50 protein-coding genes (2 of these 50 cut by a window edge) are annotated in these 57,671 nt (G+C 56.6%); 26 read left to right on the forward strand and 24 right to left on the reverse strand.

Going from position 1 to position 57,671, the window contains the following annotated elements:
- Together degP and dgt are read right to left on the reverse strand one after the other, a co-directional pair.
- On the reverse strand, window positions 1-1,289 hold the 5' portion of the coding sequence (gene degP / locus EGO56_RS15485; RefSeq protein ID WP_135910025.1) for a serine endoprotease DegP. It extends 157 nt beyond the left edge of the window; only the first 1,289 of its 1,446 coding nucleotides appear in the window; its start codon is at window positions 1,287-1,289; the stop codon falls past the left edge of the window.
- A gap of 134 nt (window positions 1,290-1,423) precedes the next feature.
- Complete coding sequence (gene dgt, locus EGO56_RS15490; RefSeq protein ID WP_013356831.1) at window positions 1,424-2,914, reverse strand: dGTPase; 1,491 nt, start codon at window positions 2,912-2,914, stop codon at window positions 1,424-1,426.
- Between the two features lie 92 nt (window positions 2,915-3,006).
- Here dgt and mtnN point away from each other — a divergent pair, with 92 nt between their 5' ends.
- From mtnN to EGO56_RS15505, 3 genes are all read left to right on the forward strand, one after another.
- Window positions 3,007-3,705, forward strand: coding sequence for a 5'-methylthioadenosine/S-adenosylhomocysteine nucleosidase (gene mtnN, locus EGO56_RS15495; protein WP_013356830.1), 699 nt, complete (start codon window positions 3,007-3,009; stop codon window positions 3,703-3,705).
- A complete protein-coding gene (btuF, locus tag EGO56_RS15500) occupies window positions 3,698-4,492 on the forward strand; it encodes a vitamin B12 ABC transporter substrate-binding protein BtuF (protein ID WP_135910027.1) in 795 nt (264 codons plus the stop codon). The genes mtnN and btuF overlap by 8 nt, the downstream gene beginning before the upstream one ends.
- A 123-nt stretch (window positions 4,493-4,615) precedes the next feature.
- Entirely contained in the window at window positions 4,616-4,867 is a 252-nt protein-coding gene (locus tag EGO56_RS15505) for a hypothetical protein (RefSeq protein ID WP_033781925.1), read from the forward strand.
- Window positions 4,868-4,897: 30 nt separating this feature from the next.
- On the opposite strand, the gene erpA is transcribed toward EGO56_RS15505, so the two are convergent.
- The gene (erpA, locus tag EGO56_RS15510; protein WP_008925625.1) at window positions 4,898-5,245 is read right to left on the reverse strand and encodes an iron-sulfur cluster insertion protein ErpA; all 348 of its coding nucleotides are present in this window, start codon (window positions 5,243-5,245) and stop codon (window positions 4,898-4,900) included.
- A gap of 204 nt (window positions 5,246-5,449) precedes the next feature.
- On the opposite strand from erpA, the gene hemL reads away from it, so the two are divergent.
- Window positions 5,450-6,730 (forward strand): glutamate-1-semialdehyde 2,1-aminomutase, encoded by a 1,281-nt coding sequence (gene hemL, locus EGO56_RS15515; RefSeq protein ID WP_135910029.1) that lies wholly within the window; start codon window positions 5,450-5,452, stop codon window positions 6,728-6,730.
- Window positions 6,731-7,007: 277 nt separating this feature from the next.
- Here the strand turns inward: hemL and fhuB are convergent, their stop codons facing one another.
- The 6 genes from fhuB to hrpB form a co-directional block, all read right to left on the reverse strand.
- Entirely contained in the window at window positions 7,008-8,987 is a 1,980-nt protein-coding gene (gene fhuB / locus EGO56_RS15520) for a Fe(3+)-hydroxamate ABC transporter permease FhuB (RefSeq protein WP_135910030.1), read from the reverse strand.
- Window positions 8,987-9,865 carry a Fe(3+)-hydroxamate ABC transporter substrate-binding protein FhuD gene (gene fhuD / locus EGO56_RS15525; protein WP_135910591.1) on the reverse strand — a complete coding sequence of 293 codons (879 nt, stop codon included), beginning with the start codon at window positions 9,863-9,865 and terminating at the stop codon, window positions 8,987-8,989. Before fhuD ends, fhuB begins: the two co-directional genes overlap by 1 nt.
- Window positions 9,866-9,875: 10 nt before the next feature.
- A complete protein-coding gene (gene fhuC, locus EGO56_RS15530) occupies window positions 9,876-10,670 on the reverse strand; it encodes a Fe3+-hydroxamate ABC transporter ATP-binding protein FhuC (protein WP_135910032.1) in 795 nt (264 codons plus the stop codon).
- Window positions 10,671-10,709: 39 nt separating this feature from the next.
- Window positions 10,710-12,929: a ferrichrome porin FhuA gene (gene fhuA, locus EGO56_RS15535; protein WP_135910034.1), complete on the reverse strand. Its 2,220-nt coding sequence runs from the start codon at window positions 12,927-12,929 to the stop codon at window positions 10,710-10,712.
- 201 nt (window positions 12,930-13,130) lie between these two features.
- Window positions 13,131-15,662 (reverse strand): bifunctional glycosyl transferase/transpeptidase, encoded by a 2,532-nt coding sequence (mrcB, locus tag EGO56_RS15540; RefSeq protein WP_135910036.1) that lies wholly within the window; start codon window positions 15,660-15,662, stop codon window positions 13,131-13,133.
- Window positions 15,663-15,760: 98 nt separating this feature from the next.
- Window positions 15,761-18,244 carry an ATP-dependent helicase HrpB gene (hrpB, locus tag EGO56_RS15545; protein ID WP_135910038.1) on the reverse strand — a complete coding sequence of 828 codons (2,484 nt, stop codon included), beginning with the start codon at window positions 18,242-18,244 and terminating at the stop codon, window positions 15,761-15,763.
- Window positions 18,245-18,274: 30 nt separating this feature from the next.
- Between hrpB and thpR the strand changes: the two genes are divergently transcribed.
- The 9 genes from thpR to panD all read left to right on the forward strand — a co-directional run bounded on the left by thpR (window position 18,275) and on the right by panD (window position 25,332).
- On the forward strand, window positions 18,275-18,832 hold the full coding sequence (thpR, locus tag EGO56_RS15550) for an RNA 2',3'-cyclic phosphodiesterase (protein WP_135910040.1): 558 nt from the start codon (window positions 18,275-18,277) through the stop codon (window positions 18,830-18,832).
- Window positions 18,810-19,514, forward strand: a complete 705-nt coding sequence (gene sfsA / locus EGO56_RS15555; protein ID WP_135910042.1) for a DNA/RNA nuclease SfsA — start codon at window positions 18,810-18,812, stop codon at window positions 19,512-19,514. The genes thpR and sfsA overlap by 23 nt, the downstream gene beginning before the upstream one ends.
- 247 nt (window positions 19,515-19,761) lie before the next feature.
- On the forward strand, window positions 19,762-20,217 hold the full coding sequence (dksA, locus tag EGO56_RS15565; RefSeq protein ID WP_008925615.1) for an RNA polymerase-binding protein DksA: 456 nt from the start codon (window positions 19,762-19,764) through the stop codon (window positions 20,215-20,217).
- Window positions 20,218-20,290: 73 nt separating this feature from the next.
- A complete protein-coding gene (gene gluQRS / locus EGO56_RS15570; RefSeq protein ID WP_135910044.1) occupies window positions 20,291-21,169 on the forward strand; it encodes a tRNA glutamyl-Q(34) synthetase GluQRS in 879 nt (292 codons plus the stop codon).
- Window positions 21,170-21,255: 86 nt separating this feature from the next.
- Entirely contained in the window at window positions 21,256-22,674 is a 1,419-nt protein-coding gene (pcnB, locus tag EGO56_RS15575; RefSeq protein WP_218832235.1) for a polynucleotide adenylyltransferase PcnB, read from the forward strand.
- Window positions 22,671-23,156 (forward strand): 2-amino-4-hydroxy-6-hydroxymethyldihydropteridine diphosphokinase, encoded by a 486-nt coding sequence (gene folK / locus EGO56_RS15580; RefSeq protein ID WP_135910046.1) that lies wholly within the window; start codon window positions 22,671-22,673, stop codon window positions 23,154-23,156. The genes pcnB and folK overlap by 4 nt, the downstream gene beginning before the upstream one ends.
- Before the next feature lie 83 nt (window positions 23,157-23,239).
- Window positions 23,240-24,034, forward strand: a complete 795-nt coding sequence (gene panB / locus EGO56_RS15585) for a 3-methyl-2-oxobutanoate hydroxymethyltransferase (RefSeq protein WP_135910048.1) — start codon at window positions 23,240-23,242, stop codon at window positions 24,032-24,034.
- Between the two features lie 15 nt (window positions 24,035-24,049).
- A complete protein-coding gene (gene panC / locus EGO56_RS15590) occupies window positions 24,050-24,904 on the forward strand; it encodes a pantoate--beta-alanine ligase (RefSeq protein WP_013356816.1) in 855 nt (284 codons plus the stop codon).
- Window positions 24,905-24,951: 47 nt separating this feature from the next.
- Entirely contained in the window at window positions 24,952-25,332 is a 381-nt protein-coding gene (gene panD, locus EGO56_RS15595; protein WP_033731602.1) for an aspartate 1-decarboxylase, read from the forward strand.
- Window positions 25,333-25,401: 69 nt separating this feature from the next.
- Here panD and EGO56_RS15600 read toward each other — a convergent pair whose 3' ends face one another.
- The 3 genes from EGO56_RS15600 to EGO56_RS15610 form a co-directional block, all read right to left on the reverse strand.
- Window positions 25,402-26,415 carry an acyltransferase family protein gene (locus EGO56_RS15600; protein ID WP_013356814.1) on the reverse strand — a complete coding sequence of 338 codons (1,014 nt, stop codon included), beginning with the start codon at window positions 26,413-26,415 and terminating at the stop codon, window positions 25,402-25,404.
- 424 nt (window positions 26,416-26,839) lie between these two features.
- Complete coding sequence (locus EGO56_RS15605; protein ID WP_013356813.1) at window positions 26,840-27,610, reverse strand: ABC transporter permease; 771 nt, start codon at window positions 27,608-27,610, stop codon at window positions 26,840-26,842.
- Window positions 27,607-28,536, reverse strand: a complete 930-nt coding sequence (locus EGO56_RS15610) for an ABC transporter ATP-binding protein (protein WP_033731601.1) — start codon at window positions 28,534-28,536, stop codon at window positions 27,607-27,609. The genes EGO56_RS15605 and EGO56_RS15610 overlap by 4 nt, the downstream gene beginning before the upstream one ends.
- A 108-nt stretch (window positions 28,537-28,644) precedes the next feature.
- Between EGO56_RS15610 and can the strand changes: the two genes are divergently transcribed.
- Window positions 28,645-29,301, forward strand: a complete 657-nt coding sequence (gene can, locus EGO56_RS15615; protein WP_033784496.1) for a carbonate dehydratase — start codon at window positions 28,645-28,647, stop codon at window positions 29,299-29,301.
- Window positions 29,302-29,382: 81 nt separating this feature from the next.
- Here can and hpt read toward each other — a convergent pair whose 3' ends face one another.
- On the reverse strand, window positions 29,383-29,919 hold the full coding sequence (gene hpt, locus EGO56_RS15620; RefSeq protein ID WP_013356810.1) for a hypoxanthine phosphoribosyltransferase: 537 nt from the start codon (window positions 29,917-29,919) through the stop codon (window positions 29,383-29,385).
- A 235-nt stretch (window positions 29,920-30,154) separates the two neighbouring features.
- Here hpt and EGO56_RS15625 point away from each other — a divergent pair, with 235 nt between their 5' ends.
- A complete protein-coding gene (locus EGO56_RS15625; protein WP_135910049.1) occupies window positions 30,155-31,438 on the forward strand; it encodes a cystathionine gamma-synthase family protein in 1,284 nt (427 codons plus the stop codon).
- Here the strand turns inward: EGO56_RS15625 and cueO are convergent, their stop codons facing one another.
- Window positions 31,439-33,034, reverse strand: coding sequence for a multicopper oxidase CueO (gene cueO, locus EGO56_RS15630; RefSeq protein WP_135910052.1), 1,596 nt, complete (start codon window positions 33,032-33,034; stop codon window positions 31,439-31,441).
- A 181-nt stretch (window positions 33,035-33,215) separates the two neighbouring features.
- On the opposite strand from cueO, the gene EGO56_RS15635 reads away from it, so the two are divergent.
- The 4 genes from EGO56_RS15635 to EGO56_RS15650 all read left to right on the forward strand — a co-directional run bounded on the left by EGO56_RS15635 (window position 33,216) and on the right by EGO56_RS15650 (window position 36,834).
- Window positions 33,216-33,563, forward strand: coding sequence for a YacC family pilotin-like protein (locus EGO56_RS15635; protein ID WP_003854673.1), 348 nt, complete (start codon window positions 33,216-33,218; stop codon window positions 33,561-33,563).
- 102 nt (window positions 33,564-33,665) lie between these two features.
- A complete protein-coding gene (gene speE, locus EGO56_RS15640) occupies window positions 33,666-34,529 on the forward strand; it encodes a polyamine aminopropyltransferase (protein WP_135910053.1) in 864 nt (287 codons plus the stop codon).
- 28 nt (window positions 34,530-34,557) lie between these two features.
- Window positions 34,558-35,367 (forward strand): adenosylmethionine decarboxylase, encoded by an 810-nt coding sequence (speD, locus tag EGO56_RS15645; protein WP_003854677.1) that lies wholly within the window; start codon window positions 34,558-34,560, stop codon window positions 35,365-35,367.
- Between the two features lie 174 nt (window positions 35,368-35,541).
- Window positions 35,542-36,834: a glycoside hydrolase family 28 protein gene (locus EGO56_RS15650; protein WP_135910055.1), complete on the forward strand. Its 1,293-nt coding sequence runs from the start codon at window positions 35,542-35,544 to the stop codon at window positions 36,832-36,834.
- Between the two features lie 80 nt (window positions 36,835-36,914).
- Here the strand turns inward: EGO56_RS15650 and EGO56_RS15655 are convergent, their stop codons facing one another.
- Genes EGO56_RS15655 through dtnK form a run of 3 tightly spaced genes read right to left on the reverse strand, consistent with a single transcriptional unit; the run spans window position 36,915 to window position 39,918 of the window.
- On the reverse strand, window positions 36,915-37,679 hold the full coding sequence (locus EGO56_RS15655) for a DeoR/GlpR family DNA-binding transcription regulator (RefSeq protein WP_013356803.1): 765 nt from the start codon (window positions 37,677-37,679) through the stop codon (window positions 36,915-36,917).
- 6 nt (window positions 37,680-37,685) lie between these two features.
- On the reverse strand, window positions 37,686-38,666 hold the full coding sequence (locus EGO56_RS15660) for a D-threonate 4-phosphate dehydrogenase (protein ID WP_003854687.1): 981 nt from the start codon (window positions 38,664-38,666) through the stop codon (window positions 37,686-37,688).
- The gene (gene dtnK, locus EGO56_RS15665; protein ID WP_135910057.1) at window positions 38,659-39,918 is read right to left on the reverse strand and encodes a D-threonate kinase; all 1,260 of its coding nucleotides are present in this window, start codon (window positions 39,916-39,918) and stop codon (window positions 38,659-38,661) included. The genes EGO56_RS15660 and dtnK overlap by 8 nt, the downstream gene beginning before the upstream one ends.
- A gap of 187 nt (window positions 39,919-40,105) precedes the next feature.
- Here dtnK and EGO56_RS15670 point away from each other — a divergent pair, with 187 nt between their 5' ends.
- The 5 genes from EGO56_RS15670 to EGO56_RS15690 all read left to right on the forward strand — a co-directional run bounded on the left by EGO56_RS15670 (window position 40,106) and on the right by EGO56_RS15690 (window position 45,523).
- A complete protein-coding gene (locus EGO56_RS15670; RefSeq protein ID WP_135910059.1) occupies window positions 40,106-41,254 on the forward strand; it encodes an iron-containing alcohol dehydrogenase in 1,149 nt (382 codons plus the stop codon).
- 11 nt (window positions 41,255-41,265) lie between these two features.
- Window positions 41,266-42,150, forward strand: coding sequence for a dihydrodipicolinate synthase family protein (locus tag EGO56_RS15675; protein ID WP_135910061.1), 885 nt, complete (start codon window positions 41,266-41,268; stop codon window positions 42,148-42,150).
- A 79-nt stretch (window positions 42,151-42,229) separates the two neighbouring features.
- Entirely contained in the window at window positions 42,230-43,645 is a 1,416-nt protein-coding gene (locus tag EGO56_RS15680; protein ID WP_013356800.1) for a sodium:solute symporter family protein, read from the forward strand.
- A gap of 1 nt (window position 43,646) precedes the next feature.
- Window positions 43,647-44,843, forward strand: a complete 1,197-nt coding sequence (locus EGO56_RS15685) for a sialidase family protein (RefSeq protein WP_135910062.1) — start codon at window positions 43,647-43,649, stop codon at window positions 44,841-44,843.
- A gap of 8 nt (window positions 44,844-44,851) precedes the next feature.
- Window positions 44,852-45,523, forward strand: coding sequence for an SDR family NAD(P)-dependent oxidoreductase (locus EGO56_RS15690; protein WP_185948887.1), 672 nt, complete (start codon window positions 44,852-44,854; stop codon window positions 45,521-45,523).
- 48 nt (window positions 45,524-45,571) lie between these two features.
- Here the strand turns inward: EGO56_RS15690 and yacL are convergent, their stop codons facing one another.
- The 4 genes from yacL to EGO56_RS15710 all read right to left on the reverse strand — a co-directional run bounded on the left by yacL (window position 45,572) and on the right by EGO56_RS15710 (window position 50,614).
- Window positions 45,572-45,949 carry a protein YacL gene (gene yacL / locus EGO56_RS15695; protein ID WP_013356797.1) on the reverse strand — a complete coding sequence of 126 codons (378 nt, stop codon included), beginning with the start codon at window positions 45,947-45,949 and terminating at the stop codon, window positions 45,572-45,574.
- Window positions 45,950-46,138: 189 nt separating this feature from the next.
- A complete protein-coding gene (gene acnB / locus EGO56_RS15700; protein ID WP_135910066.1) occupies window positions 46,139-48,736 on the reverse strand; it encodes a bifunctional aconitate hydratase 2/2-methylisocitrate dehydratase in 2,598 nt (865 codons plus the stop codon).
- A gap of 425 nt (window positions 48,737-49,161) precedes the next feature.
- A complete protein-coding gene (locus EGO56_RS15705) occupies window positions 49,162-50,019 on the reverse strand; it encodes an MBL fold metallo-hydrolase (RefSeq protein ID WP_135910068.1) in 858 nt (285 codons plus the stop codon).
- An 85-nt stretch (window positions 50,020-50,104) separates the two neighbouring features.
- Window positions 50,105-50,614 (reverse strand): phenolic acid decarboxylase, encoded by a 510-nt coding sequence (locus EGO56_RS15710; RefSeq protein ID WP_135910070.1) that lies wholly within the window; start codon window positions 50,612-50,614, stop codon window positions 50,105-50,107.
- 105 nt (window positions 50,615-50,719) lie between these two features.
- On the opposite strand from EGO56_RS15710, the gene EGO56_RS15715 reads away from it, so the two are divergent.
- Together EGO56_RS15715 and EGO56_RS15720 are read left to right on the forward strand one after the other, a co-directional pair.
- Window positions 50,720-51,619, forward strand: coding sequence for a LysR family transcriptional regulator (locus EGO56_RS15715; RefSeq protein ID WP_135910072.1), 900 nt, complete (start codon window positions 50,720-50,722; stop codon window positions 51,617-51,619).
- Between the two features lie 142 nt (window positions 51,620-51,761).
- Complete coding sequence (locus EGO56_RS15720; protein ID WP_135910073.1) at window positions 51,762-52,397, forward strand: hypothetical protein; 636 nt, start codon at window positions 51,762-51,764, stop codon at window positions 52,395-52,397.
- A gap of 265 nt (window positions 52,398-52,662) precedes the next feature.
- On the opposite strand, the gene lpdA is transcribed toward EGO56_RS15720, so the two are convergent.
- From lpdA to aceE, 3 genes are all read right to left on the reverse strand, one after another.
- Entirely contained in the window at window positions 52,663-54,087 is a 1,425-nt protein-coding gene (lpdA, locus tag EGO56_RS15725) for a dihydrolipoyl dehydrogenase (RefSeq protein WP_010253950.1), read from the reverse strand.
- A 160-nt stretch (window positions 54,088-54,247) separates the two neighbouring features.
- Entirely contained in the window at window positions 54,248-56,146 is a 1,899-nt protein-coding gene (gene aceF / locus EGO56_RS15730) for a pyruvate dehydrogenase complex dihydrolipoyllysine-residue acetyltransferase (protein ID WP_135910075.1), read from the reverse strand.
- A gap of 14 nt (window positions 56,147-56,160) precedes the next feature.
- Window positions 56,161-57,671 carry the 3' portion of a pyruvate dehydrogenase (acetyl-transferring), homodimeric type gene (gene aceE / locus EGO56_RS15735; RefSeq protein ID WP_135910077.1) on the reverse strand. The gene runs 1,156 nt beyond the window's last position, so the window shows 1,511 of its 2,667 coding nt (coding positions 1,157-2,667); its start codon lies beyond the right edge, outside the window; its stop codon occupies window positions 56,161-56,163.

A 57,671-nucleotide genomic window follows, 5' to 3' on the forward strand; every position in this document is an offset into this window, starting at 1 on the left:
GCTGCGGCACTGCCCGCTTTCACATTATCAACGCGAACGCCTTTATCGCCGGTTTCAACATTGCTAAGGTCAGCGCCTTCAATGCCGTTGTAGATGGTAGCGGACTGCACTTTCGCCTGGCTGCTCTGCTGCAACTGAACAGAAACATCGACCGGTTTGCCGTCACGCAGCAGGCCCAGTTTCAGGGTGGTGCCAACTGGCAGTGAACCTACTTCTGCACGCAGTGAAGCAAAGCTGCTCAGCGGTTTGCCGTTCATGGAGACAATCACGTCACCCGCTTTGATGCCCGCTTTTGCGGCAGCAGAGTCTGGCAGTACCTGGCTGACAAAGGCACCACGCTGTGCGTCGACTTTCATCGCTTTTGCCAGTTCGGAGTTCAGTTCCGTGCCCTGCACGCCCAGCTCGCCGCGTTTAACCTGTCCAAACTCAACCATCTGCGCCGTCAGGTTTTTCACCATGTTGCTCGGAATAGCAAAGCCGATACCGATATTGCCGCCATCCGGCGCCAGAATAGCGGTGTTAATCCCAATCAGTTCACCGTTGAGGTTAACCAGCGCACCACCAGAGTTGCCCCGGTTAATCGCCGCATCCGTCTGGATAAAGTTTTCGTAATTTTCGACATTCAGGCCGCTGCGTCCCAGTGCCGAGACGATACCGGAGGTTACGGTTTCACCCAGTCCATACGGGTTACCGATTGCCACGGTGTAATCACCGACGCGCAGATTATCAGAGTCAGCGATTTTCACGGCGGTCAGATTTTTAGCTTCCTTCAACTGAATCAGTGCAATGTCAGAGCTGGGATCTTTACCGATGACTTTTGCGTCATAGCGACGACCGTCGCTGAGCTGCACCTGAATTTTGGTGGCATTATTCACCACGTGGTTGTTGGTCACCACGTAGCCTTTTTCGGCGTTGATAATCACGCCCGATCCCAGTGCACGGAATTTTTCCTGCTGAGTATCAGGGGCGGGTGCGCCACCGTTACCACCTTCACCGCCACCGTTCTGGCACATGGGTGAACCCTGGAACGGGGAACCGTCCTGACAGAATGGCGAATTGTCGCCAAAGAATTGCTGAAACTGCTGCGGCATGCGTGGGGTTTTTACTGTGGTGGTGCCCTCAACGCTGATACTGACCACAGACGGCATCACCTTCTCCAGCATCGGAGCCAGGCTTGGCAGTTGCTGGCTTTCGGAAGAGGCCGTTTGCGCAGCAGAAACAGTAACAGGGGCGAGCGCCATGCTCAGGCTCAACGCCAGCGCACTTAACACTAAAGTCTTTTTTTTCATTTTTCGTTTCTCAATAAGATTACTGTTCAGACCATTGCTGTGGTCGAAAGGTGAGATAAATGTTTTAGCGCGAAGTTCCTTTAAAAGTTTAAGCCAAAGGTAAAAATTTATTCGCGCTCTTTACAATCGGCGGCTTATTCGACTGCCATCAGCCGCCGGTACTCATCCCAGGCATAGAGATCGGTCATGCCGCTAATATAATCCTGAATAAGCCGGAAGCGATAATAACGTTCCCACAACAACCGCTGATATTTATGCTCCACAACCAGATTACGCATCTTGTGCAAATAGGCTTTGCGGTGTTTCCCGGAGAGCTTATGAAAAAGCCGCGTTTCAATCGGGTGCTGGCGTAAAAAATCCTCATTCATCAGCGTAGTAAAGGCTTCATAATTAAGGCGCATCAGCGGCTGATAGATCTCCAGCAGCCCTTTAATCACGCGGTAACCCTGCAGCTCCAGCTGTTCAACTTCGGAGTGATTAAACACCTGCTGGCGCGCAACGGTCTTAAAGAGTTGCAGTAAACGGCCCTCTTCACCCTCATCTTCCAGCAGCGCATGGTTAAAACTTCCCTCGAATATTGCAGGAAGATTATCAACAAAACGTTTCACCGCGTAACTGACCAGTACGCTCTGAACATTTACGCGTAATGACATAAAAAATTGATCGCTGCGGCTGCGGCGTTTTTTACTACAGGCTTCACGCCAGGCTTCGCCAATAGTCCGGCTAAAGGCGTCATTATTTTTCACCGGCCCCCAGGCTTTATTGAGAAATTCAAACAAACTCTCAACATTAAAGATATCTTTTTCTACAGCGTCGTCCAAATCGGCAATACAATAGGAGATATCATCCGCCGCTTCCATTATATAGGTGAGCGGAAAGCGGTGGTGTTCTTCCATATTGGTGGCAGCACGCAGGTCGGCAATATAATCCTGCTCGGAGAGATAAAAACCGGGTTTCTTCATTAACACGCTAAATTCGGCGGGCTTTTCACCCTGCCACCAGGCAGGAGCAGTATATTTGAGGATACAGGCGACCTGAGAGTAGCTGAGATTGAGCTGCAGCAGGGTGTGCACCATACGGATAGCCTGCGCGTTGCCCTCAAAATGGCAGAGATCCTGGCGTATCATGGCATTCAGCTCATCAAAGGCTTTACGCTGCGCATCCCCTTCAACGCCTGCCACCAGCGGATCGACCAGTTCGGCAGCCAGGTTCTCTTCAAACCAGTCGTTAATGGCTGCCTCACCAAAATGACCAAATGGCGGATTACCCACGTCATGCAGCAGACACGCCATTTCGATCAGGCTTTCAAATGCGCCTTCAAGCTCATCCAGACCATACTGCGCCAGCCCGCCCTGCATCTTCAGGGTTTGCAGGATCTCTTTGGTGATGTAGCGTCCGGTCTGCTGCACCTCCAGCGAGTGCGTCAGTCGGGAACGGACGGCGGCATTGCGCTCCAGCGGAAAAACCTGTGTTTTCTGCTGCAGTCGCCGGATGGCAGCGGAGTTGATAATCCGTCCACGGTCGCTCTCAAAATGGCGGGTAATGTAATATTCGCCTTCCGGATCTTTTCGACTGGTATAAGGGCGCGAGAAGCTGATCTTCTTCCTGAAATTGATCGCCGACATGAATTACCCCTGACTTTTTCGTGAATTAATCCCCTGGATGCCATGGTAGACTATGCCCTAAATTTTGATTCTTTACATTAGCGGAACTCACTATGAAAGCAGGCATTATTGGCGCGATGGAGCAGGAAGTCACACTGCTGCGCGACAAAATTGAAAACCGTCAAACGCTGTCGCTGGCGGGTTGTGAAATCTATACCGGCACCCTGCAGGGCGTTGAGGTGGCACTGCTGAAATCGGGCATTGGTAAAACCTCTGCGGCGCTGGGCACCACGCTGCTGCTGCAACTCTGCAAACCCGATGTGGTGATCAACACCGGTTCGGCGGGCGGTTTAGCGCCGTCGCTCAGCGTCGGCGATATCGTGGTATCAGACGAAGTGCGTTATCACGATGCTGATGTCACCGCTTTTGGTTATGAGCCGGGTCAGATGGCGGGTTGTCCGGCCGCATTTGTGGCAGACAGCAAGCTTATCGCAGCGGCAGAAGCCTGCATTAAGCAGCTGGATCTGAATGCCGTACGCGGTCTGGTGGTAAGCGGCGATGCCTTTATCAATGGTGCCGAACCGCTGGCGCGCATTCGCAACCTGTTCCCGCAGGCGATTGCCGTTGAGATGGAAGCGACTGCCATCGGTCACGTCTGTCATCAGTTCCAGGTACCGTTTGTGGTGGTCCGTGCGATTTCCGATGTGGCCGATAAGGAATCTCACCTCAGCTTTGATGAGTTCTTAAGCGTAGCGGCGAAGCAATCTTCGCTGTTGGTGGAGAACCTGCTGGCGCATCTGGCGCGTGGCTAAAACGCTGCTTTTCTGCTGGCTGCTGCTGTTAAGCGGCAGCCTGCTTGCCTCCCCGCCCCGAGTTATCACCCTCGCTCCCCACCTTACCGAACTCGCCTTTGCTGCCGGGATTACGCCGATTGCGGTCAGTGCATGGTCTGACTATCCGCCGCAGGCAAAACAGATTGAGCAGGTTGCCAACTGGCAGGGCATCAAAGCCGAACGCATTCTGCAGCTCAAACCAGACCTGGTCTTAGCCTGGCGCGGCGGTAATCCGCAGCGGCAGATCGATCAGTTGCAGCAGCTCGGCGTACCGGTTAAATGGATTGATCCGCAGACCCTGGATGAGATGTTCACGGCGTTGGCCGATCTGGGCCGCTGGAGTCCCAGCCCGGAGCAGGCTAGCAGAGCAGCCCAGGCGTTACGGCAGCAGGAAGCCGCACTGCGTCAGCACTATACTCACCTGACTGCGGTTCCGCTTTTTTTGCAGTTTGGACAGCAGCCGCTCTTTACCGCCGCCAGAGCCACGCTGCAGAATGAGATTATTACCTTATGTGGTGGCAGGAATATTTTTGCCGACAGTCGCGTTAGCTGGCCACAGGTCAGCCGCGAGCAGGTACTGATGCGCCATCCTCAGGCCGTAGTGACAGCGGGCAGTGCACAGCAGGCGGAGAACATCCGTGCCTTCTGGCGGCCACAGCTCACTGTGCCGGTGATTGCCATCAACGAGGACTGGCTGAGCCGGCCAGGCCCACGACTGCTGCTGGCGGCGCAGCAACTCTGTGAGGCCCTGCATCCCGCTGAATAAATCGGCGAAATGATTAAAGTTGCTGCACTTTTTACCGTTAATCAATACCAGAGACGAGCCGGCCACGTATGCTTGCCGTCCTTTTAGCGCCACGGCGCTTTTTTAAAACACCAGGAACCATCTATGACCAGAGCACTGCTGCTGGCCATAGGGCTATCGCTCGCCGGATCTGCCTTTGCGGGATCGATTAATGGCTCTATAGGCGCCAGGCTTGTCATCTATTCACGCTGTGAAATCAACACGGCTAACGGTCAGCCCGCGCCGCAGGTGAACTGCGGCAGACAGGCAAGCGCGCAGCCACGCGTAACCCATAGTCAGATTCAGTCGCAGGGAAGTGTGAAACAGAGTAACCGGCTGGTCACAATAGAGTGGTAAACGAGGCCGTCGCGATGACGGCCTTCGTCATCAGATACTGAAGGAAGAGCCACAGCCACAGGTGGTTTTGGCATTCGGATTGGTCACGATAAAGCGCGAGCCTTCCAGACCTTCGGTGTAATCCACCGAACCGCCCACCAGATATTGCAGGCTCATCGGGTCAACCACCAGCGAGACGCCCTGCTTTTCGATCGTCATGTCGCCATCATTCAGCTGATCATCAAAGGTGAAGCCGTACTGGAAACCACTGCAACCGCCACCGGTGATATAGACGCGAAGTTTCAGCGCCGGGTTCTCTTCGTCGGCAATCAGGTTCTTCACCTTGGTGGCTGCGGCGTCGGTAAACTGCAACGGCAGTGCTACTACTTCATCACTCATGTTTTACTCCGGTAAACGCCCAGGTCAGAAAACGACCTTAATTACGCTATTATCAGCCAGCACCTCAGCGCAATCAAGCTCTGCCCTTCGCACTCTGTGCCGCTTTCACCTCCGTTAAGGGCGCGGCGGGTGAATCCGCCTTTCGTCTGCTGCCCCTCTTCCGTAGAATGGTGCAATATTTTTTATGAACCGCTGGAGCCGAAAATGAGTAAGTCCGAACAACTGTTTGCCGAGGCACAACGCCTGATCCCGGGCGGGGTAAACTCGCCAGTACGCGCATTTACCGGTGTGGGCGGCGTTCCGCTGTTTATTGAACATGCTGATGGCGCGTATCTCTATGACGCCGATGGCAAAGCCTATATCGACTATGTCGGCTCATGGGGCCCGATGGTGCTGGGTCATAACAATGCGGCGATCCGCAATGCCGTGATCGAAGCGGCCCAGCGCGGCCTGAGCTTTGGCGCACCGACCGAAATGGAAGTGACCATGGCGCAGCTGGTGTGTGAGCTGGTGCCTTCCATGGAGATGGTGCGTATGGTCAACTCCGGCACCGAAGCGACCATGAGCGCGATTCGTCTGGCGCGTGGCTTTACCGGCCGCGATAAAATTATCAAGTTTGAAGGCTGCTATCACGGTCACGCCGATCACCTGCTGGTGAAAGCCGGTTCCGGTGCCCTGACGCTGGGTCAGCCAAACTCACCGGGCGTACCGGCTGATTTCGCTAAACACACCCTGACCTGCACCTTTAACGATCTCGACTCAGTGCGCAGCGCCTTCGAGCAATATCCTGATGCCATCGCGGCCATCATCGTCGAGCCGGTTGCTGGCAACATGAACTGCATTCCGCCGCAGCCGGAATTCCTGCCAGGCCTGCGCGCGCTCTGTGATGAGTTCGGCGCACTGCTGATTATTGATGAAGTGATGACCGGTTTCCGCGTGGCGCTGGGCGGCGCGCAGGCTCACTACAATGTGCGTCCTGACCTGACCTGTCTCGGAAAGATTATCGGTGGCGGGATGCCGGTTGGCGCATTCGGTGGACGTCGCGACGTGATGGCCGCGCTGGCCCCGACCGGCCCGGTCTATCAGGCGGGGACGCTCTCCGGTAACCCGATCGCAATGGCCGCCGGTTTTGCCTGCCTGACGCAGATCGCGCAGCCTGGTACGCACGAAAAGCTGAATGCCCTGACCTGCCAGCTGGCTGAGGGTCTGCGCGAGGCAGCACAACAGCAAAATATCCCGCTGGTGATCAACCATGTTGGCGGGATGTTCGGCCTGTTCTTCACCGAGGCTGACAGCGTGACCTGTTATGCCGATGTGACCCGCTGCGATGTAGAGCGCTTTAAAACTTTCTTCCATCTGATGCTGGAGGAAGGCGTTTACTTTGCGCCATCAGCTTATGAAGCGGGCTTTATGTCGCTGGCGCACAGCGAAGAGGATATTCAGCGCACGGTTGACGCTGCGCGTCGTTGTTTCGCAAAGCTGTAATTTCGGCAGCGTTAAAGACAAAGACCGGCAGCAGCCGGTCTTTTGTTATTAATGAGGTTTGCCCCGCTCTGTTGTGGGAGGGTGCATGCACAGGAAACAGGGTCAGATCGGAAAGGCGCGAAAGCCGTCATCCATGACTCGCTCGGCCCGCGCCGTCCATGGCGCGGGACGCTTTCCTCCTCTGCCCCAATTCCCTGCGCATTGAGCTTATTCGTAGTTGTCAGATTCACCCTACTTTGGATCTGGCCGCGGTCTGAAACCAGCCTGCTTTTTCCTCTTAACCTGAACGCCGTAGCAACCAGATAAAGTAAGGCGCACCTAAAAATGTCGCCATCAGTCCGGCAGGGATTTGATCCGGAAACGCCAGCATCCGCCCGCACCAGTCAGCCAGCATCATCAATCCGCCCCCCAGCAATCCCGACAGCACCAGCTGCGGCAAAGCCCGCCGGAATCCCAGCATGCGCGCCATATGCGGTGCCATCAATCCGACAAAACTCAGCGGACCGATAGTCAGCGTCGCGCTGGCGGTCAGTGCTGCCGCCAGCAGCAGCAGACTCAGCCGTGCAGGCGTCAATGCCATACCCGCCGAGCGCGCGGTCGCACTTCCCAGCGGCAGCAGCGTCAGCCAGCGACTGGCCAGCGGGGCCAGCGAGACCAGCACCAGCGCACAAATTGCGCTCTGAACTGCCTGACTGCCGCTGATGTTATAGGTTGAGCCGGAGATCCAGCTCAGCAGCCCGCCCATACGCGGATCGCCGCTGGCCAGCAGCAGCATCAGCAGGGTGACAAAGGCGCTGTTAAGCGCCATACCCGCCAGCAGCATCCGCTCCGGCGAGAAGCCGCCACGGCTGGCTACCGCCATAATCACCAGCAGCGTCAGCGCGGCACCCACCGCACCGGCGGGCAGCAGCCAGGCCATCGCATCGCCCGGTACAAAGAACATCATGACCACTACGCCGCAGGCGGCCCCGGAACTGATGCCCAGTACTTCCGGGCTGGCCATGGGATTGCCGGTCAGCCGCTGAATCAGACTCCCCGCCACCCCCAGCATCAGACCGGTTACCAGCGCCGCCAGCACGCGCGGCGCGCGCCACGGCAGCAGTGATTGCAGCATCTCGCCTGCGGACCAGATCCAGCCCTGCGCATCACGTCCAAACGCCAGACCACCCCACGCTAACAGGGCCAGAACAGCGAGACCGATCAGCGCCCAGCGCAGCAGGTTCTGTCGCTCGGCGGGCACATGGTCACCCTGATTCAGCGCGGGCGGCACTGAACCGGTGCGCAGCCGCGGCAGCAGCCACAGCAGAATCGGTACGCCAAGCAGGGCCGTGGCCGTGCCGGTCGGGATATCGCGCCAGTGCGTGCTGAGCCATAATACGCAGCTGTCTGCCAGCCACAGCAGCAGCGCGCCAGTCAGCGGTGCCAGCAGCATCCGGGTGAGGAGCCGTCGTCCACCCAGCAGCTTCGCCAGCAGCGGTGCAAACAGCCCGATAAAGCCGATGATACCGGCGACATTGACCAGCTGTGCGCTGAGCAGAATCGCCAGTCCAAGGCCGCCAATCCGCGCCACAGAGAGCGCCAGACCCAGGTTTTTAGCGACACCATCATCCAGCCCCATCAGCGTCAGCGGACGCAGCAGCGCCAGTGCCAGCACAAACGCCAGCAGCAGGCGCGGCCAGAGCTGCTGCACGTTTTCCCAGCTCATCTGATTCAGCGCGCCGGTGCTCCACAGAAACATGTTCTGCAGCTGATCGTGATTGAAGATAGCGAAGATTTGATTCACCGCGCCGCTGTACAGGCTCAGTACCAGCCCGGCCAGAATCAGCGTCACTGGCGACAGACGTTTGCCCCAGGCCACACCAAACACCAGCGCGCCTACCAGCAGCGCACCGCTAAGCGCAGCAAACTGCTGTGTCAGCGCCCCGCCCGGCAGATGCCACAGCGTCGCGACGGTAATGCCCAGCTGCGCGCCGGAAGAGACGCCCAGGGTGGTCGGCTCCGCCAGCGGGTTGCGCAAGATCTGCTGAAACAGCAGACCGGCAAGACCCAGCCCGGCACCCACCAGCAGCGCCAGCGCCGTACGTGGCAGCAGGCTGTAGTGAAACACCATCTGCGGCAGGCTATCGATTGTCGGTGACCAGAGTGCCTGCCACCATTCAGCCTGTGGCAGCGCGTGATGCAGATTAACCAGCGTCAGGCTGAGTGAAAGCAGAAACAGCAGGCTGAGAAGGCCTGCGGGAAACAGAGCATGGCGCATCAGTGCGTCTCCAGCGCGCGTTCCAGCACGCGAACAAAGTGCAGCGCCGAGAGCGTTGCACCGTAATACCAGACCGCCGGGACGCGCTGAAAGCGTCCGGTGCGGACAAACGGCATGGCCTGCCACAACGGACTGCGCATCAGCTGCTGCATCTCCACGTCGTTGTCGTGATCGAAACAGATGACATCCACCTCTCCGGCCTGTGCCAGCTGTTCGATGCCGATCACTGCGCTGCCCCAGAAATTGGTTTCGCCCTGCCAGCCATTTTTCAGGCCCAGCAGAGTCATCACTTCCAGGAACAGGCTATTTTTACCGAAGGTAATGGCGTGACGACTGTCGAGCAGCGACATCAGCAGAAGCGTGCGTCCGGCATAGGGTGCCAGCCGCTCACGCGCCGCCGCCAGCTGATCATCGACCTCACGCAGATGCTGCTCCGCCCGCTCGCTTAATCCCAGGCGCGCCGCCAGCTGACGCAGTGATGCCCGCGCGGCGGTGAAGGGTTTTCCGTCGCCGCTGTGAAGGTCGAAGCCCATGATGGGTGCGATGCGCGTCAGTTTCTCTTTGGGCGGGCCATAGCCATTGGAGCAGAGGATCAGCGACGGCTGCATTTGCGCCATCAGCTCAAGATTGGGTTCGGTGCGCAGACCGACGTCGATCACGTCTGCAGGCAGCTTCGGCTCCCCTACCCAGATGTTGTAGTTGTGCAGATCGGCCACGCCCCAGGGCGTAACGCCCAGCGCGATCAGCAGTTCGGTGGGTAACCACTCCAGTGCAATAATCCGACCCGGATTCGGCGTGGCAGCACGCAGAGGAAGCGCACAAAACAGCGGCGAGGCCGCCAGTGCCAGCAACAGTCGGCGGCGATCAAGATCGGGCATCATCCTTTCCTTAACAGACAAAACTAACCGGCGCGCCGCCCTGCGGGTGCGGTAAAATGCCCATCGGAATGCCATAAATTGCACCCAGTACCTCAGGCTGCATAATCGCCTCCGCGTCACCTTCGGCAATCATTGCGCCCTGACGCAGCGCCACCAGATGATCGCAGTAGCGTGCCGCCATATTGATATCGTGCAGCACCGCAATGACGGTCAGGCCGCGCTGCTGGCTCAGATCTTTGATCAGCGCCAGCACCTCAACCTGATGGGCAATATCCAGCGCCGACGTCGGTTCATCCAGCAGCAGACAGCGGCTGTTCTGCGCCACCATCATCGCCAGCCAGGCGCGCTGACGTTCACCGCCTGACAGACTGTCCACCAGCCGGCCGGCAAAGGGCTTAAGCCCGACCTGCGTAATGGCATCCTCTACCCTGTCGCGATCCTCCTGACCAAAGCGCCCCAGCGCCCCATGCCAGGGATAGCGGCCAATCGCCACCAGCTCACGCACCGTCATCCCTTCGGCTGCCGGTAACTGCTGCGGCAGATAGGCCACCTCGCGGGCAAAGGCTTTACTGTTCCAGCGCCCGACCGGCTGCTGATTCAGCAAAACCTCTCCGCTGCTGGCCGCATGATGACGGCCCAGCATTTTCAGCAGCGTCGATTTGCCCGAACCGTTGTGACCAATCAGCGCGGTCATTTTACCCGGTGGAAAAGTCAGCGACAGGGGCTGGAGGAGAGTGCGGCCGGGCACCTCGAAACTGGCATTCTCCAGTTTGAAGGTAGCCTCTTCTGCGTGCGGATGCGGCATGATTATCCCTGTGAACGGGCGCCGGAGCGCCCGGTTAAATCAGAATCTGAAGGTCGCGGTGCCGACAATCTGGCGTTCCGCACCCCAGTAGCAGGCGTATTCACGATAGCAACTGGCGACATACTCGCGGTTGAACAGATTGTTAACGTTGACGCCCACTGTCGAGCCAGGCAGGCCGAAGCGACCCAGATCATACTTCAGCGCCGCATCCACCGTGGTGTAACCGGCTACCTTAAAGTTCTGGTTCGAGAGTCCAGCAGCGCTATTATCTGTGGTATTAGCATAAAGCCCCTGACTTTCACCCACGTAACGAACCCCAGCGCCGATCGTCACCCCTGACAAAGCAGTTTCGTGGAAGGTGTAGTCGCTCCAGAGTGAAGCCATATGCTTCGGCACCTGCACCGGCGTTTTGCCTTTCAGCTGAGTGTCTTCAGTATATTCCGCATCGGTGTAGGTGTAGGAGGCCGTCAGATTGACGTTAGCGTTCAGCGCCGCTTTGGCTTCCAGCTCGACGCCGCGTGACCGGATTTCACCGCTCTGCACGCTAAAAAGAGCTCTGTCTGGATCGGGATTGGCAGTCAGGTTTTTGGTTTTTGTCAGCTGATAAAGCGCTGCGGTAAGCACCACCGGACGATCTTTCGGTACATACTTCACGCCCGCTTCATACTGCTTAGCGCGTGACGGATCAAATGCCTGCCCCTCATAGGTTGAACCCGCATTAGGAATAAAGGCTTCGCTGTAGCTGAAATAAGGCGCGATGCCGTTATCAAACACATAGTTCAGACCACCACGCCAGGTAAAGGCCTGATCGTTCTGGCGATCAACACTGTCTGCCACCCGATCGTAAACGGAGTTCATGGCGTAGTCGTAGCGGCCACCCAGCGTCAGCACCCAGCGGTTCCATTCCATCTGATCCTGCGCATAGAGGCCGGTCTGACGCTGCTTGTTGAGATGCTGATAAGGGCCATATGGCGTCACGCTATCATCGCCATATTGCGGGTTAACCGCATTCAGGCTGGAGGCCGAGCCAAACTGTGCGTCGATATCATTACGCGTACGCTGAAAGTCCACGCCTAACAGCAGCGTATGATCGACCTGGCCGGTGGCAAACTTCGCCTGTGCCTGAGTATCCACGGCAAACTGGTTCAGCGTCTCGCTGGAGACCGCTGAACCACGGGTAATCTCCTGAGTTGCTGTATTGAAACCATTGCCATAGATACTGCGGTAATCGGTGCGCAGGTCGGCGTAACGCAGATTCTGACGCAGCGTCCAGGTGTCGTTGAGGCTGTGCTCGGCGTTATAGCCCACCATTTTGGTGGTGCGCGAAATCTTATTGCTCTGCTCGCCTTCGTCGAAGTCGGTCGGCAGTTTGTACTGGCTGCCATCGGCACGGGTGATCGGCACCACGGTGCCCTGACGCGGCAGCCAGCCGTAATAGCCGGTTTCTGGCTCGTTCTGGAAATAGGTCAGCAGATCAATGCGGGTGCGATCGTCGGGACGCCAGCTGAATGACGGGGCAATGGTGTAGCGCTTCTCTTTGTTCATCGACTGCTGCGCATCCTGACTGCGCGCCTGACCGGTCAGGCGATAGCTGTAGACGCCGTTATCATCCAGCGCACCGCCAAAGTCAAAGCCGGTCGAGAAGAGATTGTCATTGCCCATCTGGAACTGCACTTCGCGCAGGGTTTCCTGGGTGGGACGCTTGCTCACCAGTGAGACAACACCGCCCGGATTGCTTTTACCATAGAGTACGGACACCGGACCGCGAAGCAGTTCAGCGCGCTCCAGGAAGTAGGGATCGATGGCAAACTCAGAGTAGTTATCTCCCTGCAGTTTCAGGCCATCCAGATACTGGTTGGTATTGGTTTCGCTGAAGCCGCGAATCGAAAGCGCATCAATCACATCTGAGCTGCCACGGTTACCGGTCAGCACGCCAGGCGTATAGTTAAATGCCCCTTTCACGCTGGTCACGTTGCGCATTTCCATCTCTTCGCGGGTAACCACGGAGACAGACTGCGGGTTTTTTTCAATCGGGGTATCGGTTTTGGTGCCGGTGGCGCTGTGTTTTGCTGCCACCGTCGGTGCCGGCCCCCATGCGCTTTCCGCCTCGACGCCGCTGCCGCCATCCGCCGAGACCACCATGGTCTCTGGCTGCGCGGCGTAAAGCGAGGAGCTCAGGCTCAGTGAGATCATGACGCCCAGAAGCGGCCGGGAAAATGTTTTTTTGGTGTTGTCTGCAAAAGTCGTTCGCGCATTCATAAAAAGGTGTCTCTTAAAATAGGCTCAGGCGAGCGAATCGAAACGATAATGATTATTATAACGGATTAGATAATATGCGAACTGCCGCAGACACTGCAAGCAGAAATCCCAGTAGTGACGCCGTTTGCAGGGCCATTTACCCGTATTGATCACAAACAAAAAAAGGGCGCCGAAGCGCCCTTTTTAACCTGTCTGACTGATTTATTTGCCAAACATGTCTTTTATCCACCCTGCTACGCCGTCACTGTCTTTCTGCTCCTGCGGTTGCTGGGCTGGTTGCTGTTGCGGCTGTTGCTGCTGTTGCTGGTCAAACAACTGTTGCTGCTGCTGGACCTGCTGCTGCTGTTGCTGACACAGTGCATTCGGATCCAGCGCCCACACCGGCAGAGAACGCCAGGTGCTGCTGCCCGTGCCACAGACAAAGTTACCGGCCGAATCGACATTCATCATCGACACATCTTCCGGCGGCGTCAGCTGCAACGGCATCGGTGCCTGATTGTCGAGATAGCGACGATAGAGCTGCATCGCACCGCTGGCACCATAGAGTTTGGTCGGCTGGTTGTTATCACGGCCCACCCAGGTGATCGCCACTTCTTTACCATCAATACCGGCAAACCAGCTGTCGATCAGATCGTTAGTGGTACCGGTTTTCCCGGCCAGATGGGCATTCGGGAAACGCGCGCCCAGCGCACGGGCGGTACCGTGGTCAGCGACCTGCTGCATGGTATAGAGCGTCAGATAAGCCGCCTGCGCCGGTTCCACACGCTGCGCCTGCGGATAGCTCTGATAGAGCACGCTGCCATCTTCTGCAATCACTGAACGCACCGCAGACAGTGACGCGCGGTTACCGCCGCTGGCGATCGACTGGAACGCCTGCGCCACTTCAACCGGCGTCAGGTTCAGGGCGCCCAGCAGCATCGCCGGCACCGGATGCAGCTGCTCTTTCGGCACACCCAGCTTGTTCCAGGTATCGACTACCGCATCCAGCCCCAGCGTCATACCGAGGTTAACTGTCGGCACGTTCATGGAGTTGGTCAGCGCATCCACCAGCATCACTTTGCCGCTGAAACGACGATCGTCGTTCATCGGTTTCCAGATGGTGCCATTTGGCTGCTTCAGCGCAATCGGCTCATCGGCGATCCAGCTGTTCAGGCGGTAGCTTTTTGGCTGGCTCAGCGCGGTGAGGTAGGTCGCCGGTTTTGCCAGTGAACCGATAGAGCGACGCGCCTGCAGCGCACGGTTGTAACCGGCGTACTGCGGATCGGCCCCGCCGACCATGGCACGGACTTCGCCACTAAAGCGGTCAACCACCACCATCGCGGTTTCCAGATCCTTCAGGCCACGCTGTTTTTTCAGCGTCGGAATGCCATCAACCACCGCTTTTTCAGCTGCATCCTGCGACACCGGGTCCAGCGTGGTGAAGATTTTCACGCCGGAGAGATCTTTAATCTTGTCGCCCAGTTTCGCCTGAAGCTCGTTACGCACCATCTGCATAAAGGCAGGCTGCGGCGTGATCACACCGCCTTTTGGCTGCACGCCCAGCGGACGGGCAGACAGCATGTCATACAGCTCCTGGTCGATCACTTTCTGCTGCTGCAACAGGCGCAGCACCAGGTTGCGGCGTTCCAGCGCCAGTTTCGGGTTGCGCCACGGGTTATAGAGCGACGCCCCTTTCACCATGCCAACCAGCATCGCCTGCTGATCCAGACTCAGTTCATCTACCGGACGGCCAAAGTAGTAGAGGCTCGCTAGCGGGAAACCGCGGATCTGATCGCTGCCCGCCTGACCGAGATAGACCTCGTTCAGGTAGAGCTCCAGGATGCGATCTTTGCTGTAGCGCGCATCCATGATCACCGCCATATAGGCTTCACGCGCTTTACGCCACAGCGAACGCTCATTGGTCAGGAACAGGTTCTTCACCAGCTGCTGCGTCAGCGTACTGCCGCCCTGCACCGCTTTTCCGGCCGTGATGTTCGCCAGGAAGGCGCGACCAATGGAGTACGGGCTGATGCCGTCATGCTCATAGAAATGGCGATCTTCAGTGGCGATCAGCGTATCGACCAGCAGATCCGGGAAACCGGTGCGCGGCACGAAGAGTCGCTGTTCACCATTCGGCGACTGCAGCATGGTGATCAGGCGCGGATCGAGGCGGAAAAAGCCAAAATCACGGCCGGTTTCGAGGTTTTTAATCTCGCTCAGCTCATCTTTCGTGAAGCTCATACGCGCGTGGATCTGCCCCTCTTTACTGTCGGGGAAATCAAACGGGCGACGCAGCAGATCAATGGTGTTGCCCTTCACCGAAAACTCGCCGGGGCGGGTGATACGGGAGACTTCGCGATACTGAGTCCCTTCCAGCAGCGCCACCATTTCACTTTTGTTGTAGGCCATGCCCGGTTCCAGGCTGACCATGCGGCCATAGACGGTGGCGGGCAGTTGCCACACCTTACCGTCAATACGACTGCGAATTTCCGAGTCGAGGTAGATGCCCCACGCGGCCATAACCACCACAAACACCAGGAACAGTTTTATTATCCATCCCAGCCAACGGCGTTTGCCGCGCGGCGGTTTTCCACCTTTACCTTTACGTGGCACCGGCGCTTCCTCCTCGTCATCATTAAAATCGTCCTGATCGATATCCTGTTCGATATCCCTGCGTCGTCCCCGGCCCGCACTGCTGCGCGGCGGCAACGGTTTACCTTTGCGCCCTATTGGTTCGCGATCGTTCCCAGACATTACTTTTCTTCTCCAGGCAGTGCTTACGGCAGCGCCGCTACTCTAACTGCTTTCTCGCGTGCCGCATGGCAGAACCCTCTGAATTCGATCCAGCGGACTCAACCCTGCGGGGACATTTTTTTGGTTCGCCTTGTTGGCAAAGCGGTGGCCGGATCCTCTGGCCAGAGATGTTTCGGATAGCGTCCCTTCATCTCTTTCCTGACCTCCGGCCAGGCGCCGCGCCAGAACGCTGCCAGATCGCGGGTGATCTGCAACGGACGCTGGGCGGGCGATAGCAGCTCCAGCACCAGCGGGATACGTCCTTCCGCCACGGTGGGATTCTGCGCTTCGCCAAACATCTCCTGAATCCTGACCGCCAGCGCGGGCGGCTTATCCGCATCGTAGCGAATCGGCAGCCGGCTTCCGGTCGGCACAGTGTAATGAGTTGGCAGCACACTATCCAGCCGCTGACGTTGTGACCATGTGAGTAAATGTAAGAGCGCCGTGGTCAGGTTGACCGCCTGCAGGCTGCGCAGATCGCGTACCGCTGACATCTGCGGCAACAGCCACTCTGACAGGCTCGCAAGCAACGTCTGATCGTCCATAGCGGGCCAGCTCTCTTCCGGCAGCCACTGCGCCGCACACTGGATACGCAGGCGCAACTGTTCGGCATCCGGCGTCCAGCCCAATACCGACAGACCTTTTTCGGCGATCCAGCGCAGTATGGCGGCGTGCAGCACGTCCGGCTCCGGGCGCGCCATCGGCTGGGTGCGGAGTATCAACGCGCCAATCTGCTCACGTCTGAACGCACGCAGCGTGCCCTTCTCTTCGTCCCATTCCACTTCAGTCTGGCGCTCAATCAGTGCGGGCTGCTGCTGGCACAGCGTGTCAATGTCGACCGGCAGTGCCAGCAGCATCCGGGCATCCGGCGTCGCACTGCCCTGCAACAGGGCGGGTGCTATCAGCCATTCGTTGCGCGTCAGGCCATCCTGCTCATCGAGTCTGGCCCCCAGTCCGTTGGCCAGTTGATAGCGACCGCTCAGATCGCGACGCCGCGCCAGCCGATCGCCAAAACCTACCGCCAGCAAACCGGCGAAACGATCTTCATCGACCCGTCCGCCACGAATTTTGAGTCGCTGCTGCCACTGCTGCGCCCGCCGCTGCCATTGAGCCTGAGGCCGATGCAGCGCATCCCTCAGATCGGCACTGCCGCTGCGCGGAGGATCTTCCAGAATCGCCACCAGCAGCGCGGCGCTGGCGACCGCACTCGGCTCATCGCCCGCGGCACAGAGCATAGCAGCAAGCCGCGGATCGCACCCCAGCTGTGCCATACGCCGTCCCAGTGTGTTAAGCAGGCCGTTGCTGTCCAGCGCACCCAGACGGGTCAGCTGCCGTTGTGCCGCGTCCAGATTTCTGGCGGGCGGCTGATCCAGCCACTGCAGCTGTTGCGGCCCGGTACAGCCCCACTGCAGCAGGTCCAGCCACAGCGACGAGAGATCGCTGTTCACGATTTCCGGGTCGCTCTGCGCTGCTGCACGTGACGCCTGCTCCTGCGGCAGCAGATGCAGACAGATTCCCGGCATCAGTCGCCCGGCGCGACCTGCGCGCTGGATCATTGAAGCCTGACTGATGCGCTGGGTCTGCAGCCGCGTCACGCCGCTGCGAGCGTCAAACAGTGCGCTGCGCTCCAGCGCACTGTCGACTACCAGGCGAATCCCCTCAATGGTCAGGCTGGTCTCGGCGATATTGGTGGCGAGCACCACTTTGCGACGTCCGGCGGCGGCAGGCAGGATCGCCCGTCGCTGCGCCGCCAGCGGCAGTGCGCCATAGAGCGGTGTCAGATCCACATCGTCACTGATGCGTGATTCCAGCTCACGTTTCACCCGTTCAATTTCTGCCACGCCCGGCAGAAACAGTAGCAGTGAACCCTCTTCATCGCGCAGCAGCTGGGCGACTTCACGCGCGACCGCTTCTTCAAAGCGTACGTTTTGATTCAGCGACGCGTAGCGCCGTTCAACCGGATAGCTGCGCCCTTCTGAAATAATCAGTGGCGCATCCGGCAGCAGCGCCGCCAGCCGGGCATTGTCCAGCGTGGCGGACATCAGCATGATTTTAAGATCGTCGCGTAATCCCTGCTGCACATCGAGCAGCAGCGCCAGCGCCAGATCGGCCTGCAGGCTGCGCTCGTGAAACTCATCGAGGATCACCAGCGACACGCCCTCCAGCATCGGATCGTGCTGAAGCATGCGCGTGAGCATCCCTTCGGTAACGACTTCCAGCCGGGTTTCTGGCCCGACGCAGCTTTCGCCACGCATCCGGAATCCCACCGTGGCACCCGGCTGTTCGCCGAGCTGCTCCGCCAGCCGCTGCGCCACATTGCGTGCCGCCAGCCGGCGTGGCTCCAGCATAATGATGCGTCCCGGCAGCGCCGCCTGCTGCAACAACTGCAGCGGCAGCCAGGTCGATTTGCCCGCGCCGGTAGGGGCGGCCAGCAGGATTTGAGAGGCATCACGCAGCGCCGCCAGGATGTCTGGCAGCACCGCGCTGACCGGTAAATCGCTCACAGCAAACTCCGTTTCTGCCTGTGCTAAGATGGCGCGCATTGTAGCACGTGATATTTGCCGGAGAGCGCCATGGCGACACAACGCTTATTTTTTGCCATCAGCCTGCCTGACGAAATGCAGCAACAGCTGGTGCGCTGGCGGGCCGACACCTTTCCTGCAGAGGCAAGTCAGCCGGTGGTCGCAGCGAATCTGCACCTGACGCTGGCGTTTCTGGGTGAGGTTGCACCGGAAACCTCACTGCGCCTGCAGACGCTGGCCTCCCGCATCGTCCAGCCCGGTTTCGATCTCGACCTGGATGATGCCGGGCACTGGCCGCGTCCCGGCGTGGTCTGGCTCGGCTGCCAGCGCGCGCCTCGCGGCCTGCTGCAGCTTGCCAGCCTGCTGCGGGCGCAGGCTGCCCGGCATGGCTGTTATCAAAGCCCACAGCCGTTTCATCCGCACATCACGCTGTTACGCCAGGCCACCCAGCCGGTTGCATTGCCACCTCGCGGTTTCCACTGGCGTTTTCGCGTCTCCACCTTTTCACTGTTCGCCTCTGACTATGCCCGGGGCCGCACCCGCTACCGCGCGCTGGCCAGCTGGCCATTAACGTCTCAGGATCCGCATGCACTTCTCTCCGCCCCTTAAATCCGCCCGCCTGATCGCCCGTTACAAACGTTTCCTGGCCGATGTCGAGACGCCAGAAGGCGAAGTGCTGACGATTCATTGCGCCAACACTGGTGCCATGACCGGCTGCGCCACGCCGGGCGATACAGTCTGGTATTCCACGTCCGATAGCCTGACGCGCAAATACCCGCACAGCTGGGAGCTGACCGAAACGCAGCAGGGCCACTGGATCTGCGTGAATACCCTGCGCGCTAATCAACTGGTGGCCGAAGCGCTGGATCAGAACAGGCTACCCACGCTGGCGGGTTATTCCCATCGTCAGGCGGAAGTGAAATATGGCAGTGAAAAAAGCAGAATTGATTTCCTGCTCAAAGCAGAGGCACGGCGCAACTGCTATATTGAGGTGAAATCCGTAACCCTTTTACATGAAGGTAAAGGCTATTTTCCGGATGCGGTGACGATTCGAGGACAGAAACACCTGCGCGAGCTGGCGACAGTGGCGGCAGAGGGTCATCGGGCCGTTTTGTTGTTTGCCGTTTTGCACTCGGGGATTGAGGACGTTTCCCCGGCACGCCACATTGATGCGGCGTATGCAGAACAACTGGCTCAGGCGCAACGGGAAGGTGTAGAGGTTTTAGCGTATCAGGCAGACTTAGCGGCGGAGGGAATGTTTCTTAAATCGCCGATCAACGTAACCTTGTAATATCTTTTGCAATTTTATGTGGTAAGAATGTTCTGAGCTAAGGGCTGATTACGCTGTTCCTCACAGGCTTGTCAAGGTGTGTTCATGAAGAATTGCCAACCCTGACTGCTTCTGTTATTTATAGCGGCCTGTTTTTTTCCCCAATGGGGGATCGATGTACCCCGCAGACGTCAGATGCAGGCCGGCAGTAACGCCCCTGCGGGACGTAAGTCAGAGGGTATAGTGCGTGTTATCCAGGAGAAGCAACATGCAAGAAGGTCAAAACCGTAAAACATCGTCCCTGAGTATTCTCGCTATCGCTGGCGTTGAGCCTTATCAGGTTAAGCCTGGCGAAGAGTATATGAACGACGCGCAGCTGACCCATTTTCGCAAGATTCTGGAAGCCTGGCGTAATCAATTGCGGGACGAAGTCGATCGTACCGTATCGCACATGCAGGATGAAGCCGCTAACTTCCCGGACCCGGTTGACCGTGCCGCGCAGGAAGAGGAGTTCAGCCTGGAGCTGCGTAACCGCGATCGCGAACGTAAACTGATTAAAAAGATCGAGAAGACGCTGAAGAAAGTCGAAGACGACGACTTCGGTTATTGCGATTCCTGTGGCGTTGAGATTGGTATCCGCCGTCTCGAAGCTCGTCCTACTGCCGATCTCTGCATCGACTGTAAGACGTTAGCAGAAATTCGTGAGAAACAAATGGCCGGCTAATGTCGCGTCCAGCCTGTTACCACGCAGTGGAAAAACCGTTGTGTTGTCCGCTGCGTGGTCACTTCTGAACCCTATGTCACCTTCCTGCATTGGTCGCTTCGCCCCTTCTCCCTCTGGTGAACTTCATTTTGGCTCGCTGATTGCTGCCCTGGGCAGTTACCTGAGCGCGCGCGCGCAAAACGGCATCTGGCGGGTGAGAATTGAAGATATCGATCCGCCACGGGAAGTGCCAGGTGCCGCCAGCCGCATTCTGCATCAGCTGGAACACTACGGGTTAATGTGGGATGGCGAGGTGCTGTGGCAGTCGCAACGTCACGAGGCCTATCGTGACGCGCTGGCCTGGCTGCAGCAGCATCGTCAGAGCTATTTCTGCACCTGTCCCCGACGTCGCATTCAGGAGATTGGCGGTTTCTATGATGGTTACTGCCGTGAACGGCAACGCGGACCAGAGAATGCCGCGCTGCGTTTACGCCAGCATGCGCCGGTCTTTGCCTTTGACGATCGATTACGGGGTCGCGTAGAGGCGGACAGACGTCTGGCGCAGGAAGATTTTATTATTCACCGTCGCGATGGCCTGTTTGCCTACAACCTGGCGGTGGTCGTCGATGACCATTTTCAGGGCATTACCGAAGTGGTGCGCGGCGCAGATTTGATTGAGCCGACGGTGCGGCAGATTGCGTTTTATCAGCAATTTGACTGGCCGGTGCCGGCCTGGCTGCATCTGCCGCTGGCGCTTAATCACGATGGCAATAAGTTATCGAAGCAGAATCATGCACCTTCGCTGCCCGATGGCGATGCCAGGCCCCTGCTGGTAGCGGCATTACGCTTCCTCGGACAGCCTGTTTCAGGCGGCTGGCAGGACTTAACGCAGGACAAACTGCTGTCTGACGCGGTGTCACAGTGGAATATCGCTTTGATGCCGCAACAGAACGCCCTGAAACCGGATGCATAGACAACAGCATTCTCAAACGGTTCTCAACAGGCTATGATTAGCCGCTGATTTTACCTACACCCTAATTGCCACTGTCGAGGTGTCCCATTTTTACCCGAGTAGCTAATTTTTGCCGGAAAGTCCTGAAGCGTGATGAAGAGGAAGCCCCAGCAGAGGTTGAACCAGAGCGTCTGATGACCATCATCCCTCGTGAAAGCCATACCATCTCACGTAAAGACATCAGCGAAAATGCCCTCAAAGTGCTCTATCGCCTGAACAAAGCCGGTTATGAAGCCTATCTGGTAGGCGGTGGCGTGCGCGATTTGCTACTGGGGCAAAAACCCAAAGATTTCGACGTGACCACTAACGCCACGCCAGAGCAGATGCGCAAGCTGTTCCGCAACTGTCGCCTGGTCGGTCGCCGTTTCCGGCTGGCACACGTGATGTTTGGCCCGGAAGTGATCGAAGTCGCCACCTTCCGTGGACATCATCAGGTTGAAGAGATTGCGGAAGATCGCAACAGTTCGCAGCGCGCCCAGAGCGGCATGCTGCTGCGCGACAATATCTTCGGCTCTATCGAAGATGATGCCCAGCGCCGCGATCTCACCATCAACAGCCTCTACTACAGCGTGGCTGATTTCAGCGTACGCGACTATGTTGGCGGCATCAGCGATCTCGAACAGGGCATCATTCGCCTGATTGGCGATCCGGAAACCCGCTACCGCGAAGATCCGGTGCGCATGCTGCGCGTCGCGCGCTTTGCCGCCAAGCTCAATATGAGCATTGCGCCGGAAACCGCCGAGCCGATTCCACGTCTGGCCTCGCTGCTGCGTGATATCCCGCCTGCGCGCCTGTTTGAAGAGTCCCTGAAGCTGTTGCAGGCGGGCTATGGCTACAGCACGTATCTGAAGCTGTGTGAATATCAGCTGTTCCAGCCGCTGTTCCCGACGCTGGCGCGTAACTTCACGGAAAACAGTGACAGCCACATGGAGCGGATGCTGGCACAGGTGCTGAAAAACACCGATAACCGCATTCATAACGACATGCGCGTGAATCCGGCGTTCCTGTTTGCAGCGATGTTCTGGTATCCGCAGCTTGAAGCGGCCGAACGCATTGCGCAGGAGAGTGGCCTGACCTACTTCGAAGCCTTTGCGATGGCGATGAACGATACGCTGGACGAAGCCTGCCGTGCGCTGGCGATTCCAAAACGTATTACCTCGCTGATCCGCGATATCTGGCTGCTGCAGTTACGCATGTCGCGCCGTCACGGTAAACGCGCCTGGAAACTGATGGAGCATCCGAAATTCCGCGCCGCATACGATCTGCTGGCGCTGCGCGCGGAAGTGGAAAACAACCCGGAACTGCTGCGTCTGAGCCAGTGGTGGGGTGAATTCCAGGTCGCTGCGCCGCCGCATCAGAAAAACATGCTGAATAATCTGGGTGACGATCCGGTGCCGCGCAATAAATCGCGCCGTCCGCGCCGCCGCTCTTCCGCGCCACGTCGTGACAATCAAAACGTGTCATGACACGAGTTTACCTCGCGTTAGGCAGTAATCTGGCCGATCCGCTGCATCAGGTTGATGCAGCGCTGACGGCACTGGATGCGTTGCCGCAGACGCAACGCATCGCGACCTCGCCGTTCTACCGCACGCCGCCTTATGGCCCGCCCGATCAGCCCGATTTTCTCAATGCCGCCGTGGCGCTGGAAACCGATCTCAGCGCTGAAGCCCTGCTTGACCATACCCAGCAGATTGAGCGGGATCATGGCCGGGTGCGCAAGGAAGAACGCTGGGGGCCGCGCACGCTGGATATCGATCTCATGCTGTTTGGCGATGCAATCATTAACACTGAGCGGCTGATTGTGCCGCACTACGACCTGCTGAATCGCGCCTTTATGCTGGTTCCCCTGCTGGCGATTGCGCCCGATGCTTGCCTGCCCGATGGTCGCGCACTCAGCACCGTTCTGGCCACCCTCGACAGCAGCAACATCGTGCTGTGGCACGACTGATCAGACAAACGCACATCTCTGATTCCGCTCTTTCACGCTATCCAGTAAACTGCGCCCATCAGAATTCCTGAGTTGAGAGCGCCATGAAACCCACCACGATTTCACATCTGCGTCAGGCGAAAGCCAGCGGTAAAAAATTCGCGACGCTGACCGCCTACGATTTCAGTTTTGCCCGCCTGTTTGCCGATGAAGGCATTCAGGTGCTGCTGGTTGGTGATTCCTTAGGGATGACGGTGCAGGGGCACGACTCCACCCTGCCGGTTACGGTCAGCGACATCGCCTATCACACCGCCGCCGTGCGCCGTGGTGCGCCCCAGGCCCTGCTACTCGCCGACCTGCCCTTTATGAGTTATGCCACACCAGAGCAGACCTTTGAGAGTGCCGCACAGCTGATGCGTGCCGGTGCCAATATGGTGAAACTGGAAGGCGGCAGCTGGCTGGCAGAGACCGTGCAGATGCTGACCGAACGCGCCGTGCCGGTGTGCGGTCATCTTGGGCTGACCCCGCAGTCGGTGAATATCTTTGGCGGCTATAAAGTGCAGGGCCGTGATGAGGCCGGTGCCGATCGGCTGCTGGCCGATGCCCTGGCGCTGGAAGCGGCAGGCGCACAGCTGATGGTGCTGGAGTGCGTGCCGGTGTCACTGGCGCAGCGGATCACCGGGGCGCTTACCATCCCGGTGATCGGCATCGGTGCCGGTAACGTGACCGATGGTCAGATTCTGGTGATGCATGACGCGCTGGGCGTAACCGGCGGTCATATTCCCAAATTTGCCAAAAATTTCCTGGCGGAGACCGGCGACGTTCGCGCGGCGATTCGCCACTATATCGCCGAAGTCGAGGCCGGAACCTATCCGGCGGCAGAGCACAGTTTCCAGTAATTCAGGAGAGTCACCGTGTTGATCATTGAAACGCTGCTGATGCTGCGCCAGGAAGTCCGTCGCTGGCGCCAGCAGGGTAAACGCATTGCGCTGGTGCCGACCATGGGCAACCTGCATGAAGGCCATCTGACGCTGGTGGATGAAGCCCGGGCGCGCGGCGACATCGTCATTGTCTCTATCTTTGTCAATCCGATGCAGTTCGATCGCGCCGATGATTTAGCGCGCTACCCGCGCACGCTGCAGGAAGATTGTGAAAAGCTGAACCGCCATCAGGTTGATGTGGTCTTTGCGCCCTCCCCGGCTGAAGTCTATCCGCAGGGCGCGCAGAATCAGACCTTTGTTGAGGTGCCGGTGCTCTCTTCCCTGCTGGAGGGGGCAACGCGTCCAGGCCATTTTCGCGGCGTGGCCACCATCGTCAGCAAACTGTTTAATCTGGTACAGCCCGATATTGCCTGTTTCGGTGAAAAGGATTTTCAGCAGCTGGCTATCATTCGTAAGATGGTGGCTGATATGGGCTTTGACATTGAGATTGTTGGCGTGCCAACCGTGCGGGCCAAAGATGGCCTGGCGCTGAGTTCACGCAACGGCTACCTGACATCCGATGAGCGCAAGCTGGCCCCGGTGCTGAGCCAGGTGATGCATCAGATGGCTCAGCGACTTGAGAACGGCGAGCGTCACATAGAAGAGATTATCGAGACAGCCAGCGAAGCGCTGCTGGCACAGGGATTGCGTCCTGATGGCCTGGCAATCTGTGATGCGGAAACGCTGCAGCCGCTGACGGTGGACAGCCAGCGTGCAGTGGTGCTGATGGCCGCCTGGCTGGGTAAAGCCCGACTGATTGATAATCAAACTGTTGACCTGACGCTGTAAGTACGCCCGCTGCAGGTTATTTTATTTCTCTGATAAGGTTTCTGGCTATGATTCGCACAGTTCTGCAAGGCAAATTGCACCGCGTAAAAGTGACGCAGGCGGACCTCAATTATGAAGGCTCCTGCGCTATCGATCAGGATTTCCTGGAGGCTTCCGGCATTCTGCAATATGAAGCGATCGATATTTATAACGTCACTAACGGTCAGCGCTTTTCCACCTACGCTATCGCGGCTGAGCGTGGTTCGAAAATTATTTCGGTCAATGGTGCGGCAGCCCGCTGCGCCTGCGAAGGCGATATTTTAATTATCTGCTCGTATGTGCAGGTAGAGGATGCCGTCGCGCGTCAGTGGCAGCCTAAAGTCGCCTATTTTGAAGGTGACAACCAGATGAAGCGTCTGGCGAAAGCATTGCCGGTACAAATCGCCTGAGTAATCGATCGCCTGACAAAAAAGGGCCGTCATTAACATGGGCGGCCCTTTTTGTTTCTGCTTCTGCAATTAAACCGCTTTGGTTGTCATCGGCTTCGATGACTTTTTCATCGTAAAGAGGAAATTAAACCAGCCGCGTTTTCTCATCAGACATATTGTCAATGGCAGCGCCAGCGCCACCAGAAACGCCGAAATGAATTTCAGGTCATTCACCCAGGCTGACGGACTTTCAAACTTCACAATCTTACTGAAGAACTGAATCGCCAGATAATGCGACAGGTAGAAGACGATAGAATTGACGCCAATGTAGTAGACCAGCTCAGATTTCAGCTTCAGCGCAATCCAGACAAAGAATGGCACCGATAAAAGTGCAAGCGGTGATAATAACGCCTGGGAATGACGCTCCAGAATAAAGATATTCAGGCAGGAGAGCAGCACAAAACTGATCGCTGAGATTAACAGCGTCGGGCCATGCTGTACTTTCTCTGCGATATCCACCTGCTTACGTACCACGTAATCGCCCAGGTAGAAAAAGACAAACAGATAAAGCGATTTGTTGATGTGCGTATTGTCGAAGCTGGCAAATACGCCATCCGGATCGATGGCCGGCAGCGCCCAGCTCAGCGCCATACAGATAGCAAACACCAGCAGGAATGGCAGGTGGCGGGCAAAGATAATCACTATAAAGAAGATAAATAGCGAGTGCAGGAACCAGGTCATATCCCCGCCGCCGGTCAGGTGCGAAAGAATAATATTCATCGGTGACTGCGGCGTATTTGCCATCGAGCTGAACAGGATCTTTAACCCGCCATAGACCGCCACCCAGACCACAAACGGATAGAGAATACTGCGTACTTTGTTATTAAAAAAAGGACCCAGGCCTTTTCTTAATCCGGCATCGACAAACAGACCCGAAACAAAGAACATCAGCCCCAGTCTTACCGGTGCCAGCATCTCATTTAACAGGCTGCTGAAGGCGGTAAAATGTCCGGCATTATTATGTACGGCAATAGTGCTATGCAAAAAAATAATTGCGAGAATACTCAATCCCCGCAGATTATCGATCCACGTTATACGATTCATCTTTTCCTGCCTTTGATTAAAAACTGGCCCTGTTTAAGATGCCATTTTGCTTATTAAGAAGACTCTTAACCCACTCGTTCATCCCTGAGCAGAGGAATAACTTTATTCCGGCGGTATTTTGATAATTCATAATCAAATAAACAACAGCCAGCCTTTAAGCCTATTCTTAAAAAATATTTAACAGTTAAGAATCATTAAGATAGCGAAAGATGACTGATTATTATCAGATAATACTTAGGGTTACTTTTTGTGAAAAAGGATGAAAGCGAGGCCGTGAGCGGCTTCAGAGTCAGAAAAGAAATCACCAAGCAGGTTTTAACGTCGTTTTTAAGGCCAGGGAGAACCGTAGTTCGGGTTGTTTTTCACTCACCAAAAAAAAAGCCACGCCCTTATTGCAGCGTGGCCCTTACCATTCAACGTATTGTCAGGTGCGCAGTCCGCGTCCGCGCTGAATCAGCGCATAGACCAGCCAGTAGAACACCAGAATAAAGGCCACCAGTACCGAGAGCGTAAAGACCAGCGGCACATCATTAATACCCAGGAAGCCATAACGGAATCCGCTAATCATATAAACGATTGGATTCAGTTTAGAGACAGCCTGCCAGATCGGCGGCAGCAGACTCAGCGAATAGAATACGCCGCCCAGATAGGTCAGTGGCGTCAGCACAAAGGTCGGGATCAGGCTGATATCGTCAAAGGTGCGCGCAAAGACGGCGTTGAGCAGACCGGCCAGTGAAAACAGAATCGCGGTCAGCAGCAGCGTAATTGCCACCATCGACCAGGAGTGCACGTGGAACGGCACAAAGAACAGCGAGATGGCCGTCACCAGAATGCCGACGCAGACGCCACGCGCCACACCGCCGCCTACATAACCGGCAATGATAATGTGGGTCGGCACAGGTGCAACGAGCAGCTCTTCAATGTTGCGCTGGAACTTGGCACTGAAGAACGATGATGCCACGTTGGCATAGGCGTTGGTGATCACCGCCATCATGATCAATCCCGGCACAATAAACTGCATATAGCTGAAGCCGTGCATCTCACCAATGCGCGACCCGATCAGGTTACCAAAGATGATGAAATAGAGCGTCATGGTGATGACCGGCGGCACCAGCGTCTGGATCCAGATACGGGCGAAACGGTTAACCTCTTTGGCCCAGATGCTTTTCAGCGCCACCCAGTACAAATGTGTCATGCTTTTGCTCCTGTTTTTCCCTGCGTCGTCAGGCCAACGAACAGCTCTTCCAGACGGTTGGCTTTATTGCGCATACTCAGCACCTGCACACCCTGCGCACTCAGCTGGCTGAAGACGCTGTTGAGGCCCTGCTCACGCAGCACTTCCACTTCCAGCGTTGAGGTATCGGTCAGCCGGTACTGGAAGCCCTCCAGTTTCGGCAGCGGACTGCGCGGTGCCAGATCCAGGATAAAGGTTTCTGATTTGAGCTTGGACAGCAGTTCTTTCATAGAGGTGTTTTCCACCAGCTCACCGCTCTGGATGATGCCGATGTTACGGCACAGCATCTCGGCTTCTTCCAGATAGTGGGTGGTGAGAATGATGGTAGTGCCTTTAGCATTGAGATCTTTCAGGAACACCCACATTGAGCGACGCAGTTCGATATCCACGCCAGCCGTCGGCTCATCCAGAATCAGCAGTTTTGGTTCGTGCATCAGTGCTCGGGCGATCATCAGGCGGCGCTTCATCCCGCCGGAGAGCATGCGCGCACGTTCGCTGCGTTTGCCCCACAGGTCGAGCTGCTTCAGATATTTTTCTGCCCGCTCATTCGCTTCACGACGCTCAACGCCGTAGTAACCCGCCTGATTCACGACGATCTGCATCACCGTCTCAAACGGGTTGAAGTTAAACTCCTGCGGCACCAGGCCGAGCTGGCGCTTGGCATTCACCACATCTTTTTCTAAATCGTAGCCAAACACCCGCACGCTACCTTCGGATTTATTGACCAGCGAACTGATAATCCCGATGGTGGTCGATTTACCGGCACCGTTTGGCCCCAGCAGTGCATAAAAGTCACCCGCTTCAACGTTAAGATCGATGCCCTTCAGCGCCTGCACGCCGCCGGGATAGGTCTTGGTCAGCCGGGAAAGTTCCAGTGCATAAGTCATTCTGCATCCATACCCTGTTTTGATGGCATTGCAATGCCGTTTAAATTTATCAGGCCCTGGCATATAGTACGCGCGCGCACTTTGCGCAGTAACCGGTCGCTCAACGCCATGACAGACATCAATACCCTGATCAGAAACAACCGCGAATGGTCAAAACTGCTGGTTGAAGAAGATCCCAGCTTTTTTGAGCGGCTCGCCCAGGCACAAAAACCGCGCTTCCTGTGGATTGGCTGTTCTGACAGCCGTGTCCCTGCCGAGCGCCTGACCGGACTGGAACCGGGCGAGCTCTTCGTTCACCGCAACGTTGCCAATCTGGTGATCCACACCGATCTGAACTGTCTGTCCGTGGTGCAGTACGCTATCGAAGTGCTGGAAGTGGAACACGTTATCGTATGCGGCCACTACGGCTGCGGCGGCGTGCAGGCGGCGATGGATAACCCGGAGCTGGGGTTAATCGACAACTGGCTGCTGCACATCCGCGACCTCTGGTACAAGCATAGCGTGTTGCTGGGGGAACTCCCGCCGGATAAGCGTCTGGACAAACTGTGCGAAATCAACGTTATTGAACAGGTCTATAACCTGGGGCACTCGACCGTTCTGCAATCTGCCTGGAAACGTGGCAAGGATGTCTCCCTGCACGGCTGGGTTTACGGCATTCAGGATGGCTGCCTGCGTAACCTGGATGTCACGGCAAACAGCCGGGAGATCCTTGAACAGCGCTATCGTCACGGCATTGCTAATCTGCAGATGAACGGCGAGGCCTGAGCCGATCGCGGCGTAAAGCGCGACATAGCCTACACCAGGCATCGGGTGCAGGCCTTGGAAGAATGTGCGGTCAGAGCAGTATCAGGATTCCAGCGGCACCACTTTGCCGATGTAAGGCAGATGGCGATAGTGCTGAGCGTAGTCGATACCAAAGCCCACCACGAACTCATCCGGAATGGCAAAGCCGACATACTCGACATTGACTTCAACTTCACGGCGCTCTGGCTTATCCAGCAGGGTACAGATCGCCAGTGATTTTGGCTGACGCAGCTGCAGAATCTCACGCACTTTGCTCAGGGTGTTGCCGGAGTCGATGATATCTTCAACGATCAGCACATCCTTGCCACGAATGTCTTCATCCAGATCTTTCAGGATTTTCACATCACGCGTGCTGGACATGCCGCTGCCGTAACTGGATGCCGTCATAAAGTCGACTTCATGCGGCACATCAATGGCGCGACAGAGATCAGCCATGAACATGAATGAGCCGCGCAGCAGCCCCACCAGCACCATATCGCTGCCGCTGTCGCGGTAGTGCTCGTTAATCTCTTTGCCCAGTTCAGCGATGCGCGTGGCGATTGCCTCTTCAGGGATCATCACTTCAACAGTGTGTTTCATTGCGTTCAGCCCGGTTACGTCAGAAAAGCCCCGAAGTCTATCACAGACGCAGCAGTGACGGCTGTGCGACCCTGTATGCAAACGATTACGTCGCGAAAATTATTCCCTGCTGCCGGCGGCTGACTGAAATGCGCATTACCTTAGAACATTCTGGCATTTACCAGCATGATTCGCTGCGTGGTAGCCTTTATCCAACATATCGTTACCCTACTCGCGCCGCTGGCCGGAGATCACAATGACTTCATCATCAAGTAAAAAGACGCATATCGGCGACAGGCCGCTGCACCCCGAAACCCAGATGCTGAACTATGGCTATGATCCCCGCCTTTCTGAAGGTGCGGTGAAGCCGCCGGTGTTTCTGACTTCAACCTTTGTTTTTAACAGCGCCGAAGAGGGACGGGACTTCTTTGATTATGTCTCAGGTCGTCGTGAGCCGCCGGAAGGTAAATCGGGTGGGCTGGTCTACTCCCGCTTTAACCATCCTAACAGCGAAATTGTTGAAGACCGGCTGGCGGTTTATGAGCAGGCGGAGAGCTGTTCGCTCTTCTCTTCCGGCATGGCCGCCATCTCTACGGCCCTGCTGACGTTTGCCCGCCCGGGCGAGGTGATCCTGCACTCCCAGCCGCTGTATGGCGGCACTGAAACGCTGCTCAGCAAAACGCTGCACAATCTGGATATTAAAGCGGTTGGTTTCAGCGACGGGAATGATGAAGTCAAAGTGCGTGAAGCCGCACAGCAGGCGATGGCTCAGGGCCGGGTGGCGGTGATCCTGATTGAAACACCCGCAAATCCCACCAACAGCCTTGTCAATATCCGCCTGATGGCGCGCATCGCCGATGAGATTGACCAGCAGCAGGGTTCACGACCGATTATCGCCTGTGATAACACCCTGCTCGGCCCGCTGTTCCAGCAGCCACTGACGCTGGGCGCGGATCTGTCGCTCTACTCGCTGACCAAATATGTGGGCGGTCACTCTGACCTGATTGCGGGCGCGGCGATGGGCAGTAAGGCGCTGATGGCGAAAGTCCGCGCCCTGCGCAGCGCCATTGGCACGCAGCTGGACCCGCACTCAAGCTGGATGCTCAGCCGCTCGCTGGAAACATTATCGTTGCGGATGGAGAAAGCCTTTCACAATGCCGAAGCGGTCGCGGCGTTTCTGCGCGATCACCCGAAAGTGGCGAAGCTGCACTGGCTGCCCTATCTGGATGCGGAGAGCGCCGAAGGGAAAACGTATCGCGAACAGTGCAGCGGCGCAGGTTCGACCTTCTCGTTTGATATCGTCGGCGATCAGCCCGCTGCGTTCCGTTTTCTCAATGCGCTGTCGCTGTTTAAACAGGCGGTGAGCCTGGGTGGCACCGAGTCGCTGGCCAGCCATCCTGGCAGCACCACCCACTCCGGCGTGCCGCAGGCGGTGCGTCAGCGTATAGGTATCACTGACGCCACGGTGCGGCTGTCGATTGGCATCGAGAGCGCCGGTGACCTGATTGAAGACATCAGGCTGGCGCTCGATCAGGCGTAATCAGCTCACAGTAAAGCCCAGCATCATGCCGGTGTCTTCATGCTCCAGCAGATGACAGTGGGCCATGTAAGCGTGTTCGGCGGCGGCGACATAGTTGAAGCGCACCAGCACTTCACTGCGCCAGCCGTCGACATTCACCATATCTTTCCAGCCCTGCCGATGCGGGGCGGGCGGTTTGCCGTTCTCGGAGAGAATACGGAACTGGGTGCCGTGAATGTGGAACGGATGCAGCATGGCGTCACCTTCCCCTGAAATCGTCCACTTCTCATAATCACCCAGCTTCACCGCAAATGACGGCTTCGTCATATCAAAGGCCTGGCCGTTAATCTTATTGCCGTTACGGAAATCGTAACCTGCGGGCTGCGCCATGCCGTGCATGCTGTGATCCATCCCTTCCATGTTTTCCATTGGCGGCATCGGCTCGTCAGCCGTTTTCTCCGGCATCGAATGATGACCGCCCTTGCCCATCGCTTTCTCGCCGTAGCGCTGCATCAATGCCTGCATTCCCTGCTGGTCCAGCTGCGGGTCCATCATCAGCTGCAGCCAGCGAGTCGTCAGCCCGTCGGTGGCGGGTAGCGCAGGCAGCGTTGCCAGCTTATCCGGCAGTGTGGCGCTGGCCATCACTCGCAGCGGCAGGATCTGTACCAGCGGCAGCGGCTGATCAAACGGCGGCAGCGTCATGCCCATCTGATCCGTCGGCAGAGTCACCAGATCAAACGCTTTACCGTCAGAAGTATCGATCATCACCTCAAAACGCTCGCCCGGCAGGATCGGCAGTGCGTCGAGCTTCACCGGCTCAGCCAGCAGGCCACCATCGCTGGCGATCACATAAAGAGGACGTTTATCACTGGCGGCAACGTGCAGCGAACGGGCATTACAGCCGTTCAGCATACGCAGACGCAGCCAGCCACGCGGCACCGCATGCTGCGGATACTGCACGCCGTTGGTCAGCATCATGTCGCCAAACCAGCCCACGGCCGCACGCATCACGTCGAGCTGATAATCGATAAGGCGCCCATCTTTGGTCAGCTGCTTATCCTGGAAAATCAGTGGCACATCATCCACGCCCCACTGCGTGGGCAGGCGCAGCGTGCCGCTCTCCTTGTCTTCCAGCAGAATCAGTCCCGCGAGTCCCTGTGCGACCTGATGCCCGGTTTTGCCATGCAAATGCGGATGATACCAGCAGGTTGCAGCGGGCTGGTCAGGGGTAAAAGAGACCTGACGCGAAGCGCCAGGCGCAATCACGGCCTGCGGACCGCCATCTACCGCGCCGGGGATTTCCAGCCCGTGCCAGTGCAGGGTAGTCGCTTCGCTGAGCCGGTTATGGATATTCACCGTCACCGGTTTGCCACTCTGCAACTTCAGCACCGGTCCCAGCAGGCTGCCGTTATAGCCCCAGGTCGGCACCGCTTTGCCGTTCCACTGCGTAGTGCCCTGCATCGCGGTAAGGCTGTAGCTGCCCCTGGCATCCGCTTCCAGCAGTGACGGAATCGGCAGCAGCGGACGGGTGGCTGCCATCAGCGAACGGCTCCAGAGCGGCAGGGCTCCGGCTGCACTTAGTGCGGCGGTGAGTTTCAGGAAGTGGCGACGTTGCATGGTGATCATCCTTGTGGCATCAGAGCGCACAGCCTAAACCCTGACCTTATGGGAAGGTCAAGTGTTAGCCGTGAGAATCTGATGAAAAAAGGCGGTACAGCGGCTCACAGCGCCAAATTAATCGAAAACCTGAGAATAACTGTGCTAACGTCATTAGCAATATCCATTGAAGAGAACGACTATGAAGCAAAGTATCAGGATCCTGCTGCTGACGGGACTCCTTGGCTTCTCCTCCACCAGTTTTGCCCTGAGCGAATCCGAAGCGGAAGATCTGGCCGATCTTACGGCGGTTTTTGTCTATCTGAAAAATGATTGTGGCTATCAGGATTTACCGGACGCACAGATTCGCAAAGCGCTGGTCTTTTTTGCTCAGCAGAACCGCTGGGATTTAAGCAACTACAGCAACTACAACATGAAAGCGCTGGGTGAAGACAGCTATCGCGATCTCAGCGGCATCGCCATCACCAACGACAAAAAGTGCAAGTCACTGGCCCGCGATTCACTGAGCCTGCTGGCCTACGTCAGGTAATTACCCTGCCCTCTGCTGCCGGACATTGACCGTGCAACCACGGTCAGTGTTAGCTATCATGTGCCGCCCATCTTCATGGCGATGTCATCAGAGGAGAGCACCATGGCCCACAATGAAACGTGGTATGAAACCCTTCATGCCGGTTTTGGCCAGTATTTCACGGTAGATAAAGAGCTGTACCGTGAAAAGACTGCGCATCAGGATTTAATCATTTTCGAAAATGCCGCGATGGGCCGCGTAATGGCGCTGGACGGCGTGGTGCAGACCACCGAACGCGACGAATTTATCTATCATGAAATGATGACCCACGTTCCGCTGCTGGCGCACGGCGCGGCGAAGAGCGTCCTGATCATCGGCGGTGGCGACGGCGCCATGCTGCGTGAAGTGTCACGTCATCCGGAAATCGAAAAGATTACCATGGTGGAAATTGATGCAGGCGTGGTGACCTTTTGTCGCCAGTATCTGCCGAACCACAGCGCAGGCGCCTATGACGATCCGCGCTTTACGCTGGTGATCGATGACGGGGTTAACTTCGTTAATCAGACGCAGGAAAGATTCGATGTCATCATCTCCGACTGCACCGATCCGATTGGTCCGGGCGAGAGTCTGTTTACCTCCGAATTTTATGCCGGCTGCAAAGCGGCCCTTAATGAAAATGGCATCTTCGTGGCGCAGAATGGCGTCTGCTTCCTGCAGCAGGATGAGGCCGTAAACAGCCATCGCAAGCTGGGCCATTACTTTGCGGATGTCAGTTTCTATCAGGCAGCGATTCCGACCTATTACGGCGGCATCATGACCTTTGCCTGGGCGAGCGATAATCCGGCGCTGCGCCAGCTCGATACCGCCACCCTGCAGGCGCGTTTCGGGGCTGCTGGCCTGACCTGCCGTTACTACACACCAGCGATCCATACCGGCAGCTTTGCCCTGCCACAATATCTGTTAAATGCGCTATCAGCCGCGTGCTGACAGGGCATTTTTGAGGGGGTGAACAAAATTGCAAAAGCTAAAACTACATGGCTTCAACAACCTGACGAAAAGCCTGAGTTTTTGTATTTACGATATCTGCTATGCGAATACTGAAGCTGAACGCGATGGTTATATCGCCTACATTGATGAACAATATAACGCCAACCGTCTGACGGAAATCCTGACCGAAACCTGCTCCATTATTGGGGCTAACGTGCTTAATATTGCGCGCCAGGATTATGAACCGCAGGGGGCCAGCGTCACGATTCTGGTCAGCGAAGAGCCGATCGATCCCAAAGATATCGATAACTCCGAGCATCCTGGCCCGCTGCCCAATTCGGTGGTGGCGCATCTGGATAAAAGCCATATCTGCGTGCATACCTATCCGGAAAGCCATCCTGAAGGCGGGCTCTGCACCTTCCGCGCGGACATTGAAGTCTCAACCTGCGGCGTGATCTCACCGCTCAAGGCGCTGAACTACCTGATCCACCAGCTGGAGTCAGACATCGTTACCGTCGATTACCGGGTGCGCGGTTTTACCCGTGACGTGAAAGGGATGAAGCACTTTATCGATCACGAGATCAATTCGATTCAGAACTTCATGTCTGACGATATGAAAGCGATGTATGACATGGTGGATGTGAATGTCTATCAGGAGAACATCTTCCATACCAAGATGTTGCTGAAAGAGTTCGACCTGAAACACTACCTGTTTAACACCCGCCCGGAAGATCTCAGCCCGCAGGAGCACAAGCGTATTACTGACCTGCTGTGGAAAGAGATGCGTGAAATCTACTACGGCAGAAATATCCCCTCAGTGGGCCTGAAGACCCTCTGATGATCCGGCGCGCAGCGTGACACCCCATAACCTGCGCGTCTCTTCCCGCTTATCCCTCCGACCTTTCATCACGGCAACCGCCGTAATTCCCTGATCGCCAGCAATAATTTGCCTGTCAGAGCGTGCTACTTTCAGCGCTGAACGCTTATTTCTCAACCACTACAGGCAAAAAAAATGGCAAGAATTAACATTATTGATTTCGCTGCCGTCCCGGACGCCACCTCACTTTCCACTCAGGCGATACAGCGCGCGATTGATAGCGCATCAGCAGGCGACACGGTGCTGATCCCGGCGGGCCGCTTTCTGACCGGTGCGCTGTTTCTGAAAAGTGAGATGACGCTGGAGCTGGCGAAAGATGCCGTGCTGCTCGGCAGCCAGCGGCTGGAGGACTACCCGGACATCGCTACGCGGGTGGCAGGGATTGATATGGTCTGGCCCGCGGCAATGCTTAACATCAATCACTGCCGCAACGTCACCGTCTGCGGCAGCGGCACGCTCGACGGACAGGGTGCCGTCTGGTGGAATAAATTCTGGGGCGACGACGAGAACAGCGGGATGCTGGCGGACTATACCCGTCGCGGCCTGCGCTGGGTGGTGGATTACGACTGCAAACGTCCACGTAACGTGGTGGTTTACGAGAGCGAATGCGTGACGCTGGAGGACTTTACTTCACAGGATTCCGGCTTCTGGAACCTGCACGTCTGCTATTCGAAACAGGTGAATCTGCAGAGGCTACGTGTCATGAACGACACCGGCCCCAGCACCGACGGCATTGATATTGATTCCAGCCAGTTAGTGCGTGTGGAGGGCTGTACGGTCTCCTGCAATGACGACAATATCTGCGTGAAATCGGGTCGCGGCGCGGAAGCACAGCAGCTCGGCAGAACCGCACGCGATATCATTATTCGCGACTGCACCCTGCTGAAAGGTTCGGGCATTACCCTTGGCAGCGAAACCTCTGGCGGTATCGAAAATGTCATCATCGAACATAACCGCTTCTCTGGAACCGGCGTCGGCTTTCGCATCAAGTCAGCCCGGAATCGCGGCGGCTGGATCAAAAACATCGTGGTTCGCCATCTGAAGATGGAGGATGTCTGTTATCCGTTTATGCTGCAGCTGAACTGGTTCCCGCAGTACAGCTACAGCGAGCAGCCCGCCGACACCGAACAGCCTTCGCACTGGCGTAAGCTGGCGTCAGGCGTCACAGGTGATGCTGGCCTGACGCGGGTTGAGAATATCAGTATCAGTCATATCAGCAGCAGCCTGACTGAGCCTGCGGTGTTTTCCCGCGCCTTTTTTATTGAAGGCACGCCGGAAAATCCGATTGAACGGCTGAGTTTCAGCGACATCACGCTGCAGGCGCAGGAGTTTGGCAAAATAGCGGGCGTAACGAATCTGAGGTTTGAGCGGATTACGGTAGACGCGCCGGCAATGACGCGCGAAGAGCATGACGCCTACGCGCGTTAACGGCGACTGCAGAAGATAAACGCGCGGTGCTGCTCTCACCCTGCTTTACGATAAGGTCAGAGAAGCACGGCGCGTTCAGTTCAGGCAGAGGTCAGCGCCAGCGTAATACCGCGCTCGCGCAGCGTGCGGCAGACATCCTCGTCTAACCGGCTGTCGGTCACTACATCGGTCAGATCATCCACCGGTGACGCGCAGAACAGCGACCAGGAGCCATATTTACTGCTGTCCGCCAGCAGAACCCGGCGCGCCGCATTAGCCAGCAGGTCATGTTTCAGCCCCGCTTTCTCTTCAGTCGGCGTGGTAATGCCGCGCTCAAGGCTCCAGGAGTTACAGCTGACAAACGCGATATCGGGATTGATGCTGCGCAGCAACCGCCGTCCATGTTCACCCACACAGGACTGACTGGAGTCGTCGATCCGGCCGCCAATTATCGTCACTTCGATCTGCTTGAACTCAGACAGAAACAGCGCAATGTGCAGGTCGGCAGTAATGACACGCAGCGGCAGATGCGTGAGCTGTCGCGCCAGCTCCAGCATGGTGGTTCCTGCATCCAGCACCACCGCATCGCCCGCCCGGACAAAGCTGGCGGCGCACTCGGCGATCGCCTGCTTCTCGGCCAGGTTCCGCTGCATTTTCTCCAGCGTGGTCGGCTGCGCAGGAATAAAACGATTCAGGGTAACGCCGCCATGACTGCGGCTGATCACGCCCTCTTTATCCAGCTTAATTAAATCACGTCGAATCGTGGCGGGTGAGGCGGAAATCGCACTGACCAGTTGCTCAACAGTCACCAGATTATGGCTTTTCAGGTAATCCATAATCTGGTCAAGACGGCTCTGTCCCTTCATATTTCCCTATGCGAGCTGCATCGCGAGTTTAATCGAGATCGCCATGCTGTCAGACTTCGCTTTACCTGTCCAGGCGATATCAAATGCCGTGCCGTGGTCAGCAGAGGTGCGGATAAACGGCAGACCTGCGGTAATGTTCACGCCATCATAGAAGCCCAGCAGTTTAAGCGGGATGTGCCCCTGATCGTGGTACATCGCCACCACCATGTCATAGCGTCCATCCTGGCACTGCAGGAACACCGTGTCCGGCGGGCAAGGCCCGGAGACATCAATCCCCTGCGCTTTCATCGCCTCAATCGCCGGGGCAACGGTGGTGATCTCCTCATCGCCAAACAGCCCGTTTTCACCGGCATGCGGATTGACGCCCGCCACGGCGATACGCGGGGCGCTGTAACCCACACGACGCAGGAAGGTGTCCGCCATACCAATCACGGTTTTGATGCGTGTCTGATTGAGCGTGTCGAGGAACTTACGCAGTGCAATGTGCGTCGTGACATGAATCACTTTCAGCTTATCGGTGTAGAGCACCATGGCGTAATCTTTGGTGTCAGTCAGGTGCGCCAGCAGTTCGGTATGACCCGGATAGAGATGGCCCGCCGCATGCATCGCCTCTTTATTCAGCGGCGCGGTGGCTATGGCATGCACCTCACCGGCCAGTGCCAGCTCAGTGGCACGCTTCACGCAGCGCCACGCCAGATCCCCGGCCTCTTTCTGTACCACGCCAGGTTTCAGCGCGTCGGGATCGGCCAGCGGCTCATCGATCACATTGATAATGCCGGGCGCAAACCGTGCATCCTGTACCCGATCCAGCACCCGCAGCTCGGCCTGGGGTGTGATGTTCATCGCCATAATGCGGCGCAGCGTACTGGCACAGCCAATCACCACGGCAGGGATGCCGTTCAGCTCACCTTCAGAGAGCGCTTTGATGATGATTTCCGGGCTGATGCCCGCCGGATCGCCCATGGTGATCGCAATAATTTTACTCACTCGACTTCTCCTCAATAAAACCAATGGCTGCTACCAGGGTATTTTCATCACCAAAGCCACCCGCTTTGGTCATCACCGGCAGAGTAAATTCACTGTTAAGCAGAACCCCGTGCGGCACACAGCCCGCCACCAGACCCTGAATTTTAAAGCCGCTGGCCCCCAGCGCCTGAGCAACGGCTATCGCCACGTCGCCGCCCGACAGATAGAGCGCATGCGGCAGCTGTGCCTGGCACAGACTCAGCGTCATTTCGCCCAGCAGCTGACAGATCGCCTCGCCCAGCTGCTGGCGCGTCACGCGGTGCTGCTGGCAGAGATCCTCGATCGCGTGTCGCTGCGATGCATGCTGGCAGGTGCGGATCACCGTATGGCGACCGGCGCGCAGTGCGGCAGCTGCCTGTTCAATCCAGCGCTCCCGGCCACGCCAGGCGGGCTGCTGAAACAGCTGACGAATATCAACATCCACGATCTCAACCGCGTGCTGGTTAAGCAGCGTGGCGATCTGCTGCTCTGCCTGACGACTCATCGATCCCACCACCGCCAGCACGGGCCGCGACGGGCGAACAGAGAGCGCAGCGCCCAGCGCATCGCTTAATCCGGCGGCCCCGACCAGCAGAGGCTTCTCTGCCAGCCGCGCCGCAGCGGTAATGAGTCGCGCCAGGTCGGCCTCCGTTTCGGCATCTACCACCACCACGCCCTGCGCAGCCGCCAGCACGGCATCCAGCCGATCGCTGCGCAGCGTGGCGAGATCGATCTCTGAGCCCTCGATCTGCATCTGATCGAGAATGCAGGCGCTGAGGATCGGGGTTTTGGGATCGCTGGCAAATTCGGTGTCGTTCAGTAAACGCTGATTAACCCACACGTTACCGTCACGTGTGGTGCGGCCCAGTCGCGGTACGGCTGGTGCCACCAGCGCCATTTTTTTGCTGCTGGCGCGCAGTGCCGCCACCGTTTCAGCACCGACGTTGCCGCGCAGCGTGGAGTCGATCTTTTTAAACAGCCAGCCCTGCTGAAGCTGTGCCGCGTAATGCTGTACCACCTGCGTGACGCGCTCTGCAGCCTGAGTAGCACTGACAGCACGGCTGTCGGTGCTGATTACCAGCACATCCGCCGCCTCGTCGGGCTGCGGCGCGGTGGTGCCGAACAGCACATGTACACGGGCACCGGCCTGTGCCAGTCCGCTACCGGCATCGTTGGCACCGGTAAAGTCATCGGCGATGACCAGCACCGGGGTTTTCCATACTGATGAGCCCATCCTCACTCCTGTCAGGCTATTGCCGCTGCATTTGATTATATTCAATCATGATTGATTATATGTGAGCAAGTTCAAATTAATCGAAATCGATATGCCTTATAAAATTAGCCACAGAGAGTGACTGACATCGCATTGCGCTGAGCAAAATTAATCATCTGCTCAGTCATGACAGAAAAAAGGGTATGAAATGAACATTAACAGCACGGTGATTAGCGGTTATCAGGCGTTAAACGACATGCGCTATCTGCTGAGTGGCGTAACGACAGCGATAGTGGTGACTGACCGGAACATTGAAGCGATTCCGGCGGTTCAGGCGCTGATGGGGCAACTCCGGGATCAGATTCCGCGTATCAGTGTGGTCAACAGCGTGCCGCCCGAGCCGAGCCAGCATGATGTGGCCGCGATTACAGAAACGCTCTCACAGCGCCAGGCCGACATGGTGATTGGCATCGGCGGTGGCAGCGTGCTGGATGTGGCGAAGCTGCTCTCGGTGCTGTGCATCGACGGAGCACCGTCGCTGGACGCCCTGCTGGCAGGCGAGAAACCGCAGCGCCGCACCCGTTCAATGCTCATCCCGACCACTGCCGGCACCGGTTCAGAAGCGACCCCGAATGCGATTCTGGCGATCCCGGAGAAAGAGACCAAAGTCGGCATTATTTCACCGGTGATGCTGCCCGATGTGGTGGCGCTGGTGCCGGAACTCACCACCAGCATGCCGCCGCACATCGCCTCGTCTACCGGCATTGATGCCCTGTGTCACCTGATTGAGTGCTTCACCGCCAACGTGGCTAACCCGGTCAGCGACAACTATGCGCTGATTGGGATGAAGAAGCTGTTCGCGAATCTCGAAACCACGCTGCGCGAGCCGGAGAATCTGCAGGCACGGCTGAAGATGCTCTGGGCCTCTTATTATGGCGGCGCATCGATTGCCCATGCCGGGACGCATCTGGTGCATGCGATGTCCTATCCGCTTGGCGGCAAATATCACCTGCCACACGGCGTTGCCAACGCCATTCTGCTGGCCCCCTGCATGCGCTTTGTCCGTCCGGCCGCGGTGAGCAAATTCGCTCAGGCCTATGACCTGCTGCCCGACGCCGACGTCCGTTTAAGCGATGAAGAGAAATCACACGCGCTGGTCGACTACTTCACCGCGCTGGTTGCGCGGCTGCAGTTGCCTGCCAGCCTGGAAGCACTGGGCATCGGCCCGGATCACCTGCCTTATTTAGTGGAAGCGGCACTCGACGTGCAGCGCCTGATGAAAAACGTGCCGATGGCGGTCACCGCCGACGATGTGCGCGCCGTCTATCTGACGCTGTTCCCTTCCTGCCAGGCGTAATGAGGATTGTCATGAACAAGAAAATCAACGGCGTACTGACCGCCATCGTCACCACCTTCGATCGTGAAGGTGCCTTTGATCCGGTGAGACAGCGTGAGCAGGTCAGACGCCAGATCAACGCCGGAAACGGCATCTTCTGTGGCGGCACCAACGGTGAATTCTTTGTGCTGAATGAGCAGGAGAAGATTGCCGTCACCACCACCTGCGTCGATGAAGTCAACGGTCGGGCACCTGTTGTGGCACACATCGGCGAGATTTCGACCCGTGAAACGATCCGGCTCGGCAAACAGATTGCCCGCCTGGGTGTGGATGCCGTCTCGGCGATCACCCCATGGTTTGTGCCGCTGAAACAGCAGGAGCTGATCGACCACTATCAGCACGTAGCGGACGCGCTGACGGTGCCGCTGTTCCTCTACAACATTCCGGCGCGTACCGGCAATACCCTGCAGCCAGAGACCGTTCGTACGCTGGCCGCGCACCCGAACATCATCGGCATTAAAGACTCCGCAGGCAGCTATGAAAGTCTGAGCGGATTTCTGCAGGCCACCGCCGACTGTGAGGGCTTTGATGTGCTGAACGGCCCTGACTCGCTGATTCATCAGGGATTCGTTGATGGCTGCTCCGCTTCTATTTCCGGGCTGGCAAACGTGGCACCGGAGGCGATTAACGCCATCTGGGCGCGCTTCAGTGCCGGTGACATTGCCGGTTCGCATCAGGCACAGGAGAACGTCACCGGCCTGCGCACCGCGCTGTACAGCATCGGTTTCTCACCGGCCGCCGTGAAAAAAGCGGTCAGCCTGCAGGGCTTTGAGGTGGGTGAAAGCCGCTATGCGGTGCAGTTCAGCGCCGACGAACAGCAGCAGATCCGTCAAATCGTGAACCACTACCTGCAATAACGTCCATCGCCTTTGTACCCTATCGGTCAGATGAGAACGAACCTGATGGTCGCCATCTGCCAGAACAATCGAGGTCATGATGAAAGCATTTTCAACTGAGAGCACCTTACTGATCGTCGGCATGGTGGTCGCCTATATCCTGTTCACCACCTGGCTGACCTGGCGGCTGCGCAGTAAAACCAGCGGCGACTTCATGGAAGGCTCGCGCGCCATGCCCGCCTTTATCGTCGGCATTATGCTGATGTCGGAATATATCGGGGCAAAATCGACCATCGGTACCGCGCAGGCAGCCTTTGAGGATGGCTTCGCCGCCTCCTGGTCGGTGATTGGCGCGGCGATTGGGTTCCCGCTGTTTGGTCTGATTCTGGTCAAACGCATCTACAACACCGGAAAAATCACGATCTCCGGTGCCATCGCCGAGAAATATGGCAGCTCGACCAAGAACATTATCTCGCTGATTATGATCTATGCGCTGCTGCTGGTGAACGTCGGGAACTACATCAGCGGTGCGGCGGCGATCTCCACCGTGCTGAAGATCGACCTGACGCAGGCGGCCTTTATCACCGCGGTGGTCAGTACCTTCTACTTTGCGTTTGGCGGCATGAAAGGCGTCGCCTGGGTTACGCTGCTGCACAGCGCCATCAAGTACATCGGGATTCTGATTATTCTCTATGTGGCGCTGAAAATGACCGGCGGCGTGGCCCCGATGATCGAGAAAATGCCGGCGTTCTATTGGACGTGGGATGGTCACGTCGGTGCCAGTACCATTGTCGCCTGGCTGATCGGGACTGTGGGATCGATCTTCTGTACGCAGTTTGTGATCCAGGCGATCTCCTCCACCAAAGATGTGAAGTCAGCGAAGCGTGCCACCTGGGTCGCCTTCATCTTCTGCCTGCCGATCGGTCTGGCAATGGCGCTGATTGGCGTGGCGGCGAAGTTTGCGCATCCCGATATCAAGAGCCTCTATGCGCTGCCAGTGTTTCTGCAGGATATGTCACCGTGGCTGGCAGGCATTGTCACCACCTCGCTGGTGGCCTCGATTTTCGTCAGCGTCGGCACCGTTGCGCTGGCCATCGCCTCGCTGGTCGTCAAAGATTTTTACGTGCCCTATCGTAACCCGACGCCGGAGCGCGAATTTAAAGTGACGCGCTGGATCTCGATTGGCATCGGCTTCTTCCCGCTGCTGTTTGTCCTGTTCTTCCCGGAAGTGCTGAAGCTCTCGTTCTTTACCCGCGCGATTCGCCTGTCGATCACCGTGGTGGCGATCATGGCATTCTATCTGCCATGGTTTAAGAGCACGCGCGGTGCCAACGCCGGTCTGATTGGTGCCTGCGTGGTGACGTCCGTCTGGTTCCTGATGGGTAACCCGTTCGGTATCGACAATATGTATGTGGCGCTGATTACGCCGGCCATCATTATGGTGATTGACCGCTGTATCCCGTCACGCCAGTCTCAGCCTCAACCGCAACACAATGCACAAAATAGTGGAGCCTAATATGACTCAGGAAACCGTCACCGCAGAACGCACCGGCCTGGTTGCGCCGCACCCGCAGGATAGCGCCCAGCAGATTGCGATGCTGCCCTCCTCCTGCCCGCAAAACCATGCGGCTAACCTGCTGCCGCTGCCCGATGGCGATCTGCTTTGCGTCTGGTTTGGTGGCACGCAGGAAGGGATTGCCGATATCTCAGTCTGGTGTTCCCGGCTGACAAAAGGCAGCGATCGCTGGAGTGACGCGCAGAAGCTTTCTGACGATCCGGGTCGCTCAGAACAGAATCCGGTGCTGTTTCTCGATCCCGATCAGATACTGTGGCTGCTGTGGACGGCGCAGAAATCGGGCAATCAGGACACCGCGATTGTGCGCTATCGTCAGTCTCACGATTTCGGCAAGAGCTGGGGCGAGATCAAAACCCTGCTGGATAAGCCCGGCACCTTTATTCGTCAGCCGATTGTCGTGCTGCCTAACGGCAACTGGTTACTGCCGGTGTTTTACTGCCTGACGCAGCCCGGCGAAAAGTGGGTCGGCAGCTATGACGTCAGCGCGGTAAAAATCTCAGAAGATAAAGGCCAGAGCTGGCGCGACGTCAGCGTGCCTGACAGCACCGGCTGCGTTCACATGAACGTCACCCTGCTGGATGATGGCTCGCTGCTGGCGCTTTACCGCAGTCGCTGGGCCGACCACATTTACCAGAGTCGCTCGTTTGATCAGGGCGAAAGCTGGAGCGCGCCCGAACCGCTGTCGCTGCCCAACAATAACTCCTCCATTCAGGTCACGACGCTGCGCAACGGTCATCTGGCGCTGGTGTTCAATGCGATGAGCGCCGAAGGGGCCAGCGAGCGCCGGTTGTCGCTGTATGACGAAATTGAAGATGATGAAGAGGACAGTGACGTTGCGGTTGCCGCCGAACCGGTGGTGCACAGCGGGCGCACCGCCTTCTGGGGCGCGCCACGAGCGCCAATGACGCTGGCGATCTCAACGGATGGCGGCAAAAGCTGGCCGCTGCAGCGCAATCTGGACGAAGGCGACGGCTACTGCATGACCAATAACTCTCAGCAGAAGTTAAACCGGGAGTTCTCTTATCCCAGCATCAAGCAGGGTGTGAACGGCGAACTGCATATCGCCTACACCTGGTATCGCCAGGCGATCAAGTATGTGCGGGTCGGGGAGTCCTGGGTGCAGGGAGGTGACGCGTGATTGAAAAGATGGCGCTGGTGACCGGCGCCAGCTCCGGCATCGGCCAGGCGATTGTGGACCGCCTGCTGAATGAAGGCTGGCAGGTGACTGGCCTGAGCCGATCGGCTATAAACCGGGCAGACACGGGCTGGCAGAGCCATCAGATCGATATCAGCGACAGTGCGGCATTGCAGGCTTTACTGGACAAACTGCCGGTGCCGCAGGCGGTGATCCATGCAGCGGGAATGATGCAGGCCGCGCCGCTCGGGGAGCTGGATCTGAACGCCAGCACACGCCTGTGGCAACTGCATGTTGCCGCCGCAGAACAGCTGGCGAATCATTTTGCGCCCCGGATGAGCGCGGGCGGCAGAATCGTGCTGCTGGGTAGTCGCACGTCAGGCGGTGCGTCGGGCCGCAGTCAGTATGTGGCCACCAAATCGGCGATGATCGGCATGGTGCGCAGCTGGGCGGCAGAGCTGGCACCGCGCGGCATTACAGCCAATATCGTGGCGCCAGGTGCCACCGAAACGCCGATGCTGCAACAGCCGGGCCGGGCCAGTTCCCCGCCGCGCTTGCCACCGATAGGCCGCTATATTCAGCCGCAGGAAGTCGCCGGACTGGTCGGGTTCCTGCTTTCGCCTGCAGCCGCGGCAATCACCGGTCAGCAGCTGGTGATGTGCGGCGGTGCGTCGCTGAGTTAATGAACAGGCCGGGCGACTCGGGTGGCCCGGCCTGTATCAGCGTAAAAATTACCGTACGGGTTTACCGTACTGGTTCACAAACTGGCGATAGGCGGCGATCACCAGCTGAAAATCTTCAATGCCGCAGAAGGAGAGGCTCTCTTCGTCGTAGTAGTTCATCCCCTCTTCCATTCCGTCATCTTCCAGTGCCAGCAGATTGGCGCGAATCATTACCTCTTCCTCATCCAGCAGGATGGTGTACTCGCTGCCGATGCGCTGCCACTGACGCACGCTGCCTTTGACGTCTTCGATTGCGGCTTCCACTTCATCCAGCAATCCCGGATCGTTTTTCACCTCTTCGTTGAACCAGTGGCCGACCGCTTCATGATCCATCGACATACGAACCTTAATCTGTCCGGTCACATCGCGTAAAAATTCATATTCCATCGCCCGTTCCTCTTAACGTCATCGCGTCACTAAATGAGTGTCAGCGCTGCCTGCGCGGCATAGTGTGACACGTCGCGCATTATTACAGGCTGTCTGGCGAAATCCAGCTTTTGATCGAACCGCCCTCAATGCACAGACGTAAAAAAGGGGCGAATCATCGCCCCTTAGTCATGACTGGCAGGTGAAGAATCAGACCGCGGTCTGGAAAATCACGCCGTCAGCTTTATCGGTGTACTGCGCCAGCTGGTCGAAGTTGAGATAGCGATAAGTGTCGCTGGCCGTTTTATCGACCTGCGCCATAAATTGCTGATACTCATCCGGCGTTGGCAGACGGCCTAACAGTGAAGCCACTGCCGCCAGCTCTGCAGATGCCAGGTAGACGTTAGCGCCGGTACCCAGACGGTTCGGGAAGTTACGGGTCGAGGTAGAAACCACCGTCGAACCATCAGCCACACGTGCCTGGTTACCCATACAGAGTGAACAGCCCGGGATCTCGATACGCGCACCGCTTTTACCGAATACGCTGTAGTAGCCCTCTTCGGTCAGCTGTGCCGCATCCATCTTGGTTGGCGGAGCCACCCACAGACGGGTTGGCAGCTGGCCTTTGTGGCTATCCAGCAGTTTACCGGCGGCACGGAAGTGACCAATGTTGGTCATGCAGGAGCCGATAAACACTTCGTCGATCTTCTCGCCCTGAACATCAGAGAGCAAACGGGCATCGTCCGGATCGTTTGGCGCACAGAGGATCGGCTCTTTAATGTCAGCCAGATCGATTTCGATCACGGCGGCATATTCAGCATCCGCATCCGGCTCAAGCAACTGAGGATCGGCCAGCCATTTCTCCATGCTTTCAACGCGACGCTCCAGCGTACGACGATCGCCGTAGCCTTCTGCGATCATCCACTTCAGCAGCACGATGTTGGAGTTCAGGTATTCGATAATCGGCGCTTTATCCAGCTTGATGGTACAGCCCGCAGCGGAACGCTCGGCTGACGCATCGGACAGCTCAAACGCCTGCTCGACTTTCAGATCCGGCAGACCTTCAATCTCAAGGATGCGGCCAGAGAAGATGTTTTTCTTACCTTTCTTCTCAACGGTCAGCAGACCCTGTTTGATGGCATACAGCGGAATGGCGTGAACCAGATCGCGCAGGGTAATACCTGGCTCCATCTTACCTTTGAAGCGCACCAGCACTGATTCCGGCATGTCGAGCGGCATGACGCCCGTCGCCGCAGCAAATGCCACCAGGCCTGAGCCCGCCGGGAAAGAGATGCCGATAGGGAAACGGGTATGCGAGTCACCACCGGTGCCCACGGTATCCGGCAGCAGCATACGGTTCAGCCAGCTGTGGATAATGCCGTCGCCCGGACGCAGTGAGACACCGCCACGGTTCATGATGAAGTCTGGCAGCGTATGGTGCGTGTTCACATCCACCGGCTTAGGGTACGCAGCGGTGTGACAGAAGGACTGCATCACCAGATCGGTCGAGAAGCCCAGGCAAGCCAGATCTTTCAGCTCGTCACGGGTCATCGGACCGGTCGTATCCTGCGAGCCAACTGAGGTCATCTTCGGTTCGCAATAGGCACCCGGACGAATACCGGCGACGCCACAGGCACGGCCAACCATTTTCTGTGCCAGTGAGAAACCACGGGTGCTCTCCGCGACATCTTTCGCCTGACGGAACACGGTGCTGTGCGGCAGACCCAGCGATTCGCGCGCTTTAGTGGTCAGGCCGCGACCGATGATCAGCGGAATACGGCCACCGGCGCGGACTTCGTCAATCAGCACTTCGGTTTTGAGTTCGAAGCTGGCCAGAAGGTCGTTGGTTTCGTGGTTACGGACTTCGCCTTTGAACGGATAGATGTCGATGACATCGCCCATGTTCAGGTCATTGACGTCCACTTCAATCGGCAGTGCGCCCGCATCTTCCATGGTGTTGAAGAAGATAGGTGCAATTTTGCTGCCCAGCACCACGCCGCCACCTTTTTTATTCGGCACGTTCGGGATGTCGTCGCCCATAAACCACAGCACCGAGTTGGTGGCGGATTTGCGTGACGAACCGGTTCCGACAACGTCACCGACATACGCCAGCGGGAAGCCTTTGGTCTTCAGTGCTTCAATCTGTTTGATCGGGCCGATATTGCCCGGCTCATCCGGCTCAATACCTTCACGGGCATTTTTCAGCATCGCCAGGGCGTGCAGAGGAATGTCAGGACGAGACCAGGCATCCGGGGCCGGAGAGAGGTCATCGGTGTTGGTTTCGCCAGTAACTTTGAACACCGTAACGGTGATCTTCTCAGCCAGCTCAGGTCGTGACAGATACCACTCCGCATCGGCCCAGGATTGCATCACCTGCTTCGCGTATTCATTACCCGCTTTCGCTTTTTCTTCGACATCATAGAAGTTGTCGAACATCAGCAGCGTGTGTGAAAGGGCTTTCGCCGCGATGGGTGCCAGTTTGCTATCGTCCAGCGCTTCAATCAGCGGATGAATATTGTAACCGCCCTGCATGGTGCCGAGCAGTTCAACCGCTTTTTCAGGAGATATCAGAGGAGAGGTTGCTTCGCCTTTGGCGACAGCCGCCAGGAAACCGGCTTTGACATACGCCGCTTCATCGACGCCAGGTGGGACTCGGTTGACCAATAAATCGGTCAGAAATTCTTCTTCACCCGCAGGTGGATTTTTCAGCAGTTCAACCAGCGCGGCCATCTGGGAAGCCTCTAAAGGCTTAGGTACAATTCCCTGGGCAGCACGCTCGGCAACGTGCTTACGGTATTCTTCTAGCACGACGTTATCCTCGCTCTCATTATGTAGGGCTTTCCGACCACCTTGCTCACTTATGGAGAACACACTTCCCTTTCTCGTCCAGGTTGAGGTGCCCGGTTTCGCGGAGGGCAGAATAGCAGGATTTCGTCTGTTTGTTAATCTGTTTACAAAAATACAACATAATCCACTGCGCCCGTTCTGCCCGCTTATACTCCCACATCAGCCAGCTAAGCTGGCTAATCGGGTCACTCTGCAGCGTACCGCATCTCAGAGTAAAAACGGCAGGGTTATGTCAGCGTTGGCCCAGTTTTAGTGAAGTGATTCAGGGAAATAGATAACTGGCAGGAATAGAAGTGAACGGGCCTCCGGGTTACCGCAGAGGCGAATGCAGGCGGATAGCAACACCAGGCCGGAGATAAGCCTGGTGTCATTGACGTCTGAGACGATTACAGAGTGGTTTTCATTTCCCGCAGTGATACCGGCCAGTCACCCAGCCAGACGTAGTGATCTTTCAGAATCCGCGCACTGTAGTCGAGACAGATTTTCACCGGCAGGTTGGGATAGATTCGCTCCATCTCCTGCACCAGCTCTTCGCTGTTTTTGACCTTGTGCAGCGTCTTAATGAAATCGTTGATATAGGTGCGGGTAAAGCCTATTGCTGAGGGGCTGAGCGATGGCGTCGTTCGCGAATGGCCAGGGATCAGGATTTCCGGCGCCAGCGCTTCGAGTTTATCCAGACTTTCCATCCATTTCGCCATGCGTTCAGGCGTACGCATATCGGCAATCCAGACATGTGCATCCGCAAAGACCACATCGGAGGCGATCAATGTTTTCGTCGAGGGGATCCAGAGCGGTGTCACCCGGATGCAATCGCCACTGAGATCGCTCAGGATTTTAATCTCCTGCCCTTCCAGCCAGATCGTATCCTCTTCCAGTTCGGTGATCGCAAACTTAGTGCGGGCACCGTTCTCTTTTAAAACCTGCTTGCCCCAGTAATCAATTTTGAAGTCAAAGGCGTCATTAACATCTTCGGCGACCTGCTTATAAGAGAGAATTTCAGCAGCCGGAAAGACCGATTTAATCACTTCAAGTCCCAGAAAATGATCGGGATGCAGATGGGTAATAAAGATGCGTTTCAGGTCGAGACCGGTTTCGATAATCTCAGCGACTAACCGATGCGCATTCGCTAGCGTGAACTGGGCATCGACTAACATCGCCTCTTTCTCACCCATGATAATGGTGGAACTGACACCGAAGCCGTCGTGCTGGTCACTGCTGATAAAAACCTTCGTCGATAAATCCATTTTTCGTCCTCATACGTTACACATCAGAAGCTACACGTAGAAACAACTAAGCAGAAGAGGTCATGATGACCTCTTCTGTTCACTCTTAATTTTTCAGGTTTTCCGGAAAATTGGCGGGCAGCTGATCAGGCGGGCAGTCAATCACGCTTTCGTTGTTTTCACCCACATCAAGAATTACGGTCAGCGTCGCGAACTCATCAATCACTTCAGTTGGATAAGCCGGACCCGCTTCGCGGAATTTCGCCATCTCTTCCAGGTGATCATTCTGGAAGCAGACGGTTTTTTCCGGATTGTTCATGACCCAGCGTGGGAAGAAGATGGTGCCGTGGAAAATTTTATCCGCCAGATTAACGGCCAGGCTGACATCAGTGCCGGTTGGTTCAGTCCAGGAGACTTTATAGACATCCTGCGCCAGGCGAACCACATAAACATGCTGATTTTTAACCCAGCGATTGCCGACCATGCCACTGTGAATGCGATAGTCGATGGTGCTGGCATTTTTAATGTAGAGCTCGTAGTTCCAGCCGTTGTCATAGGTGTAAACCAGATGTTTGCCAACGATGCCAGACAGGTCATGTTTATCAAAAGTGCTCATGATTAATTCCTCATTTGTTTTCCTTGAGGTGATTATTGCGCGTTACAAAAGCGATGAATAACGCTATTTTTAGCACTTAATTATTCAATTTTTAGATGGTTTACCATGTACAAAACAACGCTGGAACAGTGGTATCTGCTCGACGCCGTCGTAAAGGAAGGGAGTTTTGCGCTGGCAGCGGAGAAGAATAATCGCAGCCAGTCCTCATTGAGCTATCAGTTGAGTCTGCTTCAACAACGGCTCGACATGGAACTGCTGGAGCAGGTGGGACGCCGTGCCGTCCTGAGTGCTGAAGGACATCAGTTACTTGCGCAGGTACGTCCACTGCTGGAAGGATTTAGCGCGCTTGAAGCTAAGGCCAGTGCCCTGCGACGGGGTGAACGTTCGCGCATTGATTTAATGGTGGATGCTACCTTTCCAAAACCTCTGCTGTTTGATGTGCTCAATATATTTCAGCAACGCTATCCACATGTGCGCATCTGGTTCAGCGAAATTGTCCGTAGCGAAACCCCAGACAGGCTGGCGGAACAACAGGCCGATCTCTGGCTGGTGGCGCAATATGGCGCTGAGCCATTGGCTGGCGAAAGCCTGATGAGTGTCGATTTCGTTGCCGTCGCCCATCGCGATCACCCGCTGCACAGTGAACCTGCCCCGCTTAATGCTGCCACACTGGCGCGCTGGCCCTGCATTACCATTCTGGATCGCCAGCAACAGCAGCAGTCAGAGGTGAGTGGCGATCAGGCAGAAAACTGGTCATTCACTACCCTGTCGGCAGCGATTGAAGCGGTCCAGCACCAGCTAGGCTATGGCTGGTTGCCGGAACAGAATATCGCCGGCCTCTTAAAAAGCGGTGAACTACGTCCCCTGCCGCTGCTTCAGGGCCGCCGACGCAGTAGTACGCTGGTGATGTACATCAATGAAGAGAGACTGCCCGGCAACAGCGCCATTGCTGAACTGGCGCAGATGTTTGTTGAACGGGTGGCGGCGTGGGAGGTGCGCCGCTGAACGTAAATGTAAGGGCACGCACACAGCAGCTCTTTCTGGCCGCTCGCTCCTTATAACCCTGCTATTTCGCTAGCTCTCATCATTTCCTTTCGCTAAACTGCGGGGCTGGATTCCTCCCAGCATAAATTGCGCAGAGTAATCCATGACCCGCAAATTCAAGCCTTTTACCTCACTTTCCCGCCGCCACCGTCGCACGCGTGTTCAGCACATCAAAAATCTTATCCATCGCGAGCGTGAGCGCTGCGGTGGGCAACATTACGATGATTGTGATTCTGAAAACGCAGAGGCTATTGCGGCGGGCTGGGTCTGGATCTGGAGTGATGTACTTTTCCTGGATGATCAAGATCCCACCATCTATTGGAACGCTGAGATCGTTACTGCTGATGTCGCTCGCATGGATATCATCGAAAACCGGGTACTCAATGAAGCCACTGCAATGCTTGACCAGGCCCAACTGGAGGATGAATTGCGTTTAGAGACAGTGTCCAACTATGACGCGAAAGGAAAGATTGTCAGCTATAAGCAGGTAAAGCGCACCCGCGTTGCTTATCCCCAGTTCGGCGGGATGACATATCATAATTACATTAACAAGCGCGTGGCAGATATTCTCCGCGACACCCCACCCGTAATCACCCCTGGTTATCGCATCCAGCATGGCTATCGTAGTGGTATTGGTCTGCAAATCATCGTCGCAGAGTCAGAGCTGACGCGTGAAGTCATCGACAATGCCATCCGCACATTCCTGGTAGGTAACATGCATTCTCTTAAGTCTGCATAGCCGTTCTGATGCCCCACCTTTCCCCCGCCGGGCTTTTTGACACACCGCCTCGCGCGTTAGGGTTAACGGCTTACTGACATTGCTAGTCCGACAGCACAAAGGCTGAATATCAGTAATATTGAAGTGCAATTCCGGGCGATTCTCCCTCGGCCTGAAGTGTCTGTCAGAGGAATGAATGGCAGAATCTACTGACGCTTATGATCAAAATGACGGCCCAAAAAAAAGCCCCCATAACGGGAGCTTTCTCAATCACTGCGGCAGAAACTTACTTCTTCTTCGCTTTCGCGTTAGGCAGATCGGTGATGCTACCTTCGAAGATTTCTGCAGCCAGACCGACTGACTCATGCAGGGTCGGGTGAGCGTGAATGGTCAGAGCGATATCTTCCGCATCACAACCCATCTCAATGGCCAGACCGATTTCGCCTAACAGCTCGCCGCCGTTAGTACCGACAATCGCGCCACCGATAATACGGTGCGTCTCTTTGTCAAAAATCAGCTTGGTCATGCCGTCTGCACAATCAGAAGCGATAGCACGGCCAGAGGCAGCCCACGGGAAGGTGGAAGTCTCGTAGCTGATGCCCTTCTCTTTCGCTTCTTTCTCGGTCAGACCGACCCAGGCAACTTCTGGCTCAGTATAGGCAATTGAAGGGATCACTTTCGGATCGAAGTAGTGCTTCAGACCAGAGATCACTTCAGCCGCTACGTGGCCTTCATGCACGCCTTTGTGCGCCAGCATTGGCTGACCGACGATGTCGCCGATAGCATAGATGTGTGGCACGTTGGTACGCATCTGTTTGTCGACGCGGATGAAGCCGCGATCGTCCACTTCCACGCCCGCTTTACCGGCATCCAGACCTTTGCCGTTCGGCACACGACCGATAGCAACCAGCACCGCGTCATAACGCTGCGCTTCGCCTGGTGCTTTTTTGCCTTCCATTGAAACGTAAATGCCATCGTCTTTTGCTTCAACGGCGGTCACTTTAGTTTCCAGCATCAGGTTAAATTTCTTGCTGATTTTTTTGGTAAAGACTTTCACCACGTCTTTATCCGCAGCCGGGATAACCTGGTCGAACATCTCAACCACATCGATCTCTGAACCCAGCGCGTGATAGACCGTCGCCATTTCCAGACCGATGATACCGCCGCCCATGACCAGCAGACGCTTCGGCACTTCTTTCAGTTCCAGCGCATCGGTAGAGTCCCAGACGCGTGGATCTTCATGTGGAATGAATGGCAGTTCGATTGGGCGTGAACCCGCAGCGATGATGGCGTTATCGAAGTTGATGGTGGTCGCGCCGCCTTCTCCTTCAACCACCAGGGTGTTAGCACCGGTGAATTTGCCCAGGCCATTCACCACGGTGACTTTACGACCTTTTGCCATACCTGACAGGCCGCCAGTCAACTGGTTGATAACCTTCTCTTTCCAGCTGCGAATCTTGTTGATATCAGTAGATGGCTGGCCAAACACAATGCCGTGCTCTTCAAGGGCTTTCGCCTCTTCAATCACTTTAGCAACGTGCAGCAGCGCTTTAGATGGGATACAACCGACGTTCAGACAAACACCACCGAGGGTGCTGTAACGCTCTACCAGTACGGTTTCCAGACCTAAATCCGCACAACGGAAGGCTGCAGAGTAACCTGCAGGACCTGCCCCAAGTACCACGACCTGGGTTTTAATCTCTGTACTCATCATGACCTCTTAATTGATATCCGGCGGGTCAGACGTTCTTATAATGCCCTTGTTCCACCGGGACTTTCACCGCAAGAGTTTACAGAATTGTTAACAAACTGCCAACAGCGGCGCGACGAATCGTTAAAGGAAGGCCGGCATCCGCCGGCCTTCTTCACATTTACATAACTAAACGACGAATGTCAGACAACATATTGCCGATAATGGTGATGAATCGCGCACCATCAGCACCGTCGATCACGCGGTGGTCGAAGGAGAGAGAAATCGGCATCATCAGACGCGGCGTAAACTCTTTACCATTCCACACCGGCTCCATCGCCGATTTAGAGACACCCAGGATAGCCACTTCCGGCGCGTTAACGATCGGCGCGAAATGTGTGGTACCCAGGCCGCCCAGGCTGGAGATGGTGAAACATCCGCCCTGCATGTCGCCCGCTGTCAGCTTACCGTCACGCGCTTTCTTCGAAATCGCCATCAGTTCACGCGACAGCTCGGTGATGCCCTTCTTGTTCACGTCTTTGAAGACCGGAACGACCAGGCCATTTGGCGTATCAACCGCCACACCGATGTTGATGTATTTCTTCAGCGTCAGTTTCTGCGCATCTTCAGACAGCGAGCTGTTGAAGCGTGGCATCTGCTCAAGCGCCGCAGCGACTGCTTTCATGATGAATACGACAGGCGTGTACTTCACATCCAGCTTACGCTTCTCTGCTTCAGCATTCTGCTGCTTACGGAACGCTTCCAGATCGGTGATATCGGTTTTGTCGAAATGCGTAACGTGCGGGATCATCACCCAGTTACGGCTCAGGTTCGCGCCAGAAATTTTCTGGATACGACCCAGTTCGACTTCTTCGATTTCGCCAAACTTACTGAAATCAACTTTCGGCCATGGCAGCATGCCCGGCAGACCACCGCCGCTTGCCGCAGCAGGTGCTGCTTCAGCGCGTTTTACGGCGTCTTTCACGTAAGTCTGCACGTCTTCTTTCAGGATGCGACCTTTACGGCCGGTGCCTTTGACTTTCGCCAGGTTAACACCGAACTCACGCGCCAGGCGACGGATCACCGGAGTTGCGTGAACGTAAGCGTCGTTCTCTGCGAACTCACCTTTGCTGTCGGCTTTGGCTGCTGGCGCCGCGGCGGCTGGCTTAGCATCAGATTTCGCAGCAGGCGCCGGAGCAGCTTCCTGTTTCGCAGCCGCAGGGGCGGCCGGAGCAGCACCTTCGACTTCGAACACCATGATCAGTGAGCCGGTGCTGACTTTATCGCCGGTTGCGACTTTCAGCTCTTTGACCGTACCTGCAAACGGCGCAGGGACTTCCATTGAGGCTTTGTCGCCTTCAACCACGATCAGTGACTGCTCAGCGTCAACTTTGTCGCCAACTTTGACCAGGATCTCGGTGACTTCGACTTCATCACCACCGATATCCGGCACGTTGACTTCTTTTGCGCCCGCAGCAGCAGCGGGTGCCGATGCCGCTTCTTCTTTCACTTCTGGCTTCGCGTCAGAGGCCGGTGCTGCGCCTTCTGCTTCAAAGACCATGATGGCTGAACCGGTGCTGACTTTGTCGCCTGTCGCAATGGTGATCTCTTTGACCACACCCGCGAACGGTGCCGGAACTTCCATGGAGGCTTTGTCACCTTCCACCACAATCAGTGACTGCTCGGCTTCGACTTTGTCGCCAACCTTAACCAGAATCTCAGTGACTTCGACTTCGTCACCGCCGATATCCGGAACCGCCACTTCTTTGCTGGCAGTAGCCGCAGCAGCGGCTGGCGCCGCGTCCGCTTTTTTCTCTGCGGCCGGTGCTGGTGCTGCTTCAGCAGCACCTTCAGCATCAAACACCATGATCAGTGAGCCGGTCTCAACTTTGTCACCGGTAGAGATCTTAATCTCTTTCACTACGCCAGCCTGCGGCGACGGCACTTCCATTGAGGCTTTGTCGCCTTCCACGGTGATCAGCGACTGCTCGGCTTCCACCTTGTCGCCAACTTTCACCAGAATCTCGGTGACTTCAACTTCGTCAGACCCGATATCCGGTACCTTAATTTCGATAGCCATTACTCTATTACCTCTTAAGCCAGACGCGGGTTAACTTTATCGGCATCGATATTGAATTTGGTGATCGCATCGGCCACCACTTTCTTCTCGATCTCGCCGCGTTTAGCCAGCTCACCCAGCGCGGCAACCACCACATAAGATGCATCAACTTCGAAGTGATGACGCAGGTTCTCACGGCTGTCAGAGCGACCAAAGCCATCGGTACCCAGTACGCGATAATCGCTGGCCGGGACATAGCTACGAACCTGCTCAGCGAACAGTTTCATGTAGTCGGTTGAAGCAACAGCAGGTGCGTCGTTCATCACCTGAGCGATGTAAGGTACACGCGCTTCTTCAGTCGGATGCAGCATGTTCCAGCGCTCACAATCCTGGCCATCACGCGCCAGTTCGGTGAACGAGGTCACGCTGTAGACATCAGAGCCGATACCGTAATCTTTCGCCAGGATCTGCGCGGCTTCACGCACGTGACGCAGGATAGAACCTGAGCCCAGCAGCTGCACTTTACCTTTGCTGCCTTCTACCGTTTCCAGCTTGTAGATACCCTTACGGATACCTTCTTCCACACCCTGCGGCATGGCTGGCATATGGTAGTTTTCGTTCAGCGTGGTGATGTAGTAGTAAATGTTCTCCTGCGCTTCGCCATACATACGCACCAGACCGTCATGCATGATGACAGCCACTTCATAAGCGTATGAAGGATCGTAAGAAATACAGTTCGGGATAGTCAGCGACTGAATGTGGCTGTGACCATCTTCATGCTGCAGACCTTCGCCGTTCAGCGTCGTACGACCCGAGGTGCCGCCGACCAGGAAGCCGCGTGCCTGCTGGTCGCCCGCCAGCCACATCAGATCGCCGATACGCTGGAAGCCGAACATCGAGTAATAGATGTAGAACGGAATCATCGGCAGGTTGTTGGTGCTGTAAGAGGTCGCCGCAGCCAGCCAGGATGAACCTGCGCCCAGCTCGTTGATCCCTTCCTGCAGAATCTGACCTTTCTCGTCTTCTTTATAGTAAGCAACCTGCTCGCGGTCCTGCGGGGTGTACTGCTGACCGTTCGGGCTGTAGATACCAATCTGACGGAACAGACCTTCCATACCAAAGGTACGCGCTTCATCGGCGAGGATCGGAACCAGACGATCTTTGATCGACTTGTTCTTCAGCATCACGTTCAGGGCACGCACAAAGGCGATGGTGGTCGAGATCTCTTTGTTCTGCTCATCCAGCAGCGCACTGAACTCTTCGAGTGCTGGCATTTCCAGCTTTTCAGTGAACTTCGGCTGACGCGTTGGCAGGTAGCCGCCTAACTTCTCGCGCTGACCGTGCAGATAAGCATGCTCTTCTGAGCCTTTCTCGAAGGTGACGTATGGCAGTTCTTCGATTTTATCGTCAGCAACCGGCACGTTGAAGCGATCACGGATATAGCGTACGCCATCCATGTTCATCTTCTTCACCTGGTGAGCAATGTTTTTGCCTTCCGCGGTGTCGCCCATACCATAACCTTTAATGGTATGCGCCAGGATCAATA

Source organism: Pantoea vagans (genome assembly GCF_004792415.1).
GTDB lineage: Bacteria > Pseudomonadota > Gammaproteobacteria > Enterobacterales > Enterobacteriaceae > Pantoea > Pantoea vagans.

Bases quoted from the DNA above. Each gene is read 5' to 3' on its own strand.
- dgt (WP_013356831.1), bottom strand. From the start codon at position 2,914: ATGTCGGCGATCAATTTCAGGAAGAAGATCAGCTTCTCGCGCCCTTAT.
- mtnN (WP_013356830.1), top strand. From the start codon at position 3,007: ATGAAAGCAGGCATTATTGGCGCGATGGAGCAGGAAGTCACACTGCTG.
- EGO56_RS15505 (WP_033781925.1), top strand. From the start codon at position 4,616: ATGACCAGAGCACTGCTGCTGGCCATAGGGCTATCGCTCGCCGGATCT.
- erpA (WP_008925625.1), bottom strand. From the start codon at position 5,245: ATGAGTGATGAAGTAGTAGCACTGCCGTTGCAGTTTACCGACGCCGCA.
- hemL (WP_135910029.1), top strand. From the start codon at position 5,450: ATGAGTAAGTCCGAACAACTGTTTGCCGAGGCACAACGCCTGATCCCG.
- fhuB (WP_135910030.1), bottom strand. From the start codon at position 8,987: ATGCGCCATGCTCTGTTTCCCGCAGGCCTTCTCAGCCTGCTGTTTCTG.
- fhuD (WP_135910591.1), bottom strand. From the start codon at position 9,865: ATGCCCGATCTTGATCGCCGCCGACTGTTGCTGGCACTGGCGGCCTCG.
- fhuC (WP_135910032.1), bottom strand. From the start codon at position 10,670: ATGCCGCATCCGCACGCAGAAGAGGCTACCTTCAAACTGGAGAATGCC.
- fhuA (WP_135910034.1), bottom strand. From the start codon at position 12,929: ATGAATGCGCGAACGACTTTTGCAGACAACACCAAAAAAACATTTTCC.
- mrcB (WP_135910036.1), bottom strand. From the start codon at position 15,662: ATGTCTGGGAACGATCGCGAACCAATAGGGCGCAAAGGTAAACCGTTG.
- hrpB (WP_135910038.1), bottom strand. From the start codon at position 18,244: ATGCGCGCCATCTTAGCACAGGCAGAAACGGAGTTTGCTGTGAGCGAT.
- thpR (WP_135910040.1), top strand. From the start codon at position 18,275: ATGGCGACACAACGCTTATTTTTTGCCATCAGCCTGCCTGACGAAATG.
- sfsA (WP_135910042.1), top strand. From the start codon at position 18,810: ATGCACTTCTCTCCGCCCCTTAAATCCGCCCGCCTGATCGCCCGTTAC.
- dksA (WP_008925615.1), top strand. From the start codon at position 19,762: ATGCAAGAAGGTCAAAACCGTAAAACATCGTCCCTGAGTATTCTCGCT.
- gluQRS (WP_135910044.1), top strand. From the start codon at position 20,291: ATGTCACCTTCCTGCATTGGTCGCTTCGCCCCTTCTCCCTCTGGTGAA.
- folK (WP_135910046.1), top strand. From the start codon at position 22,671: ATGACACGAGTTTACCTCGCGTTAGGCAGTAATCTGGCCGATCCGCTG.
- panB (WP_135910048.1), top strand. From the start codon at position 23,240: ATGAAACCCACCACGATTTCACATCTGCGTCAGGCGAAAGCCAGCGGT.
- panD (WP_033731602.1), top strand. From the start codon at position 24,952: ATGATTCGCACAGTTCTGCAAGGCAAATTGCACCGCGTAAAAGTGACG.
- EGO56_RS15600 (WP_013356814.1), bottom strand. From the start codon at position 26,415: ATGAATCGTATAACGTGGATCGATAATCTGCGGGGATTGAGTATTCTC.
- EGO56_RS15605 (WP_013356813.1), bottom strand. From the start codon at position 27,610: ATGACACATTTGTACTGGGTGGCGCTGAAAAGCATCTGGGCCAAAGAG.
- EGO56_RS15610 (WP_033731601.1), bottom strand. From the start codon at position 28,536: ATGACTTATGCACTGGAACTTTCCCGGCTGACCAAGACCTATCCCGGC.
- can (WP_033784496.1), top strand. From the start codon at position 28,645: ATGACAGACATCAATACCCTGATCAGAAACAACCGCGAATGGTCAAAA.
- hpt (WP_013356810.1), bottom strand. From the start codon at position 29,919: ATGAAACACACTGTTGAAGTGATGATCCCTGAAGAGGCAATCGCCACG.
- EGO56_RS15625 (WP_135910049.1), top strand. From the start codon at position 30,155: ATGACTTCATCATCAAGTAAAAAGACGCATATCGGCGACAGGCCGCTG.
- cueO (WP_135910052.1), bottom strand. From the start codon at position 33,034: ATGCAACGTCGCCACTTCCTGAAACTCACCGCCGCACTAAGTGCAGCC.
- EGO56_RS15635 (WP_003854673.1), top strand. From the start codon at position 33,216: ATGAAGCAAAGTATCAGGATCCTGCTGCTGACGGGACTCCTTGGCTTC.
- speE (WP_135910053.1), top strand. From the start codon at position 33,666: ATGGCCCACAATGAAACGTGGTATGAAACCCTTCATGCCGGTTTTGGC.
- EGO56_RS15650 (WP_135910055.1), top strand. From the start codon at position 35,542: ATGGCAAGAATTAACATTATTGATTTCGCTGCCGTCCCGGACGCCACC.
- EGO56_RS15655 (WP_013356803.1), bottom strand. From the start codon at position 37,679: ATGAAGGGACAGAGCCGTCTTGACCAGATTATGGATTACCTGAAAAGC.
- dtnK (WP_135910057.1), bottom strand. From the start codon at position 39,918: ATGGGCTCATCAGTATGGAAAACCCCGGTGCTGGTCATCGCCGATGAC.
- EGO56_RS15670 (WP_135910059.1), top strand. From the start codon at position 40,106: ATGAACATTAACAGCACGGTGATTAGCGGTTATCAGGCGTTAAACGAC.
- EGO56_RS15675 (WP_135910061.1), top strand. From the start codon at position 41,266: ATGAACAAGAAAATCAACGGCGTACTGACCGCCATCGTCACCACCTTC.
- EGO56_RS15680 (WP_013356800.1), top strand. From the start codon at position 42,230: ATGAAAGCATTTTCAACTGAGAGCACCTTACTGATCGTCGGCATGGTG.
- EGO56_RS15685 (WP_135910062.1), top strand. From the start codon at position 43,647: ATGACTCAGGAAACCGTCACCGCAGAACGCACCGGCCTGGTTGCGCCG.
- EGO56_RS15690 (WP_185948887.1), top strand. From the start codon at position 44,852: ATGGCGCTGGTGACCGGCGCCAGCTCCGGCATCGGCCAGGCGATTGTG.
- yacL (WP_013356797.1), bottom strand. From the start codon at position 45,949: ATGGAATATGAATTTTTACGCGATGTGACCGGACAGATTAAGGTTCGT.
- EGO56_RS15705 (WP_135910068.1), bottom strand. From the start codon at position 50,019: ATGGATTTATCGACGAAGGTTTTTATCAGCAGTGACCAGCACGACGGC.
- EGO56_RS15710 (WP_135910070.1), bottom strand. From the start codon at position 50,614: ATGAGCACTTTTGATAAACATGACCTGTCTGGCATCGTTGGCAAACAT.
- EGO56_RS15715 (WP_135910072.1), top strand. From the start codon at position 50,720: ATGTACAAAACAACGCTGGAACAGTGGTATCTGCTCGACGCCGTCGTA.
- EGO56_RS15720 (WP_135910073.1), top strand. From the start codon at position 51,762: ATGACCCGCAAATTCAAGCCTTTTACCTCACTTTCCCGCCGCCACCGT.
- lpdA (WP_010253950.1), bottom strand. From the start codon at position 54,087: ATGAGTACAGAGATTAAAACCCAGGTCGTGGTACTTGGGGCAGGTCCT.
- aceF (WP_135910075.1), bottom strand. From the start codon at position 56,146: ATGGCTATCGAAATTAAGGTACCGGATATCGGGTCTGACGAAGTTGAA.